The sequence below is a fragment of the Nocardia tengchongensis genome (assembly GCF_054781395.1).
The window spans coordinates 112884-170554 of the sequence record NZ_BAAGUM010000001.1 but is presented as its reverse complement, the minus strand read 5'-3'; the positions used below and the strand labels follow the sequence as shown (position 1 = coordinate 170554).

The 57671-nt window shown below is 68.2% G+C and carries 52 protein-coding genes and 1 riboswitch (2 of these 53 cut by a window edge); of the genes, 25 read left to right on the top strand and 27 right to left on the bottom strand.

Features of this window, described 5'->3' with window-relative positions; genetic code table 11:
- A protein-coding gene (locus tag ACYVKL_RS00810; protein WP_379170158.1) for a phosphotransferase crosses the window boundary here: on the top strand, positions 1–1091 show its 3' end. 2491 nt of this gene lie to the left of the window's left edge; only the last 1091 of its 3582 coding nucleotides appear in the window; the start codon falls outside the window, past its left edge; its stop codon occupies positions 1089–1091.
- A 125-nt stretch (positions 1092–1216) separates the two neighbouring features.
- On the opposite strand, the gene ACYVKL_RS00805 is transcribed toward ACYVKL_RS00810, so the two are convergent.
- Together ACYVKL_RS00805 and ACYVKL_RS00800 are read right to left on the bottom strand one after the other, a co-directional pair.
- The gene (locus tag ACYVKL_RS00805; protein WP_379170156.1) at positions 1217–1672 is read right to left on the bottom strand and encodes a nitroreductase/quinone reductase family protein; all 456 of its coding nucleotides are present in this window, start codon (positions 1670–1672) and stop codon (positions 1217–1219) included.
- A 74-nt stretch (positions 1673–1746) separates the two neighbouring features.
- Positions 1747–5022, bottom strand: coding sequence for an ATP-binding protein (locus ACYVKL_RS00800; RefSeq protein ID WP_379170154.1), 3276 nt, complete (start codon positions 5020–5022; stop codon positions 1747–1749).
- A gap of 103 nt (positions 5023–5125) precedes the next feature.
- Between ACYVKL_RS00800 and ACYVKL_RS00795 the strand changes: the two genes are divergently transcribed.
- The 3 genes from ACYVKL_RS00795 (at position 5126) to ACYVKL_RS00785 (ending at position 7922) form a co-directional block, all read left to right on the top strand.
- On the top strand, positions 5126–5800 hold the full coding sequence (locus tag ACYVKL_RS00795; RefSeq protein ID WP_357200875.1) for a hemerythrin domain-containing protein: 675 nt from the start codon (positions 5126–5128) through the stop codon (positions 5798–5800).
- A gap of 92 nt (positions 5801–5892) precedes the next feature.
- Positions 5893–7119 (top strand): cytochrome P450, encoded by a 1227-nt coding sequence (locus ACYVKL_RS00790; protein WP_357200872.1) that lies wholly within the window; start codon positions 5893–5895, stop codon positions 7117–7119.
- Positions 7120–7220: 101 nt separating this feature from the next.
- Positions 7221–7922 carry a TetR/AcrR family transcriptional regulator gene (locus ACYVKL_RS00785; protein WP_213555016.1) on the top strand — a complete coding sequence of 234 codons (702 nt, stop codon included), beginning with the start codon at positions 7221–7223 and terminating at the stop codon, positions 7920–7922.
- Positions 7923–8022: 100 nt separating this feature from the next.
- On the opposite strand, the gene ACYVKL_RS00780 is transcribed toward ACYVKL_RS00785, so the two are convergent.
- The 3 genes from ACYVKL_RS00780 to ACYVKL_RS00770 all read right to left on the bottom strand — a co-directional run bounded on the left by ACYVKL_RS00780 (position 8023) and on the right by ACYVKL_RS00770 (position 12737).
- Positions 8023–8829, bottom strand: a complete 807-nt coding sequence (locus tag ACYVKL_RS00780) for a tyrosine-protein phosphatase (RefSeq protein WP_379170151.1) — start codon at positions 8827–8829, stop codon at positions 8023–8025.
- 159 nt (positions 8830–8988) lie between these two features.
- Complete coding sequence (locus ACYVKL_RS00775; RefSeq protein ID WP_379170149.1) at positions 8989–11232, bottom strand: MMPL family transporter; 2244 nt, start codon at positions 11230–11232, stop codon at positions 8989–8991.
- Positions 11233–11348: 116 nt separating this feature from the next.
- Positions 11349–12737, bottom strand: coding sequence for a threonine/serine exporter family protein (locus ACYVKL_RS00770; RefSeq protein WP_379170652.1), 1389 nt, complete (start codon positions 12735–12737; stop codon positions 11349–11351).
- A gap of 138 nt (positions 12738–12875) precedes the next feature.
- On the opposite strand from ACYVKL_RS00770, the gene ACYVKL_RS00765 reads away from it, so the two are divergent.
- The 3 genes from ACYVKL_RS00765 to ACYVKL_RS00755 all read left to right on the top strand — a co-directional run bounded on the left by ACYVKL_RS00765 (position 12876) and on the right by ACYVKL_RS00755 (position 17824).
- The gene (locus ACYVKL_RS00765) at positions 12876–14783 is read left to right on the top strand and encodes an acyl-CoA dehydrogenase family protein (protein WP_379170147.1); all 1908 of its coding nucleotides are present in this window, start codon (positions 12876–12878) and stop codon (positions 14781–14783) included.
- A 193-nt stretch (positions 14784–14976) separates the two neighbouring features.
- Positions 14977–17127, top strand: coding sequence for an MMPL family transporter (locus ACYVKL_RS00760; protein WP_379170145.1), 2151 nt, complete (start codon positions 14977–14979; stop codon positions 17125–17127).
- A 22-nt stretch (positions 17128–17149) separates the two neighbouring features.
- Positions 17150–17824 (top strand): phosphatase PAP2 family protein, encoded by a 675-nt coding sequence (locus ACYVKL_RS00755; RefSeq protein ID WP_379170143.1) that lies wholly within the window; start codon positions 17150–17152, stop codon positions 17822–17824.
- Here the strand turns inward: ACYVKL_RS00755 and ACYVKL_RS00750 are convergent.
- Positions 17793–18686 carry a nuclease-related domain-containing protein gene (locus ACYVKL_RS00750; protein ID WP_379170141.1) on the bottom strand — a complete coding sequence of 298 codons (894 nt, stop codon included), beginning with the start codon at positions 18684–18686 and terminating at the stop codon, positions 17793–17795. The two genes, ACYVKL_RS00755 and ACYVKL_RS00750, sit on opposite strands and share 32 nt — an antisense overlap.
- An 84-nt stretch (positions 18687–18770) precedes the next feature.
- Positions 18771–20465, bottom strand: coding sequence for a GMC oxidoreductase (locus ACYVKL_RS00745; RefSeq protein ID WP_379170139.1), 1695 nt, complete (start codon positions 20463–20465; stop codon positions 18771–18773).
- Positions 20466–20597: 132 nt separating this feature from the next.
- Here ACYVKL_RS00745 and ACYVKL_RS00740 point away from each other — a divergent pair, with 132 nt between their 5' ends.
- The 7 genes from ACYVKL_RS00740 (at position 20598) to gcvP (ending at position 27656) form a co-directional block, all read left to right on the top strand.
- Positions 20598–21215, top strand: a complete 618-nt coding sequence (locus ACYVKL_RS00740) for a CDP-alcohol phosphatidyltransferase family protein (protein WP_379170137.1) — start codon at positions 20598–20600, stop codon at positions 21213–21215.
- Positions 21216–21278: 63 nt separating this feature from the next.
- Complete coding sequence (gcvH, locus tag ACYVKL_RS00735) at positions 21279–21677, top strand: glycine cleavage system protein GcvH (RefSeq protein ID WP_379170135.1); 399 nt, start codon at positions 21279–21281, stop codon at positions 21675–21677.
- A 185-nt stretch (positions 21678–21862) separates the two neighbouring features.
- Positions 21863–22330 carry a glycogen accumulation regulator GarA gene (garA, locus tag ACYVKL_RS00730; protein WP_213555026.1) on the top strand — a complete coding sequence of 156 codons (468 nt, stop codon included), beginning with the start codon at positions 21863–21865 and terminating at the stop codon, positions 22328–22330.
- Positions 22331–22341: 11 nt separating this feature from the next.
- Positions 22342–23160, top strand: coding sequence for a transcriptional regulator FtsR (gene ftsR / locus ACYVKL_RS00725; RefSeq protein WP_455566193.1), 819 nt, complete (start codon positions 22342–22344; stop codon positions 23158–23160).
- Between the two features lie 67 nt (positions 23161–23227).
- Positions 23228–23701, top strand: coding sequence for a bifunctional nuclease family protein (locus ACYVKL_RS00720; RefSeq protein ID WP_040807814.1), 474 nt, complete (start codon positions 23228–23230; stop codon positions 23699–23701).
- A 241-nt stretch (positions 23702–23942) separates the two neighbouring features.
- Positions 23943–24509, top strand: coding sequence for a MerR family transcriptional regulator (locus ACYVKL_RS00715; RefSeq protein WP_357200843.1), 567 nt, complete (start codon positions 23943–23945; stop codon positions 24507–24509).
- A 51-nt stretch (positions 24510–24560) separates the two neighbouring features.
- Positions 24561–24656: riboswitch (glycine riboswitch) on the top strand.
- 159 nt (positions 24657–24815) lie between these two features.
- A complete protein-coding gene (gene gcvP, locus ACYVKL_RS00710; protein WP_379170132.1) occupies positions 24816–27656 on the top strand; it encodes an aminomethyl-transferring glycine dehydrogenase in 2841 nt (946 codons plus the stop codon).
- Between the two features lie 81 nt (positions 27657–27737).
- Here gcvP and ACYVKL_RS00705 read toward each other — a convergent pair whose 3' ends face one another.
- The 4 genes from ACYVKL_RS00705 to ACYVKL_RS00690 form a co-directional block, all read right to left on the bottom strand.
- A complete protein-coding gene (locus ACYVKL_RS00705; RefSeq protein ID WP_357200831.1) occupies positions 27738–28148 on the bottom strand; it encodes a DUF7144 family membrane protein in 411 nt (136 codons plus the stop codon).
- 102 nt (positions 28149–28250) lie between these two features.
- A complete protein-coding gene (locus ACYVKL_RS00700; RefSeq protein WP_379170130.1) occupies positions 28251–29849 on the bottom strand; it encodes a VWA domain-containing protein in 1599 nt (532 codons plus the stop codon).
- 259 nt (positions 29850–30108) lie between these two features.
- Positions 30109–30375 carry a WhiB family transcriptional regulator gene (locus ACYVKL_RS00695; protein WP_213555031.1) on the bottom strand — a complete coding sequence of 89 codons (267 nt, stop codon included), beginning with the start codon at positions 30373–30375 and terminating at the stop codon, positions 30109–30111.
- A gap of 57 nt (positions 30376–30432) precedes the next feature.
- A complete protein-coding gene (locus ACYVKL_RS00690) occupies positions 30433–30978 on the bottom strand; it encodes an HNH endonuclease (protein ID WP_357200826.1) in 546 nt (181 codons plus the stop codon).
- 271 nt (positions 30979–31249) lie between these two features.
- On the opposite strand from ACYVKL_RS00690, the gene ACYVKL_RS00685 reads away from it, so the two are divergent.
- On the top strand, positions 31250–32062 hold the full coding sequence (locus ACYVKL_RS00685) for an amidohydrolase family protein (protein WP_379170127.1): 813 nt from the start codon (positions 31250–31252) through the stop codon (positions 32060–32062).
- A 24-nt stretch (positions 32063–32086) separates the two neighbouring features.
- Here ACYVKL_RS00685 and ACYVKL_RS00680 read toward each other — a convergent pair whose 3' ends face one another.
- The 3 genes from ACYVKL_RS00680 to ACYVKL_RS00670 form a co-directional block, all read right to left on the bottom strand.
- Positions 32087–32665, bottom strand: coding sequence for a hypothetical protein (locus tag ACYVKL_RS00680; RefSeq protein ID WP_379170125.1), 579 nt, complete (start codon positions 32663–32665; stop codon positions 32087–32089).
- A gap of 28 nt (positions 32666–32693) precedes the next feature.
- Positions 32694–32897: a hypothetical protein gene (locus tag ACYVKL_RS00675; protein WP_379170123.1), complete on the bottom strand. Its 204-nt coding sequence runs from the start codon at positions 32895–32897 to the stop codon at positions 32694–32696.
- 380 nt (positions 32898–33277) lie between these two features.
- Positions 33278–34495, bottom strand: coding sequence for a cytochrome P450 family protein (locus ACYVKL_RS00670; RefSeq protein ID WP_379170121.1), 1218 nt, complete (start codon positions 34493–34495; stop codon positions 33278–33280).
- Between the two features lie 100 nt (positions 34496–34595).
- Here ACYVKL_RS00670 and ACYVKL_RS00665 point away from each other — a divergent pair, with 100 nt between their 5' ends.
- The 3 genes from ACYVKL_RS00665 to ACYVKL_RS00655 are packed head-to-tail and all read left to right on the top strand — an operon-like array spanning position 34596 to position 36201.
- Positions 34596–35021 (top strand): hypothetical protein, encoded by a 426-nt coding sequence (locus tag ACYVKL_RS00665; RefSeq protein WP_379170120.1) that lies wholly within the window; start codon positions 34596–34598, stop codon positions 35019–35021.
- Positions 35015–35242: a helix-turn-helix transcriptional regulator gene (locus ACYVKL_RS00660; RefSeq protein ID WP_379170118.1), complete on the top strand. Its 228-nt coding sequence runs from the start codon at positions 35015–35017 to the stop codon at positions 35240–35242. The genes ACYVKL_RS00665 and ACYVKL_RS00660 overlap by 7 nt, the downstream gene beginning before the upstream one ends.
- Complete coding sequence (locus ACYVKL_RS00655) at positions 35239–36201, top strand: NAD(P)-dependent alcohol dehydrogenase (RefSeq protein ID WP_379170116.1); 963 nt, start codon at positions 35239–35241, stop codon at positions 36199–36201. The genes ACYVKL_RS00660 and ACYVKL_RS00655 overlap by 4 nt, the downstream gene beginning before the upstream one ends.
- 36 nt (positions 36202–36237) lie before the next feature.
- On the opposite strand, the gene ACYVKL_RS00650 is transcribed toward ACYVKL_RS00655, so the two are convergent.
- The gene (locus ACYVKL_RS00650; RefSeq protein WP_379170114.1) at positions 36238–36894 is read right to left on the bottom strand and encodes a TetR/AcrR family transcriptional regulator; all 657 of its coding nucleotides are present in this window, start codon (positions 36892–36894) and stop codon (positions 36238–36240) included.
- An 89-nt stretch (positions 36895–36983) separates the two neighbouring features.
- On the opposite strand from ACYVKL_RS00650, the gene ACYVKL_RS00645 reads away from it, so the two are divergent.
- Entirely contained in the window at positions 36984–38486 is a 1503-nt protein-coding gene (locus ACYVKL_RS00645) for an MFS transporter (RefSeq protein ID WP_379170112.1), read from the top strand.
- Between the two features lie 294 nt (positions 38487–38780).
- Here ACYVKL_RS00645 and ACYVKL_RS00640 read toward each other — a convergent pair whose 3' ends face one another.
- Positions 38781–40973, bottom strand: coding sequence for a malate synthase G (locus ACYVKL_RS00640; RefSeq protein WP_379170110.1), 2193 nt, complete (start codon positions 40971–40973; stop codon positions 38781–38783).
- Positions 40974–41156: 183 nt separating this feature from the next.
- On the opposite strand from ACYVKL_RS00640, the gene ACYVKL_RS00635 reads away from it, so the two are divergent.
- The 3 genes from ACYVKL_RS00635 to ACYVKL_RS00625 are packed head-to-tail and all read left to right on the top strand — an operon-like array spanning position 41157 to position 43833.
- Positions 41157–41903: an SDR family NAD(P)-dependent oxidoreductase gene (locus tag ACYVKL_RS00635; protein ID WP_379170108.1), complete on the top strand. Its 747-nt coding sequence runs from the start codon at positions 41157–41159 to the stop codon at positions 41901–41903.
- Entirely contained in the window at positions 41900–42541 is a 642-nt protein-coding gene (locus ACYVKL_RS00630; RefSeq protein ID WP_379170106.1) for a TetR/AcrR family transcriptional regulator, read from the top strand. The genes ACYVKL_RS00635 and ACYVKL_RS00630 overlap by 4 nt, the downstream gene beginning before the upstream one ends.
- A 2-nt stretch (positions 42542–42543) precedes the next feature.
- On the top strand, positions 42544–43833 hold the full coding sequence (locus ACYVKL_RS00625; protein ID WP_379170104.1) for an acyl-CoA dehydrogenase family protein: 1290 nt from the start codon (positions 42544–42546) through the stop codon (positions 43831–43833).
- Positions 43834–43952: 119 nt separating this feature from the next.
- Here ACYVKL_RS00625 and ACYVKL_RS00620 read toward each other — a convergent pair whose 3' ends face one another.
- The 5 genes from ACYVKL_RS00620 to ACYVKL_RS00600 form a co-directional block, all read right to left on the bottom strand.
- Positions 43953–44456: a DUF4231 domain-containing protein gene (locus tag ACYVKL_RS00620; RefSeq protein WP_379170102.1), complete on the bottom strand. Its 504-nt coding sequence runs from the start codon at positions 44454–44456 to the stop codon at positions 43953–43955.
- A 118-nt stretch (positions 44457–44574) separates the two neighbouring features.
- Positions 44575–45297 carry a PaaI family thioesterase gene (locus tag ACYVKL_RS00615; protein ID WP_379170100.1) on the bottom strand — a complete coding sequence of 241 codons (723 nt, stop codon included), beginning with the start codon at positions 45295–45297 and terminating at the stop codon, positions 44575–44577.
- A 130-nt stretch (positions 45298–45427) separates the two neighbouring features.
- Entirely contained in the window at positions 45428–46432 is a 1005-nt protein-coding gene (locus ACYVKL_RS00610; RefSeq protein WP_379170098.1) for an adenylate/guanylate cyclase domain-containing protein, read from the bottom strand.
- Between the two features lie 47 nt (positions 46433–46479).
- Complete coding sequence (locus ACYVKL_RS00605; RefSeq protein WP_379170650.1) at positions 46480–47061, bottom strand: DUF305 domain-containing protein; 582 nt, start codon at positions 47059–47061, stop codon at positions 46480–46482.
- A gap of 74 nt (positions 47062–47135) precedes the next feature.
- Complete coding sequence (locus ACYVKL_RS00600) at positions 47136–48713, bottom strand: LVIVD repeat-containing protein (protein WP_379170096.1); 1578 nt, start codon at positions 48711–48713, stop codon at positions 47136–47138.
- A gap of 268 nt (positions 48714–48981) precedes the next feature.
- On the opposite strand from ACYVKL_RS00600, the gene ACYVKL_RS00595 reads away from it, so the two are divergent.
- The 3 genes from ACYVKL_RS00595 to ACYVKL_RS00585 all read left to right on the top strand — a co-directional run bounded on the left by ACYVKL_RS00595 (position 48982) and on the right by ACYVKL_RS00585 (position 51485).
- On the top strand, positions 48982–49590 hold the full coding sequence (locus ACYVKL_RS00595; RefSeq protein WP_379170094.1) for a DUF4232 domain-containing protein: 609 nt from the start codon (positions 48982–48984) through the stop codon (positions 49588–49590).
- A 170-nt stretch (positions 49591–49760) separates the two neighbouring features.
- Entirely contained in the window at positions 49761–50261 is a 501-nt protein-coding gene (locus tag ACYVKL_RS00590; RefSeq protein ID WP_357200767.1) for a WKL family lipoprotein, read from the top strand.
- Between the two features lie 177 nt (positions 50262–50438).
- Positions 50439–51485: a cupin domain-containing protein gene (locus ACYVKL_RS00585; protein ID WP_379170093.1), complete on the top strand. Its 1047-nt coding sequence runs from the start codon at positions 50439–50441 to the stop codon at positions 51483–51485.
- 48 nt (positions 51486–51533) lie between these two features.
- On the opposite strand, the gene ACYVKL_RS00580 is transcribed toward ACYVKL_RS00585, so the two are convergent.
- From ACYVKL_RS00580 to ACYVKL_RS00555, 6 genes are all read right to left on the bottom strand, one after another.
- Positions 51534–52031: an AAA family ATPase gene (locus ACYVKL_RS00580; protein WP_379170091.1), complete on the bottom strand. Its 498-nt coding sequence runs from the start codon at positions 52029–52031 to the stop codon at positions 51534–51536.
- Positions 52032–52319: 288 nt separating this feature from the next.
- Positions 52320–53132 (bottom strand): acyl-CoA thioesterase domain-containing protein, encoded by an 813-nt coding sequence (locus tag ACYVKL_RS00575; RefSeq protein WP_379170089.1) that lies wholly within the window; start codon positions 53130–53132, stop codon positions 52320–52322.
- 87 nt (positions 53133–53219) lie between these two features.
- Positions 53220–54104, bottom strand: a complete 885-nt coding sequence (locus ACYVKL_RS00570) for a 3-methyladenine DNA glycosylase (protein WP_379170648.1) — start codon at positions 54102–54104, stop codon at positions 53220–53222.
- Complete coding sequence (locus tag ACYVKL_RS00565; RefSeq protein WP_379170087.1) at positions 54104–55168, bottom strand: hemolysin family protein; 1065 nt, start codon at positions 55166–55168, stop codon at positions 54104–54106. Before ACYVKL_RS00565 ends, ACYVKL_RS00570 begins: the two co-directional genes overlap by 1 nt.
- Positions 55161–56537: a hemolysin family protein gene (locus ACYVKL_RS00560; protein WP_379170646.1), complete on the bottom strand. Its 1377-nt coding sequence runs from the start codon at positions 56535–56537 to the stop codon at positions 55161–55163. Before ACYVKL_RS00560 ends, ACYVKL_RS00565 begins: the two co-directional genes overlap by 8 nt.
- A 357-nt stretch (positions 56538–56894) precedes the next feature.
- Positions 56895–57671, bottom strand: partial view of a GuaB1 family IMP dehydrogenase-related protein gene (locus ACYVKL_RS00555; RefSeq protein ID WP_379170085.1) — the 3' portion only. Its footprint extends 660 nt past the window's final position; only the last 777 of its 1437 coding nucleotides appear in the window; its start codon lies beyond the right edge, outside the window; the stop codon is at positions 56895–56897.

The following is a 57671-nucleotide window of genomic DNA, read 5'->3' as shown; positions in this document are numbered from 1 at the left end:
ACGGTGAGTACCGGTACCTCGTCGATATCGTTCGCCACCTCGCCGGCATCGAACCCGATCCAGACCACGCCGGCCCACAATGGATCGGTGGCACCGACAGCGTTGTCGGACGATGGCGTGGCATGGTCGCAGCCCGCAGAGCAGCGCTCGGGCTCCAACCCGTCGACCCGGCGCGCGACAGCGATACGCTCGATCCCATGACCGGCACTACATCGTCCGCGTTCACCAGTGAATCCGCCACCCGCGCACTGCGACTCGCAGCGCTCGAATCCGGTCTACCGATCGGCGACGCCCGCCTCATCCGCATCGGCGAGAATGCGATTTACGCCCTCCCCGCCGCCGGCGTCATCGCCCGCATCGCCCGCAGCGACGCCAACCTCTCGCGCGTCGAGAAGGAACTCGCCGTCGCCCGCTGGCTGGCCCGCAACGATTTCCCCGCCGTCCGGATCGCGGAGAATCTTCCCCAACTGGTGCGGGTCGATGGTCGTGTCGTCACTTACTGGGACCTCGCCGACACCGAGGGCACCGCGACCATCGACCAACTCGCCACGCTACTGCGAGAATTCCACGCGCTACCGGCTCCAGACTTCCCACTGCCGACATTCGACCCATTCACCGCGGTCCCCGGTCGCCTGGCCGACGCCGGGAGCGCCGACCCCGCCGACGTCGCGTTCCTCACCGACCTCTACCACGACCTGCGCACCCGCTATCAGTCGCTTGAATTCACCGACCTCGGCGTCATTCACGGCGACGCCCACCAGGGCAACGTCATCCCCACCTCGACCGGACCGCTGCTGTGTGACTTCGAAGTCGTCGCGTTCGGCCCGAAGGCATGGGACACAACAACAATTGCCATGACCGTCGACCGCTTCGACCTCGGCGCAGCCGACTACCACCGGTTCACCGAAATCTACGGCGACGACGTCACCGAACAACCCCACTACCCGCTACTGCGCGATATCCGAGAACTGACCATGGTCACGTGGCTCATGCAGCTCGTAGGCCTGAGCGACAGGCACGCGGCAGAATTCCGGCACCGGGTCACGAGCATGCGAGGGGGCGACCGCCAGCAGAAGTGGAATGCCTTCTGAGTGAGGGGTTCGCCGGGGCGGCAGCAGGGTCCTGGCTGTTCCGAATCCATTTCTGCAACACGGTCATCGATGAGATCGGTTGTCCCCTCACCGTTCTGAACACATGACGAATCGCTGAACGCCGATCAGTGTTCGGCGTGCGGGGCCAGCTCGACCAGGGGAATGACTCGGGTGGTGCGCTTCTGGTAATCCGCGTAGCCGGGGTAGGCCTGTACGACCTGTGGCCAGCGAGCCTCGCGCTCGGCGGCGGGGAGGACGCGGGCGGTCATGGGTTGTGAAGGGCCGTGCTGGAAGGACACTTCCACCGACGGGTCGGCGGACAGGTTGTGGAACCAGGCGGGGGAGATGGTGTCACCGCCGCGTGAGGCCACGATGAGGTAGCGGGGGCCGTCTACGACCGGGACGGTCAGGACGACGGTGTGCTGGCGGCCGGTGCGGCGGCCGGTGGTGGTGAGGGTCAGGGTGGGCATGTTCTTGAAACGGGTGCCCAGGCGGCCTGCGGTGACGTCGAGCAGGCGGCGGTGCATCGTGGTCGAGGTCTTCAGGAACAGCTCGTTGGCGGTGCGGCGGATGTCGGGCACGGCGGGCTCCTCTGTCGGGTCGGACGGTCGAGCACTACGGTCGCGCCACTCACTTGTAGACGACCAGTGACCGGTCAGTCGCGCAGGCGCGCCCGGGCGGCGGCGATCCACGCTGGGTTTCCGCAACCTTGCGCGATATCCAACGCGGCGCGATGGTGCTCGACGGCCAGAACGGCCTCGCCATGCCGGGCCGCCAGATCGCCGAGCACGATATCGACCGGACCGACGACATACGCGCCCGTGTCGGCGCCGCCCAGACGACCCCGGTAGGCCAGCAGCTCGGTGTAGACCGTCGCGGCCTCGTGGGGTGTGCCCAACTCCGCGACCACCATGCCGCGCAGGGTGAGGAAGAACGAGCGGAACAGGTCGTGCCGGACGGGTTGTGCTCGGCGCCAGGTCGATTCGGCGGCGGCACGGTCACCGGCGGCGAGTAGGACCAGTGCGTGGAAGTCGACGACCGCGTCCAACGACACCGCGTCGGCCTGCTCGATGAACGTGGTGAACACCGGCGCCAGTTCGGCCAGCCGCCCGCGGCCCAGATGGACCGTGAAGATGGCCATCAGCACGATGCCGTCCGCATTGATAATGCCTGTGCCGGTGAGCAATTCACCGGCGCGCAGGTAATGGCGCTCGGCGTCGTCGGGGTCACCGGAGGCCAGCGCCAGCAGCCCGCGCGCCATCGCGTTGGCCAGCTGGGCCTGCCGCCACTGATAGCGGTCGGCCGGCACCGTGGTCGCCTCGAGATGCGCGCGGGCCGCGGCCAGGTCCCCGGCGGAGGCGGCGGCCTGCAACGCGATGGTGTGGCCCAGCAGCTGATACCTGTGATCGCCGGTGCGCCGCCCGACCTCGATCAGCTCGGTGCCCAGCGCGCCGCGATCCGGGGTGTCGTAGAGCGAGGACCGGGCCTGCAGCGCCGGTGCCAGCAAGGTGTCGTCGCCCAGTTCGCGGGCGATCCGCTCGGCCTCGGCCGCCGCCGGGCTCGCCTGTTCGCCTGCCTCGCCGCCGATCTCGTCGACCAGCGCCACCAGCAGACGGCAGCGGCCGGCCGGGGACAGGCCCGGAAAGCGTAGCGCGTTCTCCAAGCGGGCGACGATCGGATGTTCGACCACGCCGTATTGCCGGTTCATCCAGGGGGTCGGCGCGTCCCAGGCGGTGAAGGCCCGCACCACCAGGTCCGGGCGATCGGCATCCTCGGCCAGCCGCACCGCCAGGTCGCGGACGGCTCGGGCGGCGAGCGTGGACCCGGCGGACAGATGATCATGACCGGCCTTGCCCAGCAATGCGACTCGTTCGTCGACGGTTTCGTCGCGGGGGAGTCGCTCCAGCGCGGCGACCGCGCGTTCGTAACCGGTCGCGGCGATGTCGTAGGCGAAGCGACGCTCGGCTCGTTCGGCCGCGGCCACCGCGTAGCGGGCGGCCCGCCGCGCCGTCTCCGGGGTCACCGATTCGCCGTAATGGTGGGCCAGAGCGGTCAGATCGTCCGGGGCGATCTCCTCCAGGGCGGCCCCGATCCGGCGATGCCAGCGGTCGCGGCGGATCCGCGACAGATCCCCGAGCAGGGTGTCGCGGACCAGGACGTGGGTGAAACGGGCACGGCCGCTGGCGGGTTCGTCGAGCAGTCCGGCGACACTGCCCGCCTCGACCGCGTTGAGCACGTCCTCTTCACCCACCTCCGCGGCCCGCAGCAGCACCGCGAGATCGAACTCACGGCCGATCACCGCCGCCAGGCGCAGCAGTGCCACATCGGTCTCCGGCAAGCGGGACAATCTGCGGCGCAGCACATCTCGCACGCCCTCGGGGACCTCGGACGCGGCGACCAGCTCACCCTCGCTGCGCAGCAGCCGGGCGATCTCGGTGAGATAGAAGGGGTTGCCGCCGGTGCGTTCGTGCAGGGTCTCCAGCACCGAGTCCGCCGGGGCGCTCCCGGTCAGCGCGGCGACGAGCCGGGCACTGTCCTCGATTCCCAGGCCGCGCAGCTGGATTCGCGCCCGGATCGTGGTCGCGAGACCGGCCAGGGCGGTGGTCAGCGCGGGCGGCGACTCATCGGGGCGGTAGCCGATCACGACGAACACCGGCGCCCGGGTGGCGGCCGCGGCGAGCAAGGCGGCGGTCTCGGCATCACAGCGATGGACATCGTCGAACAGAATCGCCAGCGGCCCCTCGGCCGCCACGGCGGTGAGGTAGTCGCACACGGCGCGGTGCAGCAGGAACCGGCTGTGTGCGCGGTCGGCCTCGGGTGCGCCCGCGGCGTCGGTGAGCAGGGGAGCGAGCGCGGGCGCGAGTTCGGCGGGGTCGTGATCGGCGGCCAGGGCCCGCAGGATCTCGACCCACGGCCACGCCGAGGGTGCGGCCTCGTCCTCGGGGCAATGACCCAGCACCACGCGATAACCCGCGTCCCGCAGGTCGTCGCGCAGGCGGCGCAGCAGCGAGGACTTGCCGCTGCCCGCCTCACCCACCACGGTCGCGGTCCGGGGACCGGGAGCCGCGGCTGCCGCGTGCAGGGCGGCGAGTTCGGTTGTGCGGCCGAGGAACTCGGGGGACGCCGGACCCGGAACCTGATCACGTGGCGGCTCGGGGACGGCGATCACCCGCTCCTGCACCGGGATTCGCTGGGCGAGGATGTCGGCCTCGAGCCTCGCCAGGGCCGGTCCCGGATCGATGCCCAACTCGTCGGCGAGCACCTCGCGCGCCTGCCGCAGCGCCGCGAGCGCGTCGGCTTGACGGCCCGCGCGATAGCGCGCGAGCGCGGTGAGCCGCCACGCCTCCTCCCGCAACGGATGCTCGCGGCAGAGCACCTCGGCCGCGGCCGCCGCCAGGGCCGGTTCGTCCTGCTCGAGCAGCGCCGCGGCGAGCTGTTCGCGCGCGCTCAACCGCAGCTCCTCGAGTCGCACGGCCTCCGCGCTCGCCCAGGACTCCTGCGCGAAAGCCCCGTACGCGGGACCCTGCCAGGCGGCCAGCGCCTGTTCGAGCGCGCGTCGCCGGGCACGCGGATCGTCCAGTCGCGCAGCCGCGTCCAGGTCGGCGCCGAACGCCCACGCGTCCACCTCGGCGGTGTCGAGTCGCAGCGCGTACCCGGGAGCGCGGCTGATCAGCACCGTCGCCGGTGTGCGCGGCGCGCGATCCGGTTCCAGCAGCCGCCGCAGATTCGATACGTAGGCCTGCAGCGAACCCAGCGCCCGGGGCGGCGGCTCACCGCGCCACAGGTCATCGATCAGCCGATCGACCGGCACCACCTCGCCCCCGGCGACCAGCAGCCGCGCCAGCACACCGCGTTGCCGCGGCCCGCCGAGATCGAGTTCACCGCGCTCACCGGACGCGGTCAGCGCCCCGAGTACCCGAATCCGAACCATGATCGGGCAATTCTAGGACGGCCGCCGCCAAGTCCGCCTCGAGTCGATTCCAAGCGCCCCGAAGCACTCTCGTCGCAGTATCCGACCTCGACAGGAGCAGCCCATGCGCACCGACACCGCCCACGCCCGTCCCGACACCTACGACATGGTGGTCGTGCACAACGCCTTTCGCCGGCACTTCCGCGCCCTGCCCGCCCTGGTGGCCGGGGTCGCCGCGGGTGATGTCGAGCGCGCCCGCCTGCTCACCGGCTTCCTGGAGGAATTGAACACCGGGCTGCACAGCCATCACACCGGGGAGGACGAGCTGATGTGGCCGCTGCTGCTCGAACGCGCCCCGGCCGCCTCGGCCCTGATCCTGCGCCTCGAGGAGCAGCACGAGCGCATCGCCGAACTGTCGACGCGCGCGCTGCGCGACGCGGCCGAGTTCGCCACGGCGGCCGAGCCCGCGGCGCGCGACCGGTTCGCCGCGACCGCGACCGCGCTCGCGGCCGCCCTCGACGAGCATCTGGCCGAGGAGGAGACGCACATCCTGTCGGTCGTGCAGGACGTCATGACCGTGCCGGAGTGGCGGGCGCTCGGCGAGCGCGGGCGCGCGCACATGCCCAAGGACCGCCAATTGGTCTTCCTCGGCTTCCTCCTGCACGCGGCCTCGGCGCCCGATCGGCACAAGGTGCTCGCCGAGCTCCCGCTGCCCGCGCGCCTGGCGTGGCGACTGCTCGGCCGCCGCACCTTCGACCGGGAATATCGCCAGGTCTACGGCACCGAACCGAACTGGTGACAGATCAAATGAACGCTATTTAGTAATAGGTGTTCACAAAGGGCCCTGTGGTGTGGTTCACTCGTCGTCGAACGTGTTCCAAAGGAGGTTCCGTGTCCGCGCCGTCCATTCCCCCCGGTTTCGACTTCACCGATCCCGACCTGCTGGCCTCGCGCCTGCCCGTCGAGGAATTCGCCGCTCTTCGCAAGCAGGCCGCTCCGTTCTGGGTGCCGCAGGCCGATGGCCTGACCGGCTTCGACGACGGCGGCTACTGGGCCATCTCCCAGATGGATGACATCAAGGAGATCTCCAAGAACCCCGAGCAGTTCTCCTCCGAGGAGAACACCGCGGTCATCCGCTTCTACGGCGACATCGCCCGCGAAGAGATCGAGGTGCAGCGCTACCTGCTGCTGAACCAGGACCCGCCGCGGCACACCAAGCTGCGCCGCATCATCTCCAAGGGCTTCACCCCGCGCGCCATCGAGTCGCTGCGCAACGCCCTGCGCGAGCGCGCCGAGAAGATCGTGCACGAGGCCAAGAAGAACGGCTCCGGCAACTTCGTCGAGCAGGTCGCCTGCGAGCTGCCGCTGCAGGCCATCGCCGAGCTGATCGGCATCCCGCAGGAAGACCGCGGCAAGATCTTCGACTGGTCGAACCAGATGATCGGTTACGACGACCCCGAATTCAACGGTGACCACAAGGTCGCCACCGCCGAGGTCATGGGCTACACCTACAACCTCGCCGAGCAGCGTCGCGCCTGCCCGATGGACGACATCGCCTCCACCCTGCTGCACGCCGACCTCGACGGCGAGTCGATGGCCTCGGACGAGTTCGCCTGGTTCATGATCCTGCTCTCGGTGGCCGGCAACGAGACCACCCGCAACGCCACCACGCACGGCATGAAGGCGTTCGTGGACAACCCGGATCAGTGGGAGATCTACAAGGAGCAGCGTCCGCGCACCGCTCCCGACGAGATCGTCCGCTGGGCCACCCCGGTCATCGCCTTCCAGCGCACCGCCACCGAGGACCTCGAGCTCTCCGGCGCCTCGATCAAGAAGGGGCAGCGCATCGGAATGTTCTACAGCGCGGCCAACTTCGACGAGAACCACTTCGAGGACCCGTACAAGTTCAACGTGCTGCGCAACCCGAACCCGCACGTCGGCTTCGGCGGCACCGGCACCCACTACTGCGTCGGCGCCAACCTGGCCCGCCTGCAGCTGGACCTGATCTTCAACGCGATCGCGGACGTGATGCCCAACATCCGTCAGCTCTCCGAGCCGGTCCGCCTGCGTTCGAGCTGGCTCAACGGCATCAAGAGCTGGGAAGTCGCCTACGAGTGAGCGACTCGGCCCCGGACAAGGTAGCTTTTCGTAACCAACCTGGGGCCCCGTTCATCTCGAAATCTGGAGTCAACTTGAGTGAACCTCGCCGACGCGGCCGAATGCCGGCGGTCAGTGACGCCGATATCCGGCGCGTCGCGCGGTCACTGCTGGTCGACCACGGCCCGGACGCGATCACGCTCCGGGCCATCGCGCGGGAGCTGGGCATCACCGCTCCCGCGCTGTACCGGTATTACGAATCGCGCGACGACCTGGTCGCCGCTGTCCGCACCGACGTCTGCCTCGATCTGGCGAAGGATCTGGAGGCGGCCGTCGAGGGCCTGCCCGACGACGCGGGCACCCGCTTCTTCGCCATCTGCCGCGGCTTCCGCCGCTGGGCGCTGACCCATTCGCGTGAATTCACCCTGGTCTTCGCCTCCCCGGTGACCGCCGGAATCACCAGCGCCATGCAGCAATTCGGCGAACCCGTCGGCCGCATCTTCCTCGGCGCGGCCGGCCGCCTGCTCACCGACTACGCCGTCGTCACCACCCCCACCGAGCTCATCCCGCCGGAACTCCGCGACGACCTCATCAAGTTCCAGACCGAACTGCTGCGCGTCCTGGCCGATTCGGGCCAGAAGTTCCCCGCCGAGAAGCTCGACCTCGGCGTCAGCTACGTCATGATCCAGTTCTGGGCCCGCCTCTACGGCCACGTCACCCTCGAGGTCTTCGGCAACTACCCGATCCAGATCTCGCACCCCGACGTCCTTTTCGATTCCACCCTCGCCGATATCGGCCGCGGCATAGGGCTCGTCGCGGGCTGAGCGGCTACCGCCGGAGTCGACGGAAGTCGAACCGGCGCTGTGCGATACGAATCGTGGCCCGCACCCGATCGGATACGGGCCACTCGGCGTCGATCCTCGGTCAGGCCAGCATCTTGGCCTTGAGCGCCGCGATATCGGCGGCGGTCAGCCCGAGGCCGTTGCTCACGTAGTTGGCGAAGCTGCCGTAGGTCGTATTCGCCTGGGCGAAGGCCGAATCCAGCTCGGCGGTGGTCACACCGTTGTTGACATCACCGGCGGCGGCGTTGCGGTAGTAGCTCGACAGCATGAAGTCGTAGTAGACGGTGTCCTTGTCGACCCCCAGCAGGGTCAGCAGCACCGCACCCGCCCAGCCGGTGCGGTCCTTGCCCGCGGTGCAGTGGAACAGGACACCGCCGTTGTTGTAGGCGATGTCGCGGATCACGTCGGCGAAGCCGGCGTTCGCGCCCGGAGCGGTGATGAACTGCGGATACGCGTTCGCCGCCGACGACGCCGTGCTCAGCCCCGATAGCGGCGAGAGCCCGCCCAGGACGTCGTCATGGTGCTCGGTCGCTCCGGCGGGGATCTTGTCGGCGCCGGCGAGCAACTGCTCGTAACCGGTGCGCAGATCGTGCACCGAGACCACGTTGTGCGCGGCCAGCGACGCGATGTCGGCGGTGGTCGCCGAACCCAGTGCGGCGGTGCGGAATACCAGACCGGTGCGGACGACGTGACCGTCCGCGGTCCGGTAACCACCGGCGTCGCGGGCGTTCTGCACGCCGGACAGGTTCAATGAACGTGCTGCCGGATCGAGCAGGACATTGCCGGTCGCCACCGGCGGATCGACCGCGAGCGCGAGGCCCGGCGAGACCCCGAAGGTCAAGGCGGCGGCCAGAATCACGCTCGCGCCGATCGTGCGAGGTCGGATCATGGGTGTTCCCTTCGATAGACGCCCGGCGCGCGCCGGTGCACGGAGCACCATGGCAGGACAGTCGAGCCTTTAACTAACGTTGTGTCTATCGAATAGATATACAGTCAGTGAACACCGCGTGTGGCAGGAATGAGCCGCGCTGTCGGGTGCGGCTCGAGATCAGGATCGGGTGTCGACGAGTTCGCGGGGCACGGGTTGCTCGCGCTCGTCGTCGAGGATGGGTTCGCTCAGGCCGATGCGCTGCTGGATGCGCTTCATCCAGGCCGGGGCCCACCAGCACCAGTCGCCGAGCATCTTCATGACCGCGGGGACGAGCATCATGCGCAGCACGGTGGCGTCGATGACGAGCGCGGCGATCATGCCGTAGGCGATGTACTGCATGAGGACCAGGTCCGAGAAGGCGAAGGCACCGGTGACGACCAGCAGGATCAGCGCGGCGGCGGTGATGATGCGGCCGGTGTGGGCGGTGCCGGAGCGGATGGCCTCCTCGGTGGTCGCGCCGCGGGTGCGGGCCTCGACCATGCGGGACAGCAGGAAGACCTCGTAGTCGGTGGACAGGCCGTAGATGATCGCGATGATCAGGAACAGGATGTTGGCCTGGATCGGCTGAGGGGTGAAGTTCAGCAGGGTCGCGCCGTGACCCTCGGTGAAGATCCAGGTCAGGATGCCGAGGGTGGAACCCAGGCCCAGGACGCTCATGAACGCGGCCTTGAGCGGCAGGATCAGGGATCCGAAGGTGAGGAACATCAGGATCGTGGTGGCCGCCAGGACCAGCGCGATCATCAGCGGGAGCCGGTTCAGCAGGGCCGCGATGGTGTCGTGCTGGACGGTCGGGACACCGGTCACCATGAGGGTGGTGTCCTCGGAGGTCTCGAGATTGCGCAGGAAGTCGACGGTCTTGTCGTACTTGCTGGAATCGACCAGATACGCCTGGGTCTTGTAGATCGTCGGATCGGTCTGCGAGCGGGTCGGGATCTCGAACCCGGACGGCAGCAGACCCGGAGCGAAACTCGCCCGTTCGACCAGCGGACCGACCTGGGTGCTGTCGGCGGTGACGATGACCAATTCGATCGGATCGGATTTACGCAGCGGGAAATAGGTGTCGATCTCGTGCTGGGCCACCCGCACCGCATTGTCCGGCGGCAGATACTTCTCGCTGAAACCGCCGAAGGCGATATTGCGCACCGGCAGGATCAGCACCAGCAGCCCGAGGATCAGCACCGCGGTGATCTTGCGCGGATGCCGCATCACCCAGCCGGTCCAGCGGCCCCAGAAACCGTGCTCGACATTCGCCGCCGAATCGCCGCGGCGGAATCGTTCGATGCCCAGGGCATTGACCCGCTTGCCCAGGATCGCCAGCATCGCGGGCAGGATCGTGACCGCCGTGAACGCCGCCAGGGTGACCGTGGCGATCGCGCCGTAGGCGATCGACTTCAGGAACCCCTGCGGGAACAGCAGCATGCCGGCCAGACTCGCGACGATCATCGTCGCCGAGAACACCACCGTGCGCCCGGCCGTTGTCACCGAACGCCGCACCGCGGTCGGAGTGTCGTAGCCGGCGGCCACCTCCTCGCGGAACCGGCTCACGATGAACAACGCGTAGTCGATGGCCAAGCCCAGCCCGATCATCGAAACGACCGGGGCCACGAACGAATTCACCTCGGCGAAATTCGTGATCCACCGGACGATGCCGTTCGCGCCCAGAATGGTCAGCACACCCATCATCAGCGGCAGCGCCGCGGCGACCACACCGCCGAAGATGAAGAACAACAGCACCGCCACCGCCGGAATGGCCAGCAATTCCATGCGATGGGTGTCGGCCGAGATGGTGTCGGTCAGCGCCGTCCCGATCGGCTGCAGGCCGCCGACCTGCACGTCGATCCCCGGCACGTTGAACGCGTTCTTCACCGCCACGTAATGGGCCGAGAGCGTGTCGCCGGTCTCACCCTTGAGTGCGATCGAGGCGAGCGCACGCGTCTTGTCCTTCGTCGCGAGCCCGGCCTGTGAACCCAGCGTCGAGGTCACCCCGGACCAGTAGGTCGCGTTGACCGCCTCGATCTCGTTGGGGAACCGGTGCGTGAGGCTGTTGAGGCTGTCCACCACCGGCTGATTCACGGCCGGATCGTCGACGCTCGTGCCGTCCGGAAAGTGGTAGAGGATGACCATGTCCGCGGCGTGATTGGGCCCGAACGCACCCGCCGCCAACTGCGCGGCCTGCACCGATTCCGAATTCGGATCATCCAGACCGCCCGCGCTGAGGCGTCCTTCGAAGCCCCACGCGTAGCCGCCGAGGGCCAGCAATGCGGCCGCGACACCGGCGAGCACCAGGAAACGATGGCGGGCGACGAGTTGTCCCCATAGCGCGAAGACATCTCGTTCGCGCGGGCGGCGGCTCGTGGTCATACTGCACGGTAACAGGGGAGCTCGGAATTAATTAAAAGCGTTGTATGGCAATACAATTAGAAAATCGATAAACGTGATTTCGTGATAGATGAATGGTATTTCACCAGGTCGCGGAATCAGTGCGAGGCCAGGCGCGGCCGGCGCAGCGCGCCCATGCGCTGCACGATGCGGGGACGGCGCAGGTCACGGGCCATCCATTCACCGAGGGTGACACCCGCCGCCAGCGCGAGGCCCACCGCGAAAGCGCTGAACAACTGGTTCAGCCCGATGATCAGTTCGTCGTTGAGCAAGGCGTAGAGGCCGCGATAGACCTTCAGGCCCGGAAGCAGAGGAGTGATTCCCGCGACCGCGACCACCAGCGGGGGCGTCAGCGCGCGCCGCGCCAGTAGACCACCGGCCAGGCCCACCACGGTGGCCGCCACTCCCGAGGAGATGATCGGGCCGAACCCGAAGTGCTGCACCAGCAGATACACGATGGTGGCCGCGCCACCGCTGAACGCGGCCGCCGCCAAGGCTCGCTGCTCCGCGTAACAGGCCAGCGCGAAGGCTCCCGCGGTGAGCGCGCCGGCGAACAGCTTCAGCGGCAGATTGGTCAGGTCGCGGGTGGAGGTCATCTCGACCGTCGGGACCGTCGCCTCGAACACCTCGGCCACACGCAGTGTCAGTGCGATGCCGGCGATGATGCCGCCGGTCATCATGATCACCTCCAACATTCGGGCCGACGCGGTGACCGGCGCCCCGGTGATCGCGTCCTCGACCGCGCCGACCAGTTGTAAACCGGCCAGCAGCACCGCGATTCCGGCGGCGATGATGAGCGCGGGATCCAGGTGCAGGTTCGCGGCGAAGGTCGACACCAGCACCGCGGGTGTGGCCGCGATGATGCCGCCGACCATGTGCTGGAAGAAGAACGGCAGCCCGCGCCGGTTGAGCAGGCGGTTGGTGCGATCGATGAGGGTGGTGGTGCCGAAACTCAGCAGGGCGATGAGCCAGCCGCCGTTGAGCAGCAGCGCCACCCCCGCCGCCATCAACGCCCAGCCCAGCGTCGCCGACCAGCGCGGGTACGGGTGTGGCGCGGAGGTGATCTCGTCCAGGGCGGCGAGCGCGTCCTGCGGCGGCACCAGTTCCGAGCGGATGCGGCGGGTGAGGCGGTCCACGGCGGCCAGCCGGGTGAAGTCGAGGGCACGGTAATGCACGACGCGCATGGTGGTGGCGGGCGGGAGCCGGGTGCCGCGGTCGGCGGAGATACGGATCGAGTTGTAGGTGACGTCGATATCGCAGTGGGACAGACCGTAGGTGGCGGCGATGAATTCGATCTGGGTGGTGGTGTCCATCACCGCGGTGCCGGAGGCGAGCACCACTTCGCCGACTCGTTCGGCCAGATCGAGGACCTCGGTGACGGTGGCGTCATCGGTGAGGTCGATGGGCCGCACCGGAGCGGGCATGTCCACCAGGGTGTCCGCGGTCGCGCGGTGATCGGCGACCACCCGATCCGACACCGTGGTCAGCAGTCGCCGCCACCGGGTGCGCGGCCCGGCGGGCCGCCCCACCGACTTGGTAGCAAACTTGTTGCTCACAGTAAGAAACGTACACGGGCGACCGAGATCACCAGGATGAGCAGGTCCGTGGCAGTAGTGTTTCGAAGTATGGCGACGAGCGGCGTTTCGATTGCGGAAGAGCTACGCACGGCACTCGACGGCCCCTGGCGTGCGGTCCGGGAGCGGGTTCGCGCCCTGCTCGACGACGACCGGCTCTACGGCGACCCGAGCCTGGACCTGAAGGCGGCGCGCGCCCGCGTGCTGGAACAGATGCGGCTGGTCTCCACTTTCGACTGGGTCGAAACCGGCTTCCGCCATCCCGACGGCACCCCGGGCGACGCGGGCGGGGTGGTCACCGCGCTCGAGATGCTCGCCTACACCGACCTGTCGCTGTGGGTGAAAAGCGGTGTGCAGTGGGGACTTTTCGGTGGCGCGGTCGAGAACCTGGGCACCGAGCGGCACCGGAAGTACCTCGACGAGCTGATCCCGCTGCGCCTGCTCGGCTGCTTCGCCATGACCGAGACCGGGCACGGCAGTGACGTCGCCAATCTGGAGACCACCGCCACCTACGACCCGGCCACCCGGGAGTTCGTGGTGCACAGCCCGACTCCGTCGGCCCGCAAGGACTACATCGGCGGCGCCGCCGAACACGCCCGCATGGCAGCGGTTTTCGCGCAGCTGATCACCGGCGGCGAATCCAAGGGCGTGCACTGCTTCCTGGTGCCCATCCGCGACGAGGCCGGCGGCGACCTGCCCGGGGTCACCACCTCCGACTGCGGTTACAAGGGCGGGCTGCCCGGCGTCGACAATGGCCGAATCCTGTTCGACCAGGTCAGGATTCCGCGCGAGAACCTGCTCAACCGCTACGCCGACGTGGCCGAGGACGGCGCCTACAGCTCCGACATCGAGAATCCGAGCCGCCGCTTCTTCACCACCCTGGGCACCCTGGTGCGCGGGCGGGTCAGCGTGGGCGGCGCGGCCGCGGCGGCGGCGCGGGTCGGGCTCAGTATCGCCGTGCGCTACGCCGAGCAGCGGCGGCAGTTCGCCGATCCCGACACCGGCCAGGAGACGGTGCTGCTGGACTACCGCAGCCATCAGCGCCGGCTGCTGCCGCTGGTAGCGCGTTCCTACGCATTGGCTTTCGCGCAGAACGATCTCGTGCGCCGCATGCACCTGGTACAGACCGGGCAGGACACCGACCCGCGGGCGCAGCGCGCACTGGAGAACCGCGCCGCCGGGCTCAAGGTCGCGCAGACGCGTTTCGCCACCGCCGCCATCCAGGAATGCCGCGAAGCCTGCGGCGGCGCGGGCTATCTCACCGAGAACCGACTGGTCACCCTGAAGGCCGACACCGATGTGTTCACCACCTTCGAAGGTGACAATGTGGTGCTCACCCAGCTGGTAGCCAAGGACCTGCTGACCGCCTACGCCGACGAGGTGCGAGATCTCGACGCGCTGGGCTGGGTCCGGTTCGCCTCCACCATGGCCCGCGATGTGGTGCGCGAGCGATCCGGTGTGCGGCAGATGATTCAGCGGTTGCGCGACCGCGCCGACGACACCGTGGATGAAGGCGACCTGTCGCGGCGATCACTGCAGCTGCAGCTGCTGGCCGACCGCGAGGACTACATGGTCCGGACCGCGGCGCATCGGTTGCGGGCCCGAGCCAAGGAAACCGGTCCGTTCGAGGCGTTCAACAACGCCCAGGACCACATCCTCGCGGCGGGCTCCGCGCACATCGATCGCCTGGTGCTCGAGGCCTTCATCGACGGCATCGCCGGCATCGAGGACCCCGACGCGCGGGCGCTGGCCGACACGGTCTGCGACCTGTTCGTCTACTCGACCATCGAGCAGAATCAGGCCTGGTACATCATGCATCGGTTCATGTCGGTGGAGCGGGCCAAATCGGTGCGGCGCGGCGTCAACGAACTGGTGGACCGGTTACGGCCGCAGGCGCTCACGCTGATCGAGGGATTGGGTGTACCCGAGGGCGTGCTGCGCGCCGCCATGCTGGACTGAGTCTAGCCCGCCGCGCTGAACCGTTCGGCCGCCCTGCCTCGTTGAGTGGTTGCCCACACGTACTTCTACCGCATGCTGCCGCGATTCAGGATGTGACCCCGACCGTTCCGCCCGCGGACGGCAGATCGCAACGCTGCGAGGGGAAATCATGATCCTGGGGAGGTGCACGTCCGCGCGCCGAGGGGGTCACGCGATGCTCGACAGGCTGATCGCACCGGCGCTGCGCACGCCGAAACTCGTCTTGGCCCTGGTTGCCATCGCGTTCGTCCTGTGCGGGGCGATCGGCACCCAGGCCACCGCCCGGCTGTCCAACGGCGGATTCGTCTCCAACCACTCCGAGTCCGCGCAGGTCGGCCGGATCCTGGAACGTGACTACGGCATCTCCGGCATGCAGCTCGTGCTCACCGTCGAATCACCCGGCGGCGCACAGGATCCGGCGACCGCCGCCCGCGGCAAGGAGATCGCCCAACGGCTGAAGGGCGATTCGCGGGTGTCCAAGGCGGTATCGCCGTGGACCGAACCGGCGCTGTCCAAGACACTGATCAGCGCCGACGGCACGATCGGGCTGATCGTGGCCGAGGTGCGCGGCGACGAGAACGTCGCACCGGGCTCGGCCCGCGACCTGGCCGCCGAATTCACCGGCGCCCAGGGCGATGTCACCGTCCGCGCCGGCGGGCAGGCCATGATCTGGAATCAGACGGGTGAGCAGACCCGCAAGGATCTGGGCCTGGCCGAGGCCATCGCGCTGCCGCTGACCTTTCTGCTGCTGGTGTGGTTCCTCAGAAGCCTGGTGGCCGCAGCCATTCCGTTCGTCACCGGCGTGGTCGCCATCGCGGGCACCAGCGCGGTGCTGTACCTGCTGACCTACGTCGTCGAGCTGTCGGTGTTCGCGCTCAACATCACCACCGCGATCGGGCTGGCGCTGGCCGTCGACTACTCGCTGCTCATCATCGGACGGTATCGGGAGGAGATCGCCGCGGGCCGCGACCGCACCGCGGCCCTCACCGTCGCCATGCGGCGCGGTGGTCGCGCGGTCGCCTTCTCCGGGCTCACGGTCGGGATTGCACTGGTGGGAATGCTGTTCTTCCCCATGGCCTTCCTGCGCTCCATGGCCGCGGCCGGGCTGGCGGTGGTGGCGCTGTCCATCCTGCTCGCCCTGACCCTGGTGCCCGCCCTGCTGACGGTGCTTGGCGACCGCATCAACCGGAAACCGTTGCGCGAGGCCGCACCCGTCGAGGCGAGCCTGCTGTATCGGGTGGCGCGCGCGGTGCAGCGGCGGCCCGCGGTGTGCGCGCTGCCGGTGCTCGCGCTGCTACTGATCCTCGGCGCGCCCATCGCGGGCCTGCGACTCGGGCTGCCCGACGACCGCGTACTGCCCGCGACCCTGCAATCGCATCAGGTGGGCGATCTGCTGCGAGACCGGTTCGACGACAACGCGACCGGGGCCGTGCACATCATCGTGCCGGGGCGGGGCGTCGACGTGAGCGCCTACGCCGCCGCGCTGTCGCGAGTGCCGGAGGTGGAGGCCGTGATCGAGCCCGCGGGCACCGTCGTCCGCGCGGAGCCGGTGGGCCCGGGCGATCCGGCCGCGGTCGGATCGGATTCGGTCCACCTCACCGTCGCCACCCGCCTCGACCCGTATTCGGAGCGGGCGCAACACCAACTGGCGGCGCTGCACGCGATCGACGCCCCCGCGCCCGCGCTGTTCGGCGGCGCCGCCCAGCAGGCGGCGGACGCGGTTCACGGTGTCGCGCAAGGCTTCCCGAGGGCGTTGGCCTGGATCGCCGTCGTCACCTTCGTGCTGCTGCTCCTGCTCACCGGCAGTGTGGTGCTGCCGCTGAAAGCCCTTGTCCTCAACGTGCTCTCGCTCTCGGCCACCTTCGGCGCGCTGGTCTGGATATTCCAGGACGGGCACCTGGGCGGGCTCGGCACCCAGGTCACCGGATACACCATCGCCACCCTGCCGGTGCTGCTGTTCTGCGTGGCCTTCGGACTGTCCATGGATTACGAGGTGTTCCTGCTCGCCCGCTTCACCGAGGAGTGGGGCCGCTCGGCGAAGACGCGGGCCGACAACGACACCGCGGTGGCGCTGGGCATCGCCCGCTCCGGGCGCATCGTGACCGCGGCGGCCCTGCTCATGGCCGTGGTCTTCGCGGGCATCGCGGCCAGTGAGGTCACCATGAACCGGATGCTCGGACTCGGGCTGGCGCTGGCGGTGCTGATGGACGCCACCCTGGTGCGCATGGTGCTGGTCCCGGCGTTCATGCGGGCGATGGGCACCGCCAACTGGTGGGCGCCGCCGCTGTCGCGGTCGCTGCTGGAACGGGCCGCGCTGCGGGAATGACCCCGGACGCTATCGTGCAGACGTGAGCAGACCGACCACCCCCGTCCCCGCGCTCCCGGCGAGCAGGCCCCACCCGGCCGCCCTGCCCGCCGTGATCCTGGCGGGGGTGATCGTCACCCTGCTTGTGCCGCTGACCTTTCCGGCGGGCGGCGGGTCGACCGGCGCGGATCTGACTCTCGAAGACGGCATTCACTCGGCGCTGGACGCGCACACCTGGGTGTATCGAGTGCTGGTGTTCCCCAGTGACAGTCCCGTCGTGCTGACCATGCTCGTCGCGTTCGCGGCCTGGAGGGCCTACCGGCGGCAGTGGTGGCAGGCCGGGTTCACCCTCGTCGCGCCGGAAGTCGTGGTGGCGATCAATACCTATGCGCTCAAACCGTTCTGGGAGCGCAAGCTCGAGCACTATCTGGCCTACCCGAGCGGGCACACGGTCCAGTTGGTCGCGGTGGTGACGGCGTTCGCGCTCGTGACCGAATCCCGGCGCGTGCGGAGCGTGACGGTGATCGTGATGGCGGTGGTGCTGCCCGCCGTCATGATCGGCATGGTGGGTCTCGGATACCACCATCCGACCGACGTCGTCGGCGGGACAACGGCCGCCGTGGCGCTCGTGAGCGCCCTCTATCTGCCGTGTCGCTACCTTGCGGCAACCCGGCCGGAGCGGGCCCTCAGTAGAACGCCGCCGCCCCCGCCAGAATGAACCACACCACCCACAGGGCCGCGATCACGAAGCCCAGGGTGAGCATCAACCGCATGAACCCGCGCGCCACCTCGATCCGATCGCCGCGGCGCGGATAGAGCTTCGACGGGCTGAACCACGGCGACGGCATCACGAAACCGCGGCCCGATGCGGCCCGCTCCAGCTCCAGCCGGGCCTGCTCCTCGGCGAACGCCTCGGCCTGGGCCTGCTGCGGGCCGCCGTGCCACAGCGTCGGATCCACCGGGCCCAGGAAGCCCTCGTTCAGCAGATCCTGCGGCGCGGGCAGATACGGCAGGATCCCCAGGCCGCGGAACGCCCAGGCCACATCATTGGCCGACCACTGCGGACGACCCCGCGACAGCAGGCCCGTGAAGTGGTCGCGCAGCCGCCGCTCGTCGCCGAGCAGCACCTGGAAACTCGGATCGTTCCACAGCTGGGTGACCTTCAGATTCGAGCCGGGCGGCGGCACCACCAGCACGATGCCGTGAATGACCCGCTGCCCGAGCCCGCGCTCGGCCAGCCAGGTCTGCAGCGCGAAGGTGTGATCGCGCGACTTGTCCAGGGGACTGCGCTTGTCGCCGCCGTCGAAGGCGACGATCCGGTCGCCGATCCGCCACGGGCCGTTGACCGGAACCTGCAGCTCGCCGTCCATGCGTTCGGCCAGCGCCTCGGCCTCGATCACCACGCAGCTGGTCGGCGTCCACACCACCGCGTCGAACGGGTGCAGCTTATCGCCGTGGAACAGACTGCAATTGACGGTCGCGACGCCTTGCGGATCGGTGCTGCCCTTCCAGGTGCGCAGCCAATCGATGAGCACCTTCTCGGCATGGGTCCCGGCGGCGTTCTGCACACGGACGAGCATCCGGCTCTCACCTTCCTCGTCGGATCGATACCGCGAATGGTACGGGCACAACACCCCAAACTACCGCCGGGCACGCCGCCGCGCTCAGTTCGCGGGCACCTCGTGATCTTTCGGGAAGATGGGCAGCCGCAACGCACCCGGCGCGAAGTCCGGCACCGCCGCCGCTTTCGGCGCGACCGGGTTGATCCGGCGGTAGGCCGAGCCCAGCTCCGGACGCGGATCGGCCTCGTTTCGATTGGGCCAGAACGCCATTGCGCGCTCGGCCTGCGCGGTGATGGTCAGCGACGGGTTCACGCCCAGATTCGCCGTCACCGCCGAACCGTCGGCGATGTGCAGGCCCGGGTGGCCGAACACGCGCTGATACGGGTCCACCACACCGCTTTCCGGGCCCTCGCCGATCACGCAGCCGCCGATGTAGTGCGCGGTGGCCGGGATGTCGAACACGTCCATGGCCAGCATCTGCACATCGCCGTCGACCTTGGCGCCGAAGCGGCGGCCGACCTCGTGCGCCAGCGGGATCCAGGTCGGATTCGGCTGGCCCGTGCCCTGTTTCGTCTTCAGCTGCCCCCACCGTCGGAACGAGGTCAGCGAGTTGTCGAGGGACTGCATGACCAGCAGGATGACCGACCGCTCCGAGGCCCGGCGGGCATTGAGACTGCGCGCGAACACCACCGGATGCAGCACCATGGCCAGCAGGAAGCGCAGGAACCGGAACGCACCGCCGTCCACCAGCGGCACCGACAGCGGGAACAGGCCGTTCTGGCCCTTGCCGTAGTGGCAGACCTCGACGTGGGTGTCGGGCTCGGGGTGGATCGAGGAGGTGATGGCGATGCCCTCGGCGAAATCGTCACGGGCCTTGCTGACCACGTTGAGGATCGCCTCGGAGTTGGAGCGGGTCAGCTCGCCCAGCCGCGGCGACAGGTTCGGCAGCACGCCCTCGTCGCGCATCTTGTGCAGCAGCTTCTGGGTGCCCAGCGCGGCCGCGGCGAACACCACCTGCTCGGCGGTGAACACCTTGCGGCCCTTGCGAATCCAGCGGTCCGAACGCTGCGTCTCGATGGCGTATCCGCCGCCGGTCATGGGCCGCACCTTGGTGGCGGTGGTCAGCGCGAACACGTGCGCGCCGGCCTGCTCGGCCAGGTACAGGTAGTTCTTGGGGGTGGTGTTCTTGGCGTTGTGCGGGCAGCCGGTGAAACAGCGGGCGCAGTGGATGCAGCCGGCACGCCGGGGTCCCGCCCCGCCGAAGTAGGGGTCCTCGACCTCCTCGCCGGGCGCGTCCTCGTTGAAGAACACGCCGACCCGGGTGGGGTGGAAGGTGTCGGCGACGCCGAGATCCTCGGCGACCGAGCGGATCACGTCGTCGGCGGGGGTCATGCGCGGATTCGGGGCCACGCCGAGCATGCGCTGCGCCTGGTCGTAGTAGGGGGCCAGCTCGGCCCGCCAGTCGGTGATGTGGGCCCACTGGCGGTCGGTGTAGAACGCCGGCAGCGGCTCGTAGAGGGTGTTTCCGTAGATCAGGGACCCGCCGCCCACGCCCGCCGCGGAGAACACCGCGCACTTGCCCAGCACGCTGATCCGCTGGGTGCCGGTCAAGCCCAGGCGCGGGGCCCAGATCGCCTTGCGCACATTCCAGTTCGTCTTGGGGATGTCCTCGGCGTTCCAGCGGCGGCCGGACTCCAGCACGGCCACCCGGTAGCCCTTCTCGCTCAGCCGCAGCGCGCTGACGCTGCCGCCGAACCCCGAGCCGATGACGACGACGTCATAGTCGAACGCGGCCATGGTCTTTCCTCTCGCATGCCCCGAACCAGTCAATGAGAAGGATTGCACACAATTCTCTCACGGAGTAGGTGGCGAAGCTCGGGGCGGCGTGGCCGGATGGTCATGGCGCGGCGATTACGGTAGGACGGGGTGGTGACAACCGAGCGGAACGCCGAACCGGTGTACAGCGACCGCATCCTGACCGTGCCCAACGTGCTCAGCTTGGTACGGCTGATCGGCGTTCCGGTGTTCCTGTGGCTGCTGCTGGCCGAGAAGGCCGACGGCTGGGCCTTCGCCCTGCTGGTGGCCAGCGGCTTCACCGACTTCCTCGACGGCAAGCTGGCCCGCCTACTGGATCAATCGTCCAAGTTGGGCGCGATCCTCGATCCCCTGGTGGACCGGCTGTACCTGCTGGCGACGCTGGGCGGCTTCCTGATTCGCGGCATCCTGCCCTGGTGGGTGGTGCTGATCCTGGTCGCCCGCGACGCCGTCCTGACCCTCACCCTGGGCATCTACAAGCGCCGCGACCTGCCCCCGCCGGAGGTCATCTACCTGGGCAAGGCCGCCACCTTCGCGCTCATGTCGGCGCTGCCGTGGCTGCTGGCCGGGCAGATGGACTGGGCCGCCGCGGGTTTCGGCCGCGCCTTCGGTGGGGCATTCTTGATCTGGGGCACGGCGGTCTACGTCTGGACCGGAATCCTGTACCTCGGCAAAGCGCTCGCCGTCGCCCGAGCGATACCGCCCGCGCCACACCATGATCACTCCCGATAGGGTGTGCGACGGACGGATCGACGACGATCCCGAAAGGAACCGCCCGTTGAAAGGACACTGCCAGTGACCGCAGTACCCGAGGATTTGCGCTACTCCGATGAGCACGAGTGGATCAAGCTCGTGGGTCCGACCCGGGTACGGGTCGGTATCACCGATTACGCGCAGTCGCAGCTGGGTGACGTCGTGTTCGTGCAGCTGCCCGGGGTGGACTCCGAGGTGGCCGCCGGCGACAGCATCGCCGAGATCGAATCCACCAAGAGCGTGTCCGACATCTACGCCCCCCTCGCCGGGAAAGTCGTTGCGGTGAACGATCTTCTGGACGCCGAGCCGGAGACCGTCAACACCGACGTCTACGGCGACGGCTGGCTCTTCGAGCTCGAGGCCGACTCCGCCGAGGCCCTCGAAGCGGCCCTCGGCAAGCTCCTGGATGCCGCAGGTTATCAAGGAGTTATCGGAGGCTGAAGCAGCCTTCACAGTTCTACCTGCACGGGTACGCCCTGGCAGGGTACGGTCAATGCCAACAGAAGTGCGCGCAGCCGGTGCCCGGATTTTCCGGACCTACCCGAGGCGGGGAGCGGCCGGAGTGCCGCATCGCTGAGGGCATCAATTGCTTGCATGGATTATTCGGTTCGAGGAGGAGAGCAAGGGTGAGCGAGAACAAGGACCCGGGTTACCAGGAAACGGCAGCAGAGACCACTTCGGTGTTCCGTGCCGACTTCCTGAACGAGGTCGACACGTCGCGCACCGAGCAGACCGGCGAGCAGCCGGTGCAGGGGGTGGAGGGTCTGCCCGCGGGCGCGGCCCTGTTGGTGGTCAAGCGTGGTCCGAACGCTGGTTCGCGCTTCCTGCTCGACCAGCCGACCACCTCGGCGGGACGCCATCCCGACAGCGACATCTTCCTGGACGATGTCACGGTCAGCCGTCGCCACGCGGAATTCCGCCAGGACGACGACACCTTCCAGGTCGTCGACGTGGGCAGCCTCAACGGCACCTACGTCAACCGGGAGCCGGTGGACTCCTCGGAGCTGCAGAACGGTGACGAGGTCCAGATCGGCAAGTTCCGCCTGGTCTTCCTGACGGGTCCGCGACCGGCGACGAGCGACTCGGCTCTATAGGGACCGAGGGAATGACTGGCGCAGCGCAGTGGACGCGCGGAGGCATGTCGATCGGCTCCGTGCTGGATCTCCTGCGTCCGGATTTTCCGGACATCACCATCTCCAAGATCCGATTCCTGGAATCGGAGGGCCTGATCAGCCCGGAGCGCACGCCCTCGGGGTATCGCCGCTTTCATGTGGCCGACGTCGAGCGCCTGCGCTTCGTGCTGACCGCGCAGCGGGACCAGTACCTGCCGTTGAAGGTGATCAAGGAACAGCTCGAAGCGATCGACAGTGGGGCGGCGACGCTCGGAGTCCGCGAAGCTCGGGCCCGGGCGAACGCCGTGGGAGGAATCGTGCCCGATACCCGAGGGATCCCCGAAGCCTCGGATGCCTTGTCCGCCAACGGAGGCGGCCGCCTGCGCCGGCTGAACGCCGTGCCCGGTGAGGTGTCGCCCGAGGAGCTCCGGTTCGATCACGAAATCCGGATCACCCGGGCGGATCTGCTCGATCAGGCCGGCATCGACGAGAAGTTCCTGACCGAACTGATCCGCGCCAACCTGATCACCCCCGGCGCCGCCGGGTATTTCGACGGCGATGCCGTCACGCTCGCTCGCACCGCCAAGGCGCTGAGCGAATTCGGTTTGGAGGCAAGGCATCTGCGCGCCTTCAAGCTGGCCGCGGACCGGGAGGCCGCCATGGTGGCCCAGATCGCCGCGCCGATCGCCAAGAGCCGCGACGCCGACGCCCGCGCCCGCGCCGAGGAGACGGTCCGCGAATTGGCCGCACTGTCGCTGACGCTGCACACCTGCCTCGTGAAGACCTCGGTGCGCGCTTCCCTCGGCGGCTGAAATCTTCGCCTAGACTCGGTAATACAGCCGGTTGGGCGGCCGGTGGTGGATTTGGGAAGGCAGTGCGATGAGCGAAATGCGTGTGATCGGCATCCGTGTCGAACAGCCACAGAATCAGCCCGTACTGCTGCTGCGTGAGGTGTCCGGGGACCGCTACCTACCGATCTGGATCGGTCAGGCCGAGGCGACCGCGATCGTGCTGGAGCAGGAGGGCGTCACGCCCATTCGCCCGCTGACCCACGACCTGATCAAGATTCTGATCAAGGAGCTCGGCCACACCCTCAAAGAGGTGCGGATCGTGGATCTGCAGGAGGGCACCTTCTACGCCGACCTGGTCTTCGAGAACGATCTGCGCATCTCCGCGCGGCCGTCGGACTCGGTCGCCATCGCGTTGCGGGTGGGCTGCCCGATCTATGCCGAGGAGCCGGTGCTCGAGGAGGCCGGGCTGGTCATGCCGGACGAGCGCGAGGACGAAGTCGAGAAGTTCAAGGAGTTTCTCGAATCGGTATCTCCGGATGACTTCAAGGCCACGGACAGCTGACCAACTGCTGACCGGGCAAAGCATCCGAAATGAGACATTTCCGGGTCTCGACCTCAGGTTTAGGGTGAGAAACACGCGCTCGGCGCTGCTTTAACGGTGCCGATTTTGCGGCCACAATCAGGGGAGTAGCCTCGATTGTTAGGCCAACGCTCCAGAGTGGATTCGGTGTTGTAGCAAGCACGGTGTCGGATTCGATGACCAGAGCCCAGCCCTGATAGGCGCGCAGTAAGGGAGTAAGTCAGTGGGAGATCAACCGCAACCTCGGGATGTGGTGCAGCCAGGGCTGTTCCCCGACGACACGGTGCCCGACGAGCTCGTCGGTTACCGCGTGCCCAGCGCGTGCCAGGTGGCCGGAATCACTTACCGGCAGCTCGATTACTGGGCTCGCACCGGATTGGTCGTCCCCTCCATTCGCAGTGCCACCGGCTCCGGCAGCCAGCGTCTGTACTCGTTCAAGGACATCCTGGTCCTCAAGATCGTCAAGCGTCTGCTCGACGCCGGCATCTCGCTGCAGAACATTCGCATCGCGGTGGACCACCTGCGCAGCCGCGGGGTCGAGGACCTGGCCGGGATCACCCTGTTCTCCGACGGCACCACCGTCTACGAATGCTCCTCCGCCGAGGAGGTGGTCGATTTACTGCAGGGTGGTCAGGGCGTGTTCGGCATCGCCGTCAGCGGCGCCATGCGCGAACTCACCGGCGCTATCGCCAACTTCCCGGCCGAGCGCGCCGAGACCGCGTCGGCCACCGATCGCCCCGAGGACGAGCTGTCGTTCCGGCGCAAGGCGCGGATGAGTAAGACCGGTTAGTCCGGTCGGCAACATTCTTGTAACCTGCGGCCGCTTAGACTGACAGTGCGTCGCAGCCGTGCGGGAGAGTTCCGGGGATAGTCTCGGACGCCGAAGGAGCAGCACCTCCCCGTCAATCTCTCAGGCACAAGGGACCGTGCGGAGTTTCGACGCCTCTGGAAAGTTGATGGTCGCGTGCCATCCGCCCATGGTGAAAGGTCACCGGTCGTAGGCCGGGGCCGAATCTCTCAGGCATCGAGGACAGAGGGGGAGGGCAGACGATACGTCGGCCGCCAGGCCGACCCCGCCCACCCCTTTGGAGCAGCCGTGATCTGGACTCGATCCTTCGCCGACCGCCACATCGGCCCCGACAGCGGCGAAACCGGTCGCATCCTCCAGACCGTGGGCGTCGAGTCGCTGGACGAGCTCGCCACCCGGGCCGTGCCCGCGAGCATCCTGGACGCCCCGAAGGGCAACGGCCTGAACGCGCTGCCCGACGCCGTCTCCGAACACGACGCGCTGGCCGAGCTTGCGGCACTTGCCGATTCGAACACCGTCGCCACCTCCATGATCGGGCTCGGGTACTACGACACCCTCACCCCGCCGGTGCTGCTGCGCAACCTCGTCGAGAACCCGGCCTGGTATACCGCTTACACGCCCTACCAGCCCGAGATCAGCCAGGGCCGCCTCGAGGCCCTGCTCAACTTCCAGACCATGGTCGGCGACCTGACCGGCATGGAGGTCGCCAACGCCTCCATGCTCGACGAAGCCACCGCCGCGGCCGAGGCCATGACCCTGCTGCAGCGGGCCAACCGCAAGTCCAAGTCGGAGCGGCTGCTCATCGACACCGACCTGTTCCCGCAGACCCGCACCCTGCTCTACACCCGGGCCGAGCCGCTGGGCATCGAGATCGTCGAGGCCGACCTGGCCGACGGCGCGCTGCCCGAGGGCGACTTCTTCGGCGTGATCGTGCAGCAGCCGGGCGCGTCCGGCCGGATCGTGGACTGGGCTCCGGTCATCGAGGCCGCGCACGAGCGTGGCGCGCTGGTCGCGGTGGGGGCCGACCTGCTGGCGCTGACCCTGATCGCCGCGCCCGGCGAGCAGGGCGCCGACGCCTGTTTCGGAACCACGCAGCGCTTCGGCGTGCCGCTGGGCTTCGGCGGGCCGCACGCGGGCTACCTGGCCGTGCACAGCGCGCACGCACGGCAGCTGCCGGGCCGCCTGGTCGGCGTCTCGGTGGACGCCGACGGCAACCTCGCCTACCGGCTCGCCCTGCAGACCCGCGAGCAGCACATCCGCCGCGAGAAGGCGACCTCGAACATCTGCACCGCCCAGGTGCTGCTGGCCATCCTGGCCGGCATGTACGCCTCCTACCACGGCGCCGACGGTCTGCGGTCGATCGCGCGCCGCGTGCACGGACATGCGCAGTGGCTGGCCGCCGGCCTCGGCGACGCCGTCGTGCACCAGACCTACTTCGACACCGTGCTGGTGAACGTGCCCGGCGGCGCGGAAGCCATCGTGGCCAAGGCGAAGGGCGAGGGCATCAACCTGCGCCTGGTCGACGCCGACCATGTGGCCATCGCCTGCGACGAGGTCACCACCGACAGCCATGTCGTGGCCGTGCTCGACTGCTTCGGCGCGGAGGTCCCGGTCGGCCCCGAGGGCGCGCTGTTCCACGGCAAGCAGCGCCCGCACATCGAGGTCCGCACCTCCGAGTACCTGACCGCGCCCGCGTTCACCAAGTACCGCACCGAGACCGCCATGCTGCGCTACCTGCGCGCGCTCTCGGACAAGGACATCGCGTTGGACCGCAGCATGATTCCGCTGGGCTCCTGCACCATGAAGCTGAACGCGGCCGCCGAGATGGAAGCCATCACCTGGCCCGGCTTCAACCGGGTGCACCCCTACGCGCCGGTCGAGGATGCGCCCGGCCTGATCAAGCTGATCGAGGACCTCGAGGGCTGGCTGTGCGCCGTCACCGGCTACGACCGGGTTTCGTTGCAGCCCAACGCCGGTAGCCAGGGCGAGTACGCGGGCCTGCTGGCGATTCGCCGCTACCACCTCGATCGCGGTGACTCGCACCGGGATACGTGCCTGATCCCCGCCAGCGCGCACGGCACCAACGCCGCCTCCGCGGCCATGGTCGGCATGCGGGTGGAGGTCGTCAAGACCAGCCCCAACGGCGACATCGATCTCGACGACCTGCGCGCCAAGATCGCCGACCACGCCGAGCGGCTGGCCTGCATCATGATCACCTACCCGTCCACGCACGGCGTGTACGAGCACGAGGTGGCCGAGCTGTGCGCGCTGGTGCACGAGGCCGGCGGCCAGGTGTACGTGGACGGCGCCAACCTGAACGCCCTGGTCGGCCTGGCCCGTCCGGGCAAGTTCGGCGGCGACGTCAGCCACCTGAACCTGCACAAGACCTTCTGCATCCCGCACGGCGGCGGCGGTCCCGGCGTCGGCCCGGTCGCGGTGCGCGAGCACCTGGCCCAGTACCTGCCCGGCGACCCGCTGGTGAAGGGCTCGCACGCGGTGTCGGCGGCCATGTACGGTTCGGCGTCGATCCTCCCGATCACCTGGGCCTACATCCGCATGATGGGCGCCGACGGCCTGCGCCGCGCCACTCTGACCGCCATCGCCTCGGCCAATTACATTGCGCGCAAGCTGGACCCGCACTTCCCCGTGCTCTACACCGGCGACAACGGCATGGTCGCCCACGAGTGCATCCTGGACCTGCGCGAGATCACCAAGCGCACCGGCGTCACCGTCGACGATGTCGCCAAGCGCCTGGCCGACTACGGCTTCCACGCCCCGACCATGAGCTTCCCCGTCGCGGGCACCCTCATGGTGGAGCCCACCGAGAGCGAAAACCTCGAAGAGCTGGACGCTTTCATCGCCGCCATGATCGCCATCAAGGGCGAGATCGACCAGGTCGAAGCCGGCGTCTGGCCGGTGGAGGACAACCCGCTGCGCGGCGCTCCGCACACCGCCGAATGCCTGGTCGGCGAATGGGATCACCCCTACAGCCGCGAAACCGCCGTGTACCCCATGGGCGTCAAGCACACCCGCGCCAAGGTGTGGCCGTCCGTCCGCCGCATCGACGGCGCCTACGGCGACCGCAACCTGGTCTGCTCCTGCCCGCCCCTGGACGCCTACGCGGAGTGATCCGCGCCGGCTAGTCGAACAGGCAAGCGCCCCATCGGTTCTCGTGACCGGTGGGGCGCTCGTCGTCGTGTCAGGGGTGGCTCAGGCGGTGGCCGGCTTGTAGGTGGAGATGGCCCAGATCACCACGACGTCGAGGGCGATGATGAGGATCGACCACGCCGGGTAGTAGGGAATCCAGAGGAAGTTCTCCACGATGGACAGCGCCGCCAGCACCAGGGCGGCGGTGCGGCCCCAGGCCGTGCCGCGGAGCAGGCCGATCGCCACGACGACCTCGATGATGCCGAGGACGATGTGGATCCAGCCCCAGCCGGTGGTGTTGAGCTTGTAGATGTAGTCGTAGCCGACGACCAGCAAGTCGTCCGAGGCCACCGCGGAGATGCCCTGCAGGATCGACAGCACGCCGATGACGAGCAGCAGAATGCCCGCTCCGATCGTCGTTCCGGCGGCCAGCCCCTGTTTCAATGTGGGTTCGGGACCCGTAGTGTGTGCCATTTGCCGAATATGCCACGGGTTTGCTGGCGAGGGTGAACATCACGACTATGTGTTGCCGTGATGTTGCCACCCTCGGGCACCTATATTCGCTTCGTGCTGTCGTCACGGCGTGGTGAGGGCTTGCGAGACCGCTGTGCCGAACGGCAGATCCGCGGTGGTGCCCACCTTGGTGTAGGTGCCGCCGGTGCGCTGGGCCAGGGTTTGCAGCGTCTGGGTGCCGGCGCCGCCGATCACGATCACGTCCACGCGCACCGGGTGTGCCGGGTCGGTCGCGGCGGCGATATCGGCGAGCAGTTGATCACCGGTGACGGGGGAGTCGTCCTCGGGGCCGTCGGTGATGAGCAGGATCGAATTGGTGCGCGCGGCGGCGTAATTGGCGAGCACGTTCTTGTAGGCCGCTTCCAGCGTCGGATAGGTGCGGTCCGGTTTGGACGGGCTCGCGGCCACGGTGGACAGCGCCTGCCCGAGGGCATTGCGCTGGGTGTCGGTGAGCGGCGCGGTCGGGGTGAGCACCTTGTACGGGTTGTTCCCGTCGAGGTTCTTGGAGTACTCCCACACGCCAAGCCCGAACTCCGGCGGCATCACGCCCATCGTGGAGGTGAGCGCGGCGGCGGCGTTGGCGAGCCGGGTGCCGTAGCCCTCGGCGGCGGACATGGACGAGGACACGTCGAGCAGGACGGTCGCCTGCACGCCGAGCACGGGGTGAGCGAGGATCTGATCCACCTTGTCCAGCACCGCCTTCGCGGGCACCTTGGCGGCGGGGGCCGCCGCGCCGAAACCGTTGTCGGTGAAGAGTTTCGACTGGTCCGGTGCGCGCAGGAAGTCGGCGAACAGGCCCGCGATCAGATTCTGGGTCTGGTCGACCCAAGGGCCGGTGAGCTGGGCGGCCGGGTAGTCGGCGACCGGTCCGGCCGCGTCTGGCCGGAACGCGGCCAGGCCGGGGTGCGCGCGAACCTGCTGTTCGGTGGCGGGCACGGCGTGCAGCGCGGCGGCGGCATCGGTCGCACCGGCCAGCTCGGTGAGCGCCCCCTCCGCGTCCTTGGCGGCGGGCGCGAAGGCGGCCAGGTTGGAGATCGCCGAGATCACCTGGCCGGTGGCGACCGCCTTCTCGTCCAGGGGATCGGTGCCCGACACCCCCGACCCGACCGCGGCCGCCACCGCGAGCGAACCGTCCCCGGCGGGCAGGGCCAGGCGCAGCTTGCCCCAGCCGGACAGGCCGGCATCTGCGAGCGAACCGGCTTGCAGCTTGGGCAGATCCGCCCAGTGCACCTTGGCGGTGTCGAGCGCGTGGCGCAGCTCCTCGGGTAGCGCGAGCACGACCGGGCTGACCGCGATCGGCGCCGGGGTGCCGGCGATCAGTCCCGGCACCCGCATCTGCTCGACCGAGCGGGAGGACTGCGGAATCCACAGCGCGGGCTGCGGCCCCAGCGCCGGATCCCACTTGTTCGCGCGGAACGCCGCGACCATCGCCGCCGAGGGTTGCGCTGTCACGTTCACCTGCGCGCAGTGGTCGCGCACGTGCGGCTTGGTCGCATTGAATCGGTCCGCGGCGGCCTTCACCGGCGTCAGGACGTCCGGATCCACGGTGACGGCGAGTGTCGCGGTGCCGTCCACGCACGACGACGCGGCACGGCTGTCGTTCTGCTTCGATCGATCCGACAGCCAAGCCCAGCCGACCACGGCCAGCGCTAACACGATCACCGCGACGATTGCGATAACCGGTCCTTTGCTGACACCTCGTGACCCGCCGGCGGCGCGATGAGTACCCACGAGCGACCATCCTATGTTGACGCCCAGGTTGGCACCTGTTCCAGCTGGTAACGCGCAATCCGACCGGCACGAAAACGGGCGGCCACCTCCCTATCGGAGGCGGCCGCCCGTCGTGGAGGTCCGGTGGCAGCGCCCCCGAACATCCCCTGGGGGTTCGGGGGCGAAGCCCCTGAGAGTCACCGAGAGTTGCTCAGTCGCGGATCATCTTGCCGCGGTCGTACTCGTGCCCGCCCCAGACGCCGGACTGGCCGGTGCGGGCGGCGAAGTCGCCGCATTCGCGGCGGATCGGGCAGCCCGCGCAGATGCCGCGGGCGTAGTCGAAGTCCTGCGAGGGGTAGGGAAACCACGCCTCGTGGTTCGGGTCACCCTTGCAGGCCGCGCGGGCCCAGTAGTCCTTCGAGTCGGAGATGGGGAGCAGATCAGCCAGGGTCTGCTCCCGAAGTGCAGTGTTCGTCATCGGATCTCGCTCCTTTCATGTCCGATCACGCGGGATGGGTGTGGGTGGTTCGCCGAGTCAGGACGCGGCCAGTTCCTTCCAGATCTGGCGCTGGGCCCGCTCTCGGTCATTGGGGGCCTTGGGCTCCCACAGCAGGCGCATGCCGGCCTCCGCGGGAGTCCGGTCCGCCTTGTACGTATTGCAGGGACCGCACGCGGCGATGAGGTTGGCCCAGGTATTGGGCCCGCCCCTCGACCGCGGGCGGATGTGGTCCACGGTGCGGGCCCAGCCGGAGCAGTACCCGCAGCGGAACCGGTCGCGGCGCAGGACCGCGGGCAGGGTGGCGCGGCTGTCGTCGTCGTGGGTGAGGATCCGGTGCTCGAGGTAGATGTAGCGGGTGAGCCGGATGGTCTCCGGCAGCGCCAGCTCCAGGTGCCGCGAGCGGATCGGGAAATGCGGCTGCCGGTCGGCGACGGTCTCGGCGGCGCCGCTGAGCAGCAGCACCACCGCGCGCTCGGCGCGGATCGTGGTCAGCGCCTCGTAGGAGGCGTTGAGCAGCAGCACCCCGGCGTTTATCCAATTGTCGGTGGTTATCTCCGGGTCTTCGGCATGACGGAACAGCATGGGCGTCACCATGTTTCGTGAAAGGGATCGAACAGGAAAAGGAATCGGCCGGTTACCGATGGGCCCGGAGACGGCCGAAGCCCCGGTACTGTTCGTCGATACTCGGATTCAAAGCCGCCTCCTCCTTCCTGCTGGTCACGACCGTGTCGGTCGGGTGATCATCGATGAAACACATGGTGGCACAACGGCCCTGCGCTTGTCGGCTGATTATTTTCGCCCCCGGTGCAGTGACAACGATCCGCGGCGCGCGTTTGTTCCGCACACTGGAGATGTGACCATCGACGCCTGGGCGCAGCATCCGACCGAGCGATTTCTCGCGCGCGACATCTTCGACTCGCTGCGCCGCTGGACCGGCGGCGCGATACCGACGGGGGAGATCCCCCTGAAAGCCACGCTCGCCGCCATGGACGCCGGCGGCGTCGACCGGGCGCTGATCTCGGCGTGGTGTGCGCCCGAAGGGGTGCTCATCTCCAATGACGAAGTGGCCGACTGGGTCGCCGAGGCGCCGGACCGGCTGATCGGGGTGGCCTCGGTGGATCTGCGGCGCCCGATGCCCTCGGTGCGGGAACTGCGGCATCGGGTGCGCGAGCAGGGCTTCGTGGCGCTGCGGGTGCTGCCGTGGCTGTGGGAGGTGCCGCCGACCGATGCCCGCTTCTATCCGCTCTACGCCGCCTGCGTCGACCTCGGGATCCCGTTCTGCACGCAGGTCGGGCACACCGGTCCGCTGCGGCCCTCGGAGCCGGGCCGCCCGATTCCCTACATCGACCGGATCGCCCTGGACTTCCCGGAGCTGACCATCGTGTGTGGTCACGTCGGCTACCCGTGGACCGAGGAGATGATCGCGGTGGCCCGCAAACATGAGAACGTGGTGATCGACACCTCCGCCTACACCACGAAAAGGCTACCGCCCGAACTGGTCTCGTATCTGAAGTCCGCGAGCGGGCGGCGCAAGGTGCTGTTCGGCACCAACTATCCGATGATCGCGCCCCGGCATGCCCTCGACGGTCTGGACGCGCTGGAGCTGGACGACGAGACCCGCGAGCTGTACCTGGACGGCAACGCGCGCCGCGTCTTCGGGCTCTGACACGGCGCGCGGGGTCGTGCGATATCAGGCGGCGGGCACCGAACCGGCCACCGAGCCGTGGGTCCCGGTGCGCTCGGGCAGCACGTCGTCGAGCGGAATCCAGTCTTCGTGCCGCTGCGAGATCCGCCCGCCGGAGACGGCGATGGCCGTGGCCGCGAGATCTACGGCCAGTACGGCGTCGTCTTCGTCCATGGCCAGGATCGACAGGCTCAGTGGTTGCGCGGTCCGGCTCGGTCCGGGCGTGCGGGCGAGATGGTCGGTGGTCGCGGCGGCCGGGCAGCCGGTGGACAGCATGATCGCGGCGGCCAGGAATTCGACCGGGGTGGACGCGGCCAGATGCGCGCCCCGGGCCGCCGCGCTGATCAGGGTGTGCGGCGTCGGGAGGCCTTGGGGCAGCGGCAGACTGGGGACCGTGCCCCAGCGGTGCAAGGGCGGGAACATATCGAAGTCGGACCGGCCCAGCCAGCGGCGGTGGCACAGCTGGGCGAGCCGCTCGGCGGTGTCGCGCAATCGGGTCTGCTCGGCTTGGAAGCTGAGCGTGATCTGCCGGCAGGGCGGCAGCGCGATCGGGCGGTGAACGGAGGGAACAACGAGTACGGTCATGAGGCAGCTCGTTCTCTTCGCGGCGGGATCAACCCTGCACGTCGGCCGGCATCGGGGTGGTGCGGGTGCGGCGCCAGGCCGCGCCGAGGGACAGCGCCGAGATGGCGAACATCGCCATCAGGATCAGCGTCGCGAGGAACAGCGTCGCGCTGGACTCGAGGCTGCGGCTGCTGCGGTACCAGATCGCGACGGCCGCCAGGACGGGACCACTGGTCAGTAGTGCGGACCACAAAGACAGCAAACCAATAGCAATTAATATGGATGTCGGTGGGGACTGTTTGACCTCATGGAACCACGCAGCTAAGCGCTGGCTTCCCCTCAGCGGCGTTGCTGTCCCGACCATTCTTGCGACACCTCCACATCGTCCGAAAATGCGGTCCCACCAGTACAGCGTGAGTGACGTTAGCGCATTGAACGGTTTTGGAAGGCGAACTTTTATCGAAAGGTGACCACTCGGTTTGTTCTGTCTCGAGCGTTTGAAGGCGTTTTCTCAGCTTGTCTTGGTATTCGCCGATCATTAGCTCTGGTCGACCGACCAGTTTTGTGACGCACGTCGCTCTCGTGATGGGCGAGTCTCGCGGAAAAGCCCGACTCCGGGCCGGATTTACCGGCCTAGAGCTGGACGGGAAGCTCCTTCAGGCCGTGCATGAGAGTGCTCGGATGCCATTCCAGCTCCTGCGCCGGGCGCGCCAGACGCAGATCCGGGAATCGGGAAAGCAAGGCCGAGAACGCGACTCGGGCTTCCAGGCGGGCCAGTGGAGCGCCGACGCAGAAGTGGATGCCGTGGCCGAAGGCGACGTGGCCGGCGGTGTCGCGGGTCGGATCGAGCGTGTCGGGGTCCCGGTAGCGGTCCGGGTCGCGATTGGCGGCGGGGAGCGCGACGAAGACGAATTCGCCTGCGGGAATGTCGGTGTCGGCGATGGTGACCGGCTCGGCCGTGTGGCGGACCGTGCTCATGTTCACCGGGCCGTCGAAACGCAGGAACTCCTCGATGGCGTCGGGAATCGCGTCGTGGTCGGCCTGCAGGGCGCGCAGCTGCCCGGGGTTGCGGAGCAGGGCGAGGGTGCCGTTGGCGATCAGGTTCACGGTGGTGTCGTGCCCGGCGATCAGCAGCAGCGTGGCCATGCCGACGAGCTCGGATTCGGTGAGGGTGTCGCCGTCGTCGGCGGGCACGACGAGCGCCGACAGCAGATCCGATTCCGGCCGTTCACGTTTGGCCCGCACCAGTCCGGTCAGGTAGTCGGCCATGGCGGCCGCGGCACTGGCCCGGTTCTCCTCGAGCCCGGCCACCGCGACCAGTGCCCGCGTCCACTCCTGGAAATCGGAGCGATCGGCGAGGGGCACCCCGAGCAGTTCGCAGATCACCGTGATCGGCAGCGGTTCGGCGAACTCGTGCAGCAGATCCACCTCGGCCCGGCCCGTCATCGCGTCGAGCAGGCTGTCGGTGATCTCCTCGATGCGCGGGGTGAGGGCCGCGATCCGGCGCGGGGTGAAGGCTCGGGTCACCAGCTTGCGCAATCGGGTGTGCCCCGGCGGATCGGTGCTGAGCATGTGGGTGAGCACGGCCAGCTGCTTCGGGTCCGAGGGCGGGACCCCGCGTTTGGCGCTGAGCAGTTCGTCGTTGACGGCGGCCGCTTTGCGCAGCCGCGGATCGTTGAGGGCGGCGCGGCCCGCGGCGTAGTCGAGGACGACCCAGCGGATGATGCCGTCCGGGAAGCGAACCTGCCGCACCGGCCCGTGCTCGCGCCAGCGGCGGTAGTGCTCGTGGGGGTCGGCGAAGAATTCCGGTCCGATGGATTCGATCCGGTCCGGTGCTTCGAGGTCGGCCATGGTTCCGACACTAGCCGATGGAATCGATTGCGGCGAAGCGTATTTCGCGGTGATGTAAAGAAAACTGTACATTGTGTCGTGATTTCTTTACACTGATCGCGTGCCCTATGAGGAGAAGCGAACCTGGATCCTGGGTGTCGTGGCCGTCGTCTCGTACGCGAGCTACCTGATCGTCGTGCTGGTGCGGGCGCGGCACACGGCGCTGGTCGAGGTCGCCTATGTCGCGCCGATGCTGTGGGCGATCGGGGGTTCCATCGCGGCCTCGATCGTGGCTGCCATCGCCGTCGCCATCGGGTCCCGCGATCGCGACCGGCGCGATCAGCGCGACCGTGAAATCGACCTGCGTGGAACGCATGTCGGCCAAGCATTCGTCGTTCTCGGCGCCATCGCGGCGCTGGTGCTGGCCCTGGTCGACGGTGACACCTTCTGGATCGCCAATGTCATCTACCTCGGATTCACGCTGTCCGCGGTCGTCGGCGCGGCCGCCAAGCTGGAGGCCTATCGGCGGGGGATGCGGCCATGGTGAAACCCACGAAGGTCACCAACAACATTCGCGCCCTGCGGTTCTCCCACGGCGAGATGACCCAGGCCGAGCTGGCCGACCGGCTCGGCGTCACCCGCCAGACCGTCAACGCCATTGAACAAGGCAAGTACTCGCCATCGCTGGAGACGGCGTTCCAGATCGCCCGGGTCTTCCGCGCACCGCTGGACGAGATCTTCGAATATCCGGAAGAGGATGAGTCGTGAAAGCTATTGCCCAGGACGTCTACGGCACCGTTGATGTGTTGTCCTACAGCGATATTCCCACCCCGCAGGCGGGTCCGGACGGGGTTCTCGTCCGGGTCCGGGCCGCGGGTGTGGACCCCGGTGTCTGGCACATGATGACCGGCGAACCGCTGGTCGCCCGGCTCGCGCTGGGTCTCGGTAAACCCCGGGAGCGGGTACGCGGCTGGGACGTCGCGGGCATTGTCGAAGCGGTCGGTCCTCAGGTCACCGCGTTCGAGCCCGGCGACGAGGTGTTCGGGACGGTCCCCGGTTCGTTCGCCGAATTCGCCGCCGCCCCCGCGGTCAAGCTGCAACCCAAGCCCGCCGACCTGAGCTTCGAACAGGCTGCGGCGCTACCGATCTCGGGTACGACCGCGCTCACCGGTTTGCGCGACGCGGGCCGTATCGAAGCGGGTCAGCGCGTGCTGATCATCGGCGCTTCCGGAGGTGTCGGTCATCTGGCGGTCCAGCTGGCCAAGCACTACGGCGCCGAGGTGACCGGCGTGTGCTCGGGCGCCTCCGCCGCCTTCGTCACCGGGCTCGGCGCGGATCGCGTCATCGACTACCGGACCGAAAAGCTCAGCGGCCGTTACGACCTCATCCTCGATATGGCCGGCAACCGCCCGCTGGCGGTGCTGCGCGACCTGCTCGCCGAGACCGGCACCCTGGTCCTCGGCGGCGGTGAGGGCGGCGGCCGCTTCTTCGGCGGCCTGGGCCGTTCGGTGCGCGCCGAGCTGCTCTCGCCCTTCACGCGTCAGCGCCTGTGCGCCCTGCTGGCTCTGCCCAAGCCCGAAGCCTTGGTCACGCTCACCGAGCTCGCGACCGCGGGCGCGGTCGTCCCGCACATCGACCGCACCTACGCCCTGTCCGAAGCGCCCGCCGCGATCACCCACCTGGCCGCCGGCCACTCACGCGGCAAATCGGTCATCGTGGTCAGCTGAATCGGAAACGCCGGATCGGCGCATCGATCAGCCGAGTCAGTCCAGTCGGCCGTAGATCAGGCGCAGGACCGCTTCGGTGAGATCGTCGAGGCCGCGATTCACCTCGTCCGGGGGCGCTGCGGACAACTGCGACAGCCGGCCGTCGCGCATCAGGGTGACGAGAGCTGCCAGCGTTGCCGAGTCGATGCCCTCGGGCGCCAGGCCGGCCGCGCGGTCGCGCTCGATCTTGGCGGCCAGCGCGCTGGTGAATCGGTTCTGGATGGTGGCGATGAATTCGGTCAGCGGCGGGTAGTTGTTGTCGTAACCCTCCAGCGAGCAGACCAGGATCGTGCTGTTGTCGTGCCAGATCGCGGCCGTCCCCGCGAGTTGGGTGCGCAGCAGGTCGCGCTGCGGGCCGGTGGACGGCAGCCAGACGTGGGTCTTGGCGTACCCGTCGCTCACGTCCTCCATCAGGCGCGCGAGAACCGCGTGTTTGGACGGGAAATAGAAGTAGAAGCTGGTGCGCGAAAGGCCTGTCGCGGTGGTGATGTCGTCGACGGTCAGGTTGGCCATCGGCTTCTTGGTCAGCAGCCGGCGGGTCGCGTCGAGGATCTCGGCCTCGCGCTGATCACCCTTCGACACGGCGCCGCGGCGGCGCAGATTCTCGGTCGTGACTCGGGTCTGCTTCACCTTGCGTCCGCCCTGCTGCGCCATGTGTTCACCCTATTCGAGTTCCATTCCTGCAATGGACGTGGCGTCTATCATAATCGACACTGTGTCGATTCCGTCGTAGGGTTTCACGAATGACCTCCCCGCTCGAGCATCGGCGTTCCGCCTCGCCGACCGCGATCGTGCTGACCATGGCCAGCACCGTGTTTCTTCTGGCCATGGCCCAGACCCTGCCCGTGCCGGCGCTGCCGCAGATCGGTGTGCAGCTCGGCGTCTCGGCGACCACCGTCGGATGGGTCACGACCGCGACCATGCTGGCCGCCTCGGCGCTGACACCACTGCTCGGGCGATTGGGTGATGTCTACGGACACAAGCCGGTCATCCTGGCGACGCTGGTGGTGACGCTGGCCGGCAGCCTGATCGCGGCCTCGGCGCACAGCATCGATCTGCTCATCGTCGGAAGGGCCTTGCAGGGCGCCAGTTTCGGCCTGTTCCCGCTGGCGATCAGCGTGTTGCGCCATGAACTTCCCGCCGAGCGCCTGACCGGGGCACTGGCCGTCACCGCGTCGACGCTGGGCGTGGGCAGCGGTGTCGCGCTGGTGGCCACGGGTCTGCTGACGCAGGGCGGCGCGGATTACCGCCGCATCTTCTGGCTGTGCGTGGTGCTGACGGTGGTGGTGCTGGCGCTGGCGTTCTTCATCCTGCCGCGGCGGGCGGGGCAGGGCGGCCGCGTCGATTACGTGGGCGCCGCGGTTCTCGGCGTCGGTCTGGTCTGCCTGCTGCTGCCGATTTCCCAAGGCCACGAATGGGGTTGGGGCAGTGCCCGCGTGATCGGACTGTTCATCGCGTCGGTGGTGGTGCTGGCCGGGTTCCTGGTGCTGCAGTCCAAGCTGCGTTCGCCGCTGGTGGCGACCTCGCTGCTGGCGCACCGTCCGGTCGCGGTCACCAATATGGCCAGCTTCTGCGTCGGTTTCGCGATGTTCAGCGTGTTCCTCGGGGCGACCTATTTCGTCGCGACGCCGCGGGCGCTGGCGGGCTTCGGTTTCGACGCCTCCGTGCTGCGCACCAGCGTGGCCTTCATGCTGCCGGGCGCGGTGGTCTCGGTGGTGATGGGCCCGATCGCCGGCCGCCTGGTCGGGCGGATCGGCGCCCGCTACGTCCTGCTGCTGGCCAGCGTCATCGGCCTGTGCGCGCTGACCGCCCTGGCGGTGCTGCACACGACCAGCGCGGAAGTCGTTGTCGCACTGATCGTCGCGAACGCCGCCATCGCGATCGCCTACGCCGCCATGCCCGCACTCCTGGTCGCCAATGTGGCGCCGCACGAGACCGGCATCGCCAACTCGATCAACTCGATCATGCGCACCGTCGGCGGCGCGATCGGCAGTGCCCTGGTCGTCACCATCCTCACCAGTGACACCCTCGGCCACGCCCTGCCCAACGGCGCGGTGATCGCACTCCCGGCCGAAGGCGCCTACCGCATCGCCTTCCTGACCGGCGCGGCCTTCTTCGCGGTGGCGGCGCTGCTGGCCGGCTTCGGCCTCGGCCGCACCGGCCGCCGCCTGACCCCGCACGAGGTCGAGGAGGACGTCGCCCTGGCTCGCGCCGGCGAATTCGCCACCGCCTCCGCCAGTCTCTGACCCGAAAACGCCCGAACCCCTCCACCGTTCATACGGTGGAGGGGTTCGCGCTATCGTCCGCGCGGTCTTACAGCGGGATCGGGCCCGCCGAGCCCGAGGTGAACCACGACACGGTCGCGTTGACGTGGGTCAGGATGACATTGACGATCTCGAGAACGGCTGAACCCATCGATAAATCCTCATGCTCGGGGTGATTGACGCTGCGCAGCGTATCCGACCCGCTCCGAAACGGGGGAATCCCCGGCCGATGGTGATCGACCGGGGATTCCGTTGCAGCTCAAACGAAGTCGGAGCCTACACGCACTTGGCGGCGGCCTTGGCCTCGCGGCGGCGGCGGTGCAGGATCGGCTCGGTGTAGCCGTTGGGCTGGGTGGTGCCCTCGAGGACCAGTTCCTTCGCCGCCTGGAAGGCGATGGAGGCGTTGAAGTCCGGAGCCATGGCGAAGTACGACGAGTCGCCGGCGTTCTGGCGGTCGACGACGGGGGCCATGCGCTCGAGCGAGGCGATCACGTCGGCCTCGGTGACGATGCCGTGGCGCAGCCAGTTGGCCATCAGCTGGCTGGAGATGCGCAGGGTGGCGCGGTCCTCCATGAGGCCGATGTCCTTGATGTCGGGCACCTTCGAGCAGCCGACGCCCTGGTCGATCCAGCGCACCACGTAGCCGAGGATGCCCTGCGAGTTGTTGTCCAGCTCCTGCTGGATCTCCTCGGGCGACCAGTCGGTGTTCGGAGCGAGCGGGATCTCGAGGATCTCGTCGACGGTGGCGCGGGGGCCGCCCTTGGCGATCTCGGCCTGCCGCTTGAACACGTCCACCAGGTGGTAGTGGGTGGCGTGCAGGGTGGCGGCGGTGGGCGAGGGCACCCAGGCGGTGTTGGCGCCGGACTTCGGGTGGCCGATCTTCTGGACCAGCATCTCGGCCATCAGATCGGGCATGGCCCACATGCCCTTACCGATCTGCGCCTTGCCGGGCAGGCCGGTGGCCAGACCGGTGTCGACGTTCCAGTCCTCGTAGGACTTGATCCACTGCTGGCCCTTCATCTCGGCCTTGCGGACCATCGGCCCGGCCTCCATGGAGGTGTGGATCTCGTCGCCGGTGCGGTCCAGGAAGCCGGTGTTGATGAACACCACGCGGTCCTTGGCGGCGTGGATGGACGCCTTCAGGTTCACCGTGGTGCGGCGCTCCTCGTCCATGATGCCGACCTTGAGGGTGTTGGCCGGCAGGCCCACGACCTCTTCGATGCGGCCGAACAGCTCGTTGGTGAAGGCCACCTCGTCCGGGCCGTGCATCTTCGGCTTCACGATGTAGATCGAGCCGGTGCGGGTGTTGCGCAGCGCGGTCGCGTCGCCGGCGGCGTTCAGCGCGTGCTTGGCGATCAGGACGGTGATCAGACCGTCCATGATGCCCTCGGGGATCTCGTTGCCCGCGGCGTCGATGATCGCGTCGGAGGTCATCAGGTGACCCACGTTGCGCACGAACAGCAGCGAACGGCCGTGCAGCACGAGCTCGCCGCCGTCGATCGCGGTGTAGACGCGGTCCGGGTTCATGGTGCGGGTGAAGGTCTTGCCGCCCTTCGACACCGCCTCGGCCAGATCGCCCTTCATCAGGCCCAGCCAGTTGTGGTAGCAGAGGACCTTGTCCTCGGCGTCCACGGCCGCGACCGAGTCCTCGAAGTCCATGATCGTGGTGACCGCGGACTCCAGCACCAGGTCCTTGACACCGGCGGTGTCGGTGGAACCGATGGGGGAGGACGGGTCGATCTGGATCTCGATGTGCAGCCCGTTGTGCTTCAACAGGATCGAGGTCGGGTTGGCCGGGTCGCCCAGGTAGCCGACGAGGGTGTCGTTGTCGGCCAGGCCGATCTCGGTGCCGTCCTCGAGGCCGACCACGAGCTCGCCGTCCTCGATGGAGTACTTGGTGGAGCCGACGTGCGAGCCGGTGATCAGCGGCACCGCGTCGTCGAGGAAGTTGCGGGCCCACTCGATGACCTTGTCACCGCGGACCTTGTTGTAGCCCGAGCCCTTCTCTGCGCCATTGGCCTCGGAGATGGCATCGGTGCCGTACAGGGCGTCGTAGAGCGAGCCCCAGCGCGCGTTCGCGGCGTTGATGGCGAAGCGGGCGTTCATCACCGGCACGACCAGCTGCGGTCCGGCCTGGGTGGCGATTTCGGCGTCCACGTTCTCGGTACCGATCTGGAAGTCGGCCGGTTCGGGACGGAGATAGCCGATCTCGGTGAGGAACTGCTTGTAGGCAGCCTTGTCGTAGCCTGCGCCCGGGTTCGCGCGGTGCCACTCGTCGATCTTGGCTTGGATGTCGTCGCGTTCCGCCAGCAGTGCGCGGTTGCGGGGGGCGAGGTCATTGATGACGGCCTCGGCACCCGACCAGAACGCGGCGGAATCAACACCGGTGCCGGGGAGGGCCTCGTTCTCCACGAAATCGTGGAGCACCTTGGCAACCTGCAGCCCGCCGACCTGAATCCGCTCTGTCATCTATTGCCTCATTTCGAGAAGCCGGGTGGAAAAAGTACGCCCGTCATATTACTCGCGGTTACTCGGCGGTATTCCCGGGCCTCGCCGTTCGGGCCTCGGCCGATAGGGGTTGATTGTATCGATCGGTACATTTAATGTACTGGGTGGAACATTTTTCGGGGGCACGGCGTGAAGGTGCGGTTCATGGGAAAACCCTTGTCGGGCAAGGTCTCTGTGGTGACGGGCGGCAGTCGCGGACTCGGACGGGAGATGGTGCGCGCGTTCGCGGCCGCCGGATCCGACGTCGTGATCGCCAGTCGCAAGCTCGACGCGTGTGCGGAACTGGCGCGGGAAGTGCGCGACGCCACAGGACAGCGAGCACTGGCCGTGGCCTGCAATGTGGGTGATTGGGCACAGTGCGACACGCTCGCCGACGCTGCCTACGCGGAGTTCGGGCGCGTCGACGTACTGGTCAACAACGCGGGCATGTCGCTGCTCTATCCCAGCTTGGACCAGGTTTCCGAGGCTATGTTCGACAAGGTGATCGCCACCAATCTCAAGGGGCCGTTCCGGCTCTCGGCGCTCATCGGCGCGCGCATGGCCGCCGGCGGTGGGGGATCGATCGTAAATATATCTTCGATCGAGGCCGCCCATCCCGAACCGCTCGCGGTGCCCTACGCGGCTGCCAAGTCCGGGCTCGAGGCGCTGACCGGCGGGTTCGCCCACACCTACGGGCCCTCGGTGCGGGTCAACACCATTCGCTGCGGGCCGTTCGACACCGATATCGCCAAGGCGTGGCCCGCGGAGATGCGGACCGAACTGGCCCGGCACACCGCGCTCGGCCGGCTCGGCGCGCCCGCCGACATCGTCGGGGCCGCGCTGTTCTTCGCCTCCGACGCCTCCGCCTACTGCACCGGCGCGACACTGGCCCTGGACGGTGGATTCCGGTGACCGCCGCCGTCCCGGCCCGCCGCCGCGGCCGCCCGCCCGCCTCGGAGACCGGGCCGGGGGAGACCCGGGAGCGGATCGTGCGCGCGGCGCTGGAGCTGTTCGCGGAGAAGGGTTTCCATGGCACCGGCGTCGCCGAGATCGGGGACCGGGCCGGGGTGCAGCGCGGGGCGCTGTACTACCACATCGGGTCCAAGGAGGAGCTGCTGTGGCAGATCCTCGGCGACTACACGCGGCTCATGCTGGCCGAGGCCGAGCGGATCGCGCACGGCGCCGACTATCCGGTCACCAAGCTGCGCAAGCTGATCCACTCGCATGTGGTCATGATCATCGAGAACCGTCGCGCCGTCGCGATCCAGCTGCGCGACGTGGCCGCCCTCGGCGGTGAGCGGGCGCGCGAACTGCAAGAACTGCGTGACCGCATTCAAACCCTGTGGCAGCAGGTCATCGACGCGGGCACCGCCGCGGGCGTGCTGCGCACCGCCGACCACGTGGTCACGAACGGCGTGCTCGGCATGCTCAATTCGGTGACCTTCTGGTATCGGCCCGACGGGCAGCACACGCCCGACGAGATCGCCGGCATTCTCTGCACCACCGTCCTGGACGGACTCATCCAACCGCGTACGAGCACGAAAGGCTGACCATGGCTTGGGATTTCGGCACCGACCCGGAGTATCAGAAGAAGTTGGACTGGGTCGCGGAGTTCGTCCGCACCGAGGTGGAACCCCTCGACCTGATCTACCCCAACCCGTATGACCGCACCAACCCCGAGATTCGCGCGCTCATGAAGCCGCTGCAGGAGAAGGTGAAAGAACAGCAGCTGTGGGCCTGCCACCTGGGTCCGGAACTAGGTGGCCCCGGTTACGGGCAGTTGAAGCTGGCCCTGCTCAACGAGGTGCTCGGCACCTCGCAGTGGGCGCCGCTGGTGTTCGGCTGTCAGGCCCCGGATTCCGGCAATGCCGAGATCCTGGCGCATTTCGGGACGCCCGAGCAGAAGGCGAAGTACCTGCAGCCGCTGCTCGACGGCGAGATCGGGTCCTGCTACGTCATGACCGAGCCGACCGGCGGCTCGGACCCGACGGCCTTCGTGACCCGCGCGGTCCGCGACGGCGACGAGTGGGTCATCAACGGCGAGAAGTGGTTCAACTCCGCCGCCGAATTCGCCACCTTCCATATCGTCATGGCGGTCACCGATCCGGACGCGCCCCCGCACCAGCGGTTGTCGATGTTCATCGTCCCCGCCGATACCCCGGGCCTGGAGATCGTGAAGAACTTCACCGTCCCCGGCTTCAGCGAACATGAAGGCCACCTGCGGTTCACCGATGTCCGCATTCCCGCGGATTCGTTGCTCGGGGCCGAGGGGCTGGGCTTCATCGTGGCCCAGACGCGTCTGGGCGGCGGGCGGGTCCACCACGCCATGCGCACGGTCGCGTTGGTGCGCAAGGCCTTCGACATGATGTGCGAGCGCGCCGTGTCCCGCCCGATGGGCAGGGGCACCCTCGGCGGCAAGCAGATGACGCAGGAGAAGATCGCCGAATCCTGGATCGAGATGGAGCAGTTCCGGCTGCTGGTGCTGCGCACCGCGTGGCGCATCGACCAGGAGCAGGACTACCGCAAGGTGCGCCACGACATCGCCGCCATCAAGGTCGCCATGCCGAAGGTCATGCACGACATCGCCCAGCGCGCGATGCACCTGCACGGCGCCATCGGCGTCAGCACCGACCTGCCGTTCACCGACATGATGACCTATGCGCAGATCATGGCCATCGCGGACGGGCCGACCGAGGTCCACAAGATCACCTTGGCCAAGGAGGTCCTCAAGGGGTACGCCCCCGCGGATCCGGTGTACCCCACCGGCTATCGGCCCGTGCTGCGTGAGAAGGCTCGCCAACTGGTCGCCGAGCGGCTCGAGCACACCATCGCCAACCTCTGACCCGCAGCCGGTGGCACATCCCCGAGGGCAACCCCGGGATGTGCCACTCGGCGATCAGGTGGCGGGATCGTCGAATAGCCCGTCCTGGATGGTGTTTCGGAAAATCCAGGGTGTGCTGATCAGCCGGCGGGGGTTGGTTCGTCGATGGTGCGGACGTAGGTGTCGATGTAGGTCGACAGGAGCAGTTCGACCGTGGTGATGAACTTGGTGGTGTTCGCCGGCGTGGGGCCACCTTCGTAACCGTCCGCGCCCGACACGAACTTCCAGCCCTCCGACAACAGCGCCTGCTGGGTGCGGCGGTTGGCGGCCAGACGCTGATCGGTGCGGAAGATCGCCGTACTGCCGGTGGCGACCACCGTGATGCCGCCGGCCACCGCGGTCGCGGTGCGGATCAGCGAGCCCTCGAACCCGGCCAGACCGGTGACCACGGCACTGGCCACCATGGCCACGAAACGGGTGAACTGACCATAGTTGCGGAACCGGCCGGTGAGGCGGTTCGTATTCGCCACTTCGCGGGCGTAGGTGCTGGTCCAGAAGTGGTGGAACGCGGGACCGACTGCTGTCCAGTCGATGACCTCGGCCATCGCGTCGGTTTGGGCCGTCGGTGATGCGGATCCTGCCACGCGGCCAGTCTGACACGAGACCCGTGGCCGCGCCTGCCGGTTGTCGCGAGTCAGGTTCTTGGCCAATGGAATTCGTCCGCTTCGACCAATTCGACCGTTGCGGGGGTGTCGTGCCGGATCAGCCCTGCCGGGGCTCGATCCAGAGCGCTTCGGACAATGCGCACAGCTCGCCGTCGGCGGTCGAGAGTGCCACGCCCACCGTGTGTTTGCGGCCGTCGCGGGCGACCACCCAGGCGTGGGAGATGTAGTCGGCTCCGGCGTACATCGGTCGCAGCTGGGTCGCGGTGAGGGCGGCAGTGAACGCGCCGCTGCCCATCTCGGAGAAGACGAAGGCCGCGCGGCCGCCCGGGCAGTCGAGCGCCGACCAGACGATTTCCGGTGGCAGTTCCCCGGTCTCGTCGGCGAGGCCCGCGTCGGGAGTCCAGGCCGCGGCCATCATCCGCGTACCGGGCAGCTCCGACGGGAACAGCCGCAGCCCGCGACCGGACGCACAGCCCAGCCCGCAGCCGTAGCAGTCGGTGACGGTCCGGTCGCCCGACAAGGCCAGTTCGACAGCGGATTTCGCGGCGGTCCACGACGGAGTGGGCCGCGGGTCCAGGGTCAGCACGCTCGGTGTGGCCTCGACCAGCAGGGTGTCGTCGGTGTCGGTGAACGCGGCCCGGCCGCCCGCGGGGCTCGACAACCGGATCGGGGTGCCGACCATGACCGCACGGCGGAAATCGACGCGCACGGTGTCCCCGCCGGCCTCGGCGGCCAGCAGGCCCGCGAGATACCCGCCGAACACGATCTCCGGATAGCCGTGGATGTGCGCGGGAATGGTGAGCGCTTCCGCCTGGGTCATCGTGGCAGGCCAACCCTTCCCCGGCCACCGTGGCCGATCATCACACCTGACGATACCCACCGCCCGAACCGCCGATCTCGTGAGATTTCGCACCCGCCGTCACCGACCCAGGTGGGCGCGGTGCGCAGGGCTATCGGCGTTTGCGCTCGCGGACGACGTGGGAGCGGAGGCGGGAGATGCCCTTCACCCGCACGCTGCGCAGATGGCGCAAGGTCAGGTCGGTGTCGGCGTCGAGGACCGCGGCGGCGCCGTCGTCGGCGAGGACCGTGCCGGGGCGGGCGACGCCGGTGAGGCGGGCGGCGACGTTGACGACGGTGCCGTAGAGGTCGCCGAAGCGGGTGAGGACCGGGCCGTAGGCCAGGCCGACGCGGATCTGGGGCATCTCCGAGATCGTCTGGGCCGCACGGGCGATCGCCTTGTGCATGTCCAGGGCGATGCGGGCGCCGTCGCGGGGGTGCTCGGCGGCGAACATGACCTCGTCGCCGACGTTCTTGATGACCCAGCCGCCGTGGGCGGTGATCACCTCGGTGGTGGTGGTCTCGAAAGCGTCCAGCAGTTCGGTGAGTTCATCGGGATCGAGGTGCCGCGACAGGCGGGTGTAACCCACCATGTCCGCGAATCCGACCAGCAATGGCCGTGTGGCGCTGCCGGATTCGTGGGATCGGCTCAGGGCGGCGGCCATGTGCCGTTGCCAGGCGTAACCCTGCAGCTCGGCGAGGACGGCGATGGCGCGGGCGGTGGCCTCGTGGCTCGCCTCGGGCGCGACGTGCCCGCCCTCGGCGGCGAGGCGGCCGGTGACCTCGCGGGTGATCAGGTCAGCCTGCCATTCGGCCAGGCGCGCCATCGCCTGGCCCATCGTGCGAGCGGCGGCGACCTGACTCTGCTCATTGGTCAGCGAGGCCGCGCTCAGCGCCGCGAAGGCGCGCACCGCGGCCACGTCGCTGTCGGTGAACGCCACCTCGTCGTCGCTCGCGGCGGCCGGAAATCCCAGGGCCACCCACAATTTCCGGGCCTGCTCGACGGGGACGCCGGACAGTTCGGCGACCTGGGTGCGGGTGTACCGGCGCGGCCCGCCCAGCAGTGACTGCTCGACCACCGCGTCGACGATCTCGGTCGACCCACCGGATTCGATCATGCGGTCAGTACAGCACACGGCACGGTCGTGAGGGGCGGTCGGGAATCTCACGACAGGGGTTGGGCATTGCGTTGCGCGAGCATGATCGTCATGAGCCCCGCTTCCTGGGACTGGGCGGCGATCATGCCGCGCGCGGCCTCCTTCACCGGGCCCGACGCGACCAGCTGATCGGCCGCCTTCGCCATGGCCACGCCGCCACGATGATGACGCAGCATGAGTTGCAGGAACAGGACTTCGGCGTCCTTGCCGCGGGCGACGGCCAGGGCGTCCAGTTCTGTCTGGGTCGCCATCCCGGGCATGGCGGTGCCGTTGGTGGCGGCCATGGTCGGCATCGAATGATCGTGCGCACCGGCCGAATCCGAGGTCATCCACGCCATCGGATGCTTGGAGTCCGGTGACGCGTTCGCCAGGCGCAGCCAGCCGAGCAGGGTGCCGATTTCCATGCGCTGGGCATCGGCGATCTGCTGGGCCAGCTGACGCACGGTCGGATCGACGCCGGAATCCAGGCGCTGCACCATGATCAGGGCCTGCCCGTGGTGCGCGGCCATGTCCTGACTGAACCCGATCTCGGTCTGATTGAGCACAGCCGGTGTCTCGTGCTCGGGGATCAGCAGGGGGCGCAGCAGCATCCCGGCGGCCAGCAGGGTGAGGGCGAGCACGGCGATCGCCAGTGGCCGCCGCACCCGTTCACGCAGGGTTCCCGTCACGAACCCACCACGGACTGCTGGTCGGCGGGCGGCGTGTACACGTCCTCGGCGAGCTGCAACACCATGAACCCGTTGTCATTGCAGGTCGCCCACAGCTGGCTGCCGTGCCACTCCGGCGGCGAGAAGCACCAGTCGGTGGACAGGTCGCCGAAGGCCAGCATGCCCGTCCGTGACGAGAGCGCCTGGTTGGGATCGAACTTGCCCTCCAGCATGGCGCGCGCCGCCGACGGGAACTCCATGACCGGCGGGCCGATCAGCGAGGCCAGCGCGTGTGGAGAGTTCCACAACTCCAGGTTGCGGCCCTTGCGCGCGGGCGGATTGAAGTAGGCGATCTCCTTGGGGTGGAACGGATCCCGCACATCGAACACGCGGATACCGGATTCCTCCCATCCGCAGGCCAGCGCGGTCGGATTGGTGGGCCGGTCGGCGGCGCAGTAGTGGGCGTCGTAGGAGAACACCGAGCCGCCCATGGCCGAGGCCAGCGCCGAATCCTGGTTCTCGGGCAGGTTGATCTCCAGTTTGAGCTTGGCCGCCACCGACGGATTGGTGTCGTCGGAGACGTCGATGAGCTTCACCCCGCCCGCGCCGCCCTCGTCCACGGTGAACAGGTAGGGCTTGCCGTCGTAGGTGACCGGGATGCTGTGCTGGGTCGCCCAGCCGTCGGTCCAGAACACCCGTCCCAGATGGGGGACCTGCGGATTCGGGTCGCGGCGCTGGACGGCGCTGATGTCGAGCACCGTGAAGCCGCCGAGCGCGGACAGGTACATGCGGTTGCCGTCGGGGCTGATGCCGAAGCCGTGCGCCTCGATGCCGGTCAGGCCCTGCCAGATCACGTGTGGATTGGCCGGATCGGTCAGATCGACCGCGCTGACGAAGCCGGGCGCGATGCCCGAAGCCCAATAGGTGCGACCGTCGGGGGAGAAGCCGCCCTCGTGCGTCGTGATGGGCAGCGGCATCAGCAGATTCGTGCCCGCGCCCGGGTTCAGCAGCCGCGGGTGCGCGCAGTCTGAGATGTCGTACACCGACAGGTATCCCGCGCCCTCGCCGACCGGAACACCGGTGCCCACCAGCAGTTTCCGCTCGGCATTGACCTTCAGCGACTCCCAGGTGCCCGCGAGCATGGCCGGTTCGGTGAGGCTGCCGGTCTCCACCGGGTTCGCCGGATCCGACACGTCGAGCACCTGCACGCCCTGCGCGGGTCCGAGAATATTGCCCGGGAACAGCGATCCGGTGTACGAGCAGTGGTCGTAGGTCGTCGAGGTGATGCCCGCGCCCTTCCCGACATACCCGCCCACGAACGACAGGTTGCAGCGATAGCCCAGTGTGCTGCGCCCGCTGTTGCGGTCGTCGGCCGGAACATCGCCCTGCAGGCCTCTTTCCGGCAGCGAGTCCGCCCCGCACTCCGCCCGCGGGACCGAGGTGCGCCCCACGTCCAGGAACTGCTGCACCTGATCGGCGAGATCGGACTGCAGGTCCGCCGATGCGCCGTGCATCGGCAGGACCGCCGCCCCCAGCAGCGTCACCGCCAGCACCGCCGCCGGCTTGGACCGCCGGATGCCCGTGAACCGCCCCATCGCGGTACCCCCGTCTTTGTTGTGCCTGCCCGTTTGTGTCGTGACCGGGCGCACAAGCCGAGGTGCGATGTGGTCACGGTTACATCGCGAACGCTAACTCATAAACTGACCGCTCGGTAGATCTAGCGCAAAATTGTCTGTGACAGTTTGTGGCGGTGGGTCGGTAGTTCGGCCTGGGCACTGCCGAAAACCGGTGCGGCGGTGGTTAACAGGGTCGTCCCTGGAGTCGATCTCGAAGAGGTCCGATGATCGAAGGGGTAGGTGCACGATGCGTTCGACAATATTGACGGTGCTACTGGCCGGCGCCGTGGTCGCGGCCGCGACCGGTTGCACGGACGGGGCGACGCCCGGATCCGCCCCGGCGACCTCCGCGGCCCCCGTCTCATCCGGCGGCGGAAGTCCCAGCGCCACAGGCAACCCCGGCCCCGCGACCGGCACCCCCGCCACCACCACCTCCGCCGACACCCCGATCGCCGCCTGCGCGCCCGGCCAGGTCGAGATCACCGCCAAGGGCCGGGGCGCCGCCATGAGCCACCACGGCATCACCCTCACCTTCTCGATCGCCAACCCCGCCCAGGCGTGCACCCTGCACGGCTACCCCGGTCTGGACGAGACCACCGACACCGGCGAGGTGATCCACGCCGAGCGCACCCCCGGCGGTTACATGGCTCAGGACGCCGACCCCGAAGCCACGGTCGTCGTCGAATCCGGCCACCCCGCCCAGGCCGTCGCCGAGTCCGTAGCCTGCGGCGTTTTCGGCAAACCCGACCTGAAGGTAGTGAAAACCCAAGTAACCCCGCCCAACTCGACCGACACCCGGACCGTCGACGCCTCCCTCGATACCTGCAACCTGAAGATCCACCCGGTCACGGCGTAGCCCCTTCGCGGGGTGGGCGAATTATGAGGGTTTGGCCTGAAAATGCTCCGGCGCCCGGTTCGGGTAACCGCTCGGCGCGCTCCCTCGGTACCCTCTACGCCGTGCGCCGACCTCCCCGACTGGGCGGTCGGCTTGCGCACCAGTGGTATTCGGAACGTGAAGGATGTGCATTGAAGCTCCGTCAGAGTGGACGTCTCGCCGTGGCGGCGTTGGCCGTCGTGACCGTATTCGGTCTGTCGGCCTGTGGTAGCGGTGAGAAGCACCCGGGCCACACGCCGGCCAAGCCGTCGACGTCGAAAATGGCGTCCGGCCAGACGTATCCGCCCGCCCCGTCCGCGACGGAGCTGAACACCGCCATGCAGAAGGTCCTCGACCCCAGCGTCCCCGACGCCGAGAAGCTGGACCTGATGCAGGGCATGCAGGCCGACCCCAGCCTCCCGTCCCGCCTGGTCGAGGCCTACAAGCAGAACAACGCCTCCATCACCGTCACCAACGTCGTCGACCTCGGCAACGGCACCCTCACCGCCGACGCCCAGGCAGCCATCAACGGCGGCGCCCCCCAACAGGCGGTCGTCCCCTTCGTCGCCGAAGCCGGCAAGTGGAAGGTCCAGAAGGACTGGATCTGCAACATCCTCTCCCTCGCCAACCAGACCTCCCCGGCCTGCAGCTGAGTTCCGGCGTTGCCGGGCCACGGGGCCGGACGTTGCGTCCGGCCCCGTGGCGCCACCGCACCGTCTGATCGGGCAGTGTGAACTCCCCGGTGTGCGGCAGGGTCGCGGGGTGACGACAGGCGTACCATCAGGCGTGCTCGGCGCTCGAGATCTTGTCCCTGCGAACAAGGTGGAGCAATGCGCCAACCGTCGATCCATGTCGCCTCGCTCGTAGCCGGCGAAGAGATGCACGACAGTGAACTCGGTTCGATTCACCGGCTCACGGCGGACAACTTCCCGGTCTTGAACGGTTTGTCGATCAAACGACTCCGGCTGGCTCCCTCCGCGATTCGCGAACCACACTGGCACGCGAACGCCACCGAACTGACCTACTGTCTCGCAGGGCACGCGCTGGTGTCGGTTCTGGACGACGGAAGCAAGTTCTCGTCGTTCCTGGTCAGCGCCGGAGAGATGTTCCACATCGAGTCGGGTGCGCTGCACCACGTCGAGAACATCGGTGACACCGACGCGGAATTCGTCATCGCCTTCCGGCATGAGCGACCAGAAGACTTCGGCTTCAGCGCGGCCCTCGGCGCGATGACCGACGCGGTCCTCGGAAACACTTACGACCTCCCTGCCGAGGCCTTTGCGAATATCCGGCGCAGCACCACGGCGAAGCTGATCGTCGCCCGGGAAGGCGCCCCCGATATCCCGTCGGCGGCCCATTTCGGGGACCCGCATCATTACGCCGTCGAAGCCATGGCGCCGCCGCTGGAGTACTCGGCCGGATCGGCCCGCTTCGCCCGGCGACAGTATTGGCCTGCCCTGCACGACATCTCGATGTACTCCCTGCGAGTCAGCGAAGACGGTATGCGCGAACCACATTGGCATCCGGTGACCGCCGAAATGGGCTACGTGCACAAGGGTTCGGCGCGGATGACGATCATGAACCCCGACGGCGCCCTCGACACCTACATCGTCAACGAGGGTGAGGTCTACTTCGTCCCCCGCGCCTACCCGCACCACATCGAGGTGATCGACTCACCCGAGATCCACCTCCTCATCTTCTTCGACCAGCCCACCCCCGCCGATATCGGCTACCGCGCCTCGATGAGCGCCTACTCCCGCAAAGTCCTGGCCGCCACATTCGGCGTCGCGCTCGCCGACCTCCCACCCCTACCCTTCACCCCGTCCGACCCCCTCCTCGTCACCCGCCGCAACCCCCTCGACCCCGTCGCCGACTGAGCGCCCGTCGCCTCGACGGCACCCTCCCTGCCGTCGCCGTCTGCCGCCCTAGGAACCGCGGATGTCGTTGCAAATGCGGTTGATGACGGCATCCATGCCGCAGCCGGCGTCGAGGCGGACTTCGTCGACGAACGGGAGCGGTTGCCAGCCGTGGTACCACTGGGCCATCTGGTCGGGGGTGAATTGGTCGGCTTCGGGTCGGCCGGCGTGGCGGCGGACGGTCTCGTCGAAGGAGAGGTCGAATCCGTAGTGGAATGAGCGGGTTGCGGATTCGGTGAGGCGTTCGAGTGTCGCGCCGTATCGATTCGCGTCGAGGATGCCCTCGACGATCACGATGAGGCCGCGGGTCAGACCGAATGCGGCGATGTGCTCGATGAGGTCGATGTTGGCCGCGCCTGGGACGTCGGACTCGCGCAACATGTGGCGTCGGACCGTATCCTGCGGCACGACAAGGCAACTCGCGCGCGGGAAACGCTGTTGCACTCCGTTGGCCACCGTTGTCTTGCCGGAGCCGGAGTTGCCGCGGATCACGACGAGGGTGCTCATGGTTCGACGGCTCGCGGATCGCCCAGCCGCTGAAGCGCATACGTGATCTCGTCCCGAGCCAGCCCGCCGAGATCGGTGTCGGCCAACCTCCGGATCAACTCGAACGTCGCGGACCGATCCGCCTGCTCCGTAATCCGCTCCAACACAACACTCACACGCGCCCACCAATCCTCGCCGAGCCACCCCATCCGGACTATCGAGAATCCTCGGCCCACAGCCCGAACAACGCCAGTCGATTTCCATTCCGATGGCATCGCAAGCGACAGCCCGTTGTAGCCGGCGGCGTGGCTAGAAGTGCACCTGCCGTTGGGTGTTCGCGACCGCGGTGATCGAAGAGACGCCGAGAGTGCCGTATTCGTCGTAGAGGTTGGCGGAACCGATCGCTATGCCGTCGGCCGCGTGTTGTCCGTTCGATTCCAGACCCAATCCGTCGGATTCGGGCATGCGGAACAAGTTCATCGTGACGTCGACGTTGATGAAGGGCACGCTGTCGCCGTCCCAGTTGGTGATGAAGCTGGTGGCCTCCGCCAGTGTGGCGACGCGGATGAACGGTGTGGCCTTCTCGCCTCGGACAGCGGGAACCATTGTCCGGGTCCACATTCGCTTGCGGGCGTTGTTTCGGTGGTCGGCGAAGTCGGCCGACCAATCGTGTGGATGGTCGGCGCTGCTCAGCATCGGTGGCGGGGTGTCGCCTTCGGAGTCGGCCGCGTCCGGGCGAGAGAATTCCGCTGCTGGCGTCCAGGCGCGGCCTGCGGCCCGGTCGTCGTCCCGAGGCCGGACGAACAGTCCGGATGCCCGAACGACCACCTGGTCGGACTGCGCCAGTTCCAGGTGGACCAGCGCGACTCGCGTGCTCGACCGAACCAGCTTGGCCCGCACCGAGATCGAGTCGAACGTCGTCATCTTGACGAAATCGATGGTGAGACGGCAACCGGCCGCCTCGAACGGGCAACCCCGTTCCAACTCCCGAGCCACGAGCGCGGTCAGCCCCTGCCCTCCGATCGTGTCCTGCCCCCACGGCCCCCGCGCCGCCTCGAGCGGAACGAATCCCTCGCCTTGTATATCGAAGAACCCGGTCGCAGAATCCTCGGCCTGTGACATGTTGCGCCCCTCCCTGTTTCGTTCTGCATCGCGATGATGCCCGCCAATGCTAGAACGAGTTCCAATTAGGGATCGAGATGGCGGCGGCTAGGGCTCGGTGGTCAGCAGGGCTCGGCAGGCGTCGAGTAGTCGGGCTCGGAGGGCTTCTGATCGGGCGGCGATGTCGGCTTGGGCTCGGACGTATTCGGCTCGGCCGGAGGGGGTTTCGATGCGGATGGGGGTGTAGCCGTAGGTGAGGAGGTCGTAGGGGCTGGCCTTCATGTCGAGTTCGCGGGCGGCGCAGGCCAGGTCGAAGGCGTCGAACAGGAGGTCGGAGGGGATCAAGGGGGTTAGTTTGAAGCCCCACTTGTAGATGTCCATGTTGGCGTGGAGGCAGCCGGGTTGTTCGCGGGAGATTTGGGAATCTCGGGTCAGCGGTTCGATGTTGAGAGGCACTGCTTCGGGGGTGAAGAAGCGGAAGGCGTCGAAGTGGGTGCAGCGGATTTGCATTGATTCGACTACGGCGTCGGTGCCGGCGGAGCTCAGGCGGAGGGGGACCTGTTGGTGGCGGACGGCGTCGGTGCGGTAGACCATGGCCCACTCGTGCAGGCCGAAGCAGGAGAGCTGGGCCGGGCGGGAGGCGGTCGCGGACAGCAGACTCGCGACGAATTCGATGGTGTCGCGACGCTTTTCGAGGAAAGCGGGGTCGGCGGTCCAGCCGGGGGTGGCGGAGTCGAGCGAGACCTGGTGGTAGCCACGGGAACCCGTGTAGTCGTCGGCATCGGTGAGGGTGACGCCGAAACCCGGGTGCCAGCGTTTGAGCTGGGACGGCTTATTGCCGTAGTAGGTGAACAGGAAATCGATCACCGGATGCTTCGTACCTGCCGCGCGCTGTCCCAGATACGGGCCGAGCAGCGCATCGACGCGGTCACGGTGAGCGGCCGCCCGGTCCCGCCATACGGGACCGGGCAGCACGTCGAGACGAGAATCCATCACTCGGCGAGGCGGTGGGTGGCGTCGCGGACGGTGCCCACGAACTCCTCCACCAGGTCTTCCAACGCCACGATGCCGACGGTATTGCCGCGGCTGTCCACCACACGCCCCAGGTGGGAGTTGGTGCGGCGCAGCCGGGCCAACGCTTCGAACAAGGTGGTGCCCATGCTGACGGTGGGCAGTGGACGGATATCGGTGCGGGGGATCGGGGTGCCCGGGCCCGCGTCCTCGTCGGCGGTCAGGTCGAGCACATCCTTGACGTGCAGGTAGCCGACCAGCGAGCCGTCATCCGCACGCACCGGGTAACGGGAGAAGCCGGTTTCGGCGACAGCGGATTCGATGTCGCCGAGCGTGGTTCCGTCGCCACGCAACGGCACCGACCGGGCCTTGGCCAGCGGCACCATCACGTCGGCGACGATCCGATCGCTGGAACCCAGCGCCTGGGTGAGACGACGATGCTCTTCCTCGTCGAGCAAACCCTCCGAACGCGATTCACCGAACATCTCCGCCAGCTCGTCGGAGGACACCGTCGAATCCAGCTCGTCCTTGGGTTCGATGCGCAGCGCCCGCAGCGAGATATTGGCCGCGAAGTTGTAGATCGCGATCAACGGCTTGGCCAGGCGCAGCCACAGCAGATGCAGCGGAACCAGCAGCAGCGCCATGCGTTCCGGGCCGGCGAGCGCGATATTCTTCGGAATCATCTCGCCGAGCAGGATGTGCAGGATCACCACGATGGTCAGCGCCAGCGCGAACGAGACCGGATGCAGCAGCGAATCCGGCACACCCACCAGATCGAACGGCTTCTCCAGCAGGTGCGCCACCGCCGGCTCACCCACCCGGCCGAGCAGGATCGAGCAGATGGTGATGCCCAGCTGCGCGGCCGCCAGCATCATCGACAGGTTCTGGCCCGCCTCGATGACGGTGTTGGCACTGCGTTTGCCCTGCGCCGCAAGCGCTTCCAGACGGTCGCGGCGCGCCGAGATCAGAGCGAACTCCGCGCCCACGAAGAACGCGTTGCCGAGCAGCAGCAGGAACGTCAGCAGGACGGCGTACAGGTCACCCATGGGTCTGCTCCCAGATCGCGAGGGCCTCGGCGTCGATGGGCCGGATCAGGACGCGGTCGATCCGCCGGCCGTCCATGCGCTCCACGGTGGCGATCCAGCCGCCGCGGGTGTGCGTGTGCTCGAGCTGATGGTTGCCGGGTTCGGGCAGCAGCACCTCGTCGCCGGTCTCCGGGATCCGGCCCAGACGGGTCAGCACCAGGCCGCCCAGGGTTTCGTATTCGCCCTCGGGCGGGTCGTATCCGGTGGTGCGGGACACCTCGTCGATGCGCATCAGGCCCGAGCAGTTCCAGCCGTTCGGGGTGCGGCGCACATCGACTTCCTCCTCGTCGTGCTCGTCGCGCACGTCGCCGAGGATCTCCTCGATCAGGTCCTCCATGGTGACGATGCCCGCGGTGCCGCCGTATTCGTCGACCACCAGCGCCACCTGCATGCCGTCGCGGCGCACCCGCTCGAGCACCTCGTCGCCGTCCAGACTGGCCGGCACGATCGGCACCTGCTGCGCGATCGACTTCAAGGTGATGTTGCGGCGGTCCTTCACCGGATGCACGAAGGTCTGCTTGATGTGCACGAACCCGAGCGTGTTGTCGAGATCGCCGTCGATGACCGGGAACCGGGAGTAGCCGGTCTCGCGGGCGGCGTCGATCAGATCGGCGAGAGTGCAATCCTGATCGAGGGTTTCGATGGTCATGCGCGGCGTCATGAGTTCCTCGGCGGTGCGCTCACCGAACTGCAGCGAGCGATCCACCACCTGCGCGGTGCGCTGATCGAGCGCCCCGTGCAACGCGGAAGTCCGCACCAGCGAACCCAATTCCTGCGGTGATCGCGCCGAACGCAGTTCCTCGGCCGGTTCGATACCCAGTCGGCGCACCGCCCAGTTGGCGGCCCCGTTCAGGAAGTTGATCATCCATTTGAAGACGCTGGAGAAGGCGATCATCGGCCCCGCGGTCCAGCGCGCGGTTTCCAGCGGGGAGGCGATGGCGATGTTCTTGGGCACGAGTTCGCCGTAGATCATCGACAGCGAGGTGGCCAGGATCAGCGCCAGCGCCAGGGAGATGCCCTGCCGGGTACCGTCGCTCACGCCGAAAGCGTTCAGCATCGGTTCCAGCAGCCGGGCCAGCACGGGCTCGGCGATGTAACCGGTGATCAGCGTGGTGATGGTGATGCCCAGTTGGGCGCCCGACAACTGGAACGAGAGGGTGCGATGCGCCTGTCGCACCTGCCGGGCGCGGCGGTCGCCGTCACGGGCGTGCGCCTCCACGGTGGAGCGTTCCAGGGCGGTGAGGGAGAACTCGGCGGCCACGAACAGCGCGGTGCCGGCGGTCAGAGCGATGAATCCGAGCAGACTCAGAACGGTGAGCAGGGCCGACACGGTCAGTACCACCTGGCCGTTTCCGAAGCCGGAAGAGCGGGGAAGCCGGGTTTGTCACCCGGCTCGGTAGAGGAGCCCTCCTGTGAAGCGCCCTTGGACGCGGGTGACAACTGGTTCCTTTCGCAGGGGTTGCAGGCGGAGATACGCCACGGATACCCAGTTCCTGGGTCCGGTCAGGCCATGCTACCGGGCGGCTTACGGCGATTCCGCACAGCGGGGCCGTATCACATCGCGGGCGGGCTTCGAATCACCGGCCGACGGCCGGGACGCGATGTGGGCGGACCGGGTCCGCACACGCGAAACCCGGCGGATCCGAGCGGACCCGCCGGGTTCGTGGTGTGCAGTACTAACGGGTGATCACCAACCGGACGGCAGCGGCCGGCCCTCGGCGAAACCGGCGGCCGACTGCACGCCCAGCACGGCGCGCTCGTGGAACTCGCCGATGGTGCGGGCGCCCGCGTAGGTGCAGGAGCTGCGCACACCGGAGGTGATGTGGTCGATCAGGTCCTCCACGCCCGGGCGTTCGGGATCCAAGCGCATGCGCGAGGAGGAGATGCCCTCCTCGAACAGCGCCTTGCGGGCGCGGTCGAACGCCGAGTCGGTGGCGGTGCGAGCGGCCACGGCACGCTTGGAGGCCATGCCGAAGGACTCCTTGTAGCGGTTGCCGTCACGGTCGACGCGCAGGTCGCCGGGCGACTCGTAGGTGCCGGCGAACCAGGAGCCGATCATCACGTTGGCCGCGCCGGCCGCGAGGGCCAGGGCCACGTCGCGCGGGTGGCGGACGCCGCCGTCGGCCCACACGTGCTTGCCGAATTCCTTGGCGGCCGCGGCACATTCGGCCACGGCCGAGAACTGCGGGCGGCCCACGCCGGTCATCATGCGGGTGGTGCACATGGCGCCGGGGCCGACACCGACCTTGATGATGTCCGCGCCGGCTTCGATCAGGTCGCGGGTGCCGTCGGCGGAGACCACATTGCCCGCGACCAGCGGCACACCCAGATCCAGCGCGGCCACCGAGGCCAGCGCCTCGAGCATCTTCTGCTGGTGCCCGTGCGCGGTGTCCATGACCAGCACGTCGGCGCCCGCGTCGACCAGTGCCTTGGCCTTGGCCGGGATGTCGCCGTTGATGCCGAC

Coding starts and splice junctions, on each gene's coding strand:
- ACYVKL_RS00800 (WP_379170154.1), bottom strand. CDS start 5,022: ATGGTTCGGATTCGGGTACTCGGGGCGCTGACCGCGTCCGGTGAGCGC.
- ACYVKL_RS00795 (WP_357200875.1), top strand. CDS start 5,126: ATGCGCACCGACACCGCCCACGCCCGTCCCGACACCTACGACATGGTG.
- ACYVKL_RS00785 (WP_213555016.1), top strand. CDS start 7,221: ATGCCGGCGGTCAGTGACGCCGATATCCGGCGCGTCGCGCGGTCACTG.
- ACYVKL_RS00780 (WP_379170151.1), bottom strand. CDS start 8,829: ATGATCCGACCTCGCACGATCGGCGCGAGCGTGATTCTGGCCGCCGCC.
- ACYVKL_RS00775 (WP_379170149.1), bottom strand. CDS start 11,232: ATGACCACGAGCCGCCGCCCGCGCGAACGAGATGTCTTCGCGCTATGG.
- ACYVKL_RS00765 (WP_379170147.1), top strand. CDS start 12,876: ATGGCGACGAGCGGCGTTTCGATTGCGGAAGAGCTACGCACGGCACTC.
- ACYVKL_RS00760 (WP_379170145.1), top strand. CDS start 14,977: ATGCTCGACAGGCTGATCGCACCGGCGCTGCGCACGCCGAAACTCGTC.
- ACYVKL_RS00750 (WP_379170141.1), bottom strand. CDS start 18,686: ATGCTCGTCCGTGTGCAGAACGCCGCCGGGACCCATGCCGAGAAGGTG.
- ACYVKL_RS00745 (WP_379170139.1), bottom strand. CDS start 20,465: ATGGCCGCGTTCGACTATGACGTCGTCGTCATCGGCTCGGGGTTCGGC.
- ftsR (WP_455566193.1), top strand. CDS start 22,342: ATGACTGGCGCAGCGCAGTGGACGCGCGGAGGCATGTCGATCGGCTCC.
- ACYVKL_RS00720 (WP_040807814.1), top strand. CDS start 23,228: ATGAGCGAAATGCGTGTGATCGGCATCCGTGTCGAACAGCCACAGAAT.
- ACYVKL_RS00705 (WP_357200831.1), bottom strand. CDS start 28,148: ATGGCACACACTACGGGTCCCGAACCCACATTGAAACAGGGGCTGGCC.
- ACYVKL_RS00695 (WP_213555031.1), bottom strand. CDS start 30,375: ATGACGAACACTGCACTTCGGGAGCAGACCCTGGCTGATCTGCTCCCC.
- ACYVKL_RS00690 (WP_357200826.1), bottom strand. CDS start 30,978: ATGCTGTTCCGTCATGCCGAAGACCCGGAGATAACCACCGACAATTGG.
- ACYVKL_RS00680 (WP_379170125.1), bottom strand. CDS start 32,665: ATGACCGTACTCGTTGTTCCCTCCGTTCACCGCCCGATCGCGCTGCCG.
- ACYVKL_RS00670 (WP_379170121.1), bottom strand. CDS start 34,495: ATGGCCGACCTCGAAGCACCGGACCGGATCGAATCCATCGGACCGGAA.
- ACYVKL_RS00660 (WP_379170118.1), top strand. CDS start 35,015: ATGGTGAAACCCACGAAGGTCACCAACAACATTCGCGCCCTGCGGTTC.
- ACYVKL_RS00650 (WP_379170114.1), bottom strand. CDS start 36,894: ATGGCGCAGCAGGGCGGACGCAAGGTGAAGCAGACCCGAGTCACGACC.
- ACYVKL_RS00645 (WP_379170112.1), top strand. CDS start 36,984: ATGACCTCCCCGCTCGAGCATCGGCGTTCCGCCTCGCCGACCGCGATC.
- ACYVKL_RS00640 (WP_379170110.1), bottom strand. CDS start 40,973: ATGACAGAGCGGATTCAGGTCGGCGGGCTGCAGGTTGCCAAGGTGCTC.
- ACYVKL_RS00635 (WP_379170108.1), top strand. CDS start 41,157: ATGGGAAAACCCTTGTCGGGCAAGGTCTCTGTGGTGACGGGCGGCAGT.
- ACYVKL_RS00625 (WP_379170104.1), top strand. CDS start 42,544: ATGGCTTGGGATTTCGGCACCGACCCGGAGTATCAGAAGAAGTTGGAC.
- ACYVKL_RS00615 (WP_379170100.1), bottom strand. CDS start 45,297: ATGACCCAGGCGGAAGCGCTCACCATTCCCGCGCACATCCACGGCTAT.
- ACYVKL_RS00610 (WP_379170098.1), bottom strand. CDS start 46,432: ATGATCGAATCCGGTGGGTCGACCGAGATCGTCGACGCGGTGGTCGAG.
- ACYVKL_RS00605 (WP_379170650.1), bottom strand. CDS start 47,061: ATGCTGCTGCGCCCCCTGCTGATCCCCGAGCACGAGACACCGGCTGTG.
- ACYVKL_RS00600 (WP_379170096.1), bottom strand. CDS start 48,713: ATGGGGCGGTTCACGGGCATCCGGCGGTCCAAGCCGGCGGCGGTGCTG.
- ACYVKL_RS00595 (WP_379170094.1), top strand. CDS start 48,982: ATGCGTTCGACAATATTGACGGTGCTACTGGCCGGCGCCGTGGTCGCG.
- ACYVKL_RS00585 (WP_379170093.1), top strand. CDS start 50,439: ATGCGCCAACCGTCGATCCATGTCGCCTCGCTCGTAGCCGGCGAAGAG.
- ACYVKL_RS00580 (WP_379170091.1), bottom strand. CDS start 52,031: ATGAGCACCCTCGTCGTGATCCGCGGCAACTCCGGCTCCGGCAAGACA.
- ACYVKL_RS00575 (WP_379170089.1), bottom strand. CDS start 53,132: ATGTCACAGGCCGAGGATTCTGCGACCGGGTTCTTCGATATACAAGGC.
- ACYVKL_RS00570 (WP_379170648.1), bottom strand. CDS start 54,104: ATGGATTCTCGTCTCGACGTGCTGCCCGGTCCCGTATGGCGGGACCGG.
- ACYVKL_RS00565 (WP_379170087.1), bottom strand. CDS start 55,168: ATGGGTGACCTGTACGCCGTCCTGCTGACGTTCCTGCTGCTGCTCGGC.